This is a genomic window from Pseudarthrobacter lactosi, assembly GCF_055412785.1.
Genome location: NZ_JBVAYS010000003.1, coordinates 613,365 through 669,508, shown reverse-complemented (window position 1 = coordinate 669,508; position 56,144 = coordinate 613,365). Strand labels below are relative to the sequence as shown.

Annotated in this window: 55 protein-coding genes (1 of these 55 only partly in view); 27 read left to right on the top strand and 28 right to left on the bottom strand. The window is 65.0% G+C overall.

Going from position 1 to position 56,144, the window contains the following annotated elements:
* The first annotated feature begins 57 nt into the window (after positions 1-57).
* On the top strand, positions 58-1,347 hold the full coding sequence (locus ACZY0Q_RS16690; protein ID WP_463918537.1) for a hypothetical protein: 1,290 nt from the start codon (positions 58-60) through the stop codon (positions 1,345-1,347).
* Between the two features lie 267 nt (positions 1,348-1,614).
* On the opposite strand, the gene ACZY0Q_RS16685 is transcribed toward ACZY0Q_RS16690, so the two are convergent.
* Entirely contained in the window at positions 1,615-3,939 is a 2,325-nt protein-coding gene (locus ACZY0Q_RS16685; protein ID WP_463918535.1) for a putative bifunctional diguanylate cyclase/phosphodiesterase, read from the bottom strand.
* A 661-nt stretch (positions 3,940-4,600) separates the two neighbouring features.
* Between ACZY0Q_RS16685 and ACZY0Q_RS16680 the strand changes: the two genes are divergently transcribed.
* Both ACZY0Q_RS16680 and ACZY0Q_RS16675 read left to right on the top strand, forming a co-directional pair.
* Positions 4,601-4,876 (top strand): type II toxin-antitoxin system Phd/YefM family antitoxin, encoded by a 276-nt coding sequence (locus tag ACZY0Q_RS16680; RefSeq protein WP_160675034.1) that lies wholly within the window; start codon positions 4,601-4,603, stop codon positions 4,874-4,876.
* Positions 4,873-5,166, top strand: coding sequence for a type II toxin-antitoxin system RelE family toxin (locus ACZY0Q_RS16675; protein ID WP_463918532.1), 294 nt, complete (start codon positions 4,873-4,875; stop codon positions 5,164-5,166). Before ACZY0Q_RS16680 ends, ACZY0Q_RS16675 begins: the two co-directional genes overlap by 4 nt.
* Positions 5,167-5,275: 109 nt before the next feature.
* Here ACZY0Q_RS16675 and ACZY0Q_RS16670 read toward each other — a convergent pair whose 3' ends face one another.
* From ACZY0Q_RS16670 to ACZY0Q_RS16635, 8 genes are all read right to left on the bottom strand, one after another.
* Complete coding sequence (locus ACZY0Q_RS16670; protein ID WP_463918530.1) at positions 5,276-5,680, bottom strand: DUF3040 domain-containing protein; 405 nt, start codon at positions 5,678-5,680, stop codon at positions 5,276-5,278.
* 268 nt (positions 5,681-5,948) lie between these two features.
* Entirely contained in the window at positions 5,949-7,394 is a 1,446-nt protein-coding gene (locus tag ACZY0Q_RS16665) for a dihydrolipoyl dehydrogenase family protein (RefSeq protein ID WP_463918529.1), read from the bottom strand.
* Positions 7,391-8,068, bottom strand: coding sequence for a VOC family protein (locus ACZY0Q_RS16660; protein WP_463918528.1), 678 nt, complete (start codon positions 8,066-8,068; stop codon positions 7,391-7,393). Before ACZY0Q_RS16660 ends, ACZY0Q_RS16665 begins: the two co-directional genes overlap by 4 nt.
* 47 nt (positions 8,069-8,115) lie before the next feature.
* The gene (locus tag ACZY0Q_RS16655) at positions 8,116-8,844 is read right to left on the bottom strand and encodes a hypothetical protein (RefSeq protein ID WP_463918527.1); all 729 of its coding nucleotides are present in this window, start codon (positions 8,842-8,844) and stop codon (positions 8,116-8,118) included.
* A gap of 83 nt (positions 8,845-8,927) precedes the next feature.
* The gene (locus tag ACZY0Q_RS16650) at positions 8,928-9,233 is read right to left on the bottom strand and encodes an EthD family reductase (RefSeq protein WP_463918526.1); all 306 of its coding nucleotides are present in this window, start codon (positions 9,231-9,233) and stop codon (positions 8,928-8,930) included.
* A gap of 46 nt (positions 9,234-9,279) precedes the next feature.
* Positions 9,280-10,122, bottom strand: coding sequence for an alpha/beta fold hydrolase (locus ACZY0Q_RS16645; protein WP_463918525.1), 843 nt, complete (start codon positions 10,120-10,122; stop codon positions 9,280-9,282).
* 83 nt (positions 10,123-10,205) lie between these two features.
* A complete protein-coding gene (locus ACZY0Q_RS16640) occupies positions 10,206-10,775 on the bottom strand; it encodes a TetR/AcrR family transcriptional regulator (protein ID WP_463918524.1) in 570 nt (189 codons plus the stop codon).
* Positions 10,776-11,391: 616 nt separating this feature from the next.
* A complete protein-coding gene (locus ACZY0Q_RS16635; RefSeq protein ID WP_463918523.1) occupies positions 11,392-11,892 on the bottom strand; it encodes a winged helix-turn-helix transcriptional regulator in 501 nt (166 codons plus the stop codon).
* 141 nt (positions 11,893-12,033) lie between these two features.
* Here ACZY0Q_RS16635 and ACZY0Q_RS16630 point away from each other — a divergent pair, with 141 nt between their 5' ends.
* On the top strand, positions 12,034-13,140 hold the full coding sequence (locus tag ACZY0Q_RS16630) for an SLAC1 family transporter (RefSeq protein WP_463918522.1): 1,107 nt from the start codon (positions 12,034-12,036) through the stop codon (positions 13,138-13,140).
* A 27-nt stretch (positions 13,141-13,167) separates the two neighbouring features.
* Positions 13,168-13,470, top strand: coding sequence for a DUF4193 domain-containing protein (locus tag ACZY0Q_RS16625; RefSeq protein WP_463918520.1), 303 nt, complete (start codon positions 13,168-13,170; stop codon positions 13,468-13,470).
* A gap of 224 nt (positions 13,471-13,694) precedes the next feature.
* On the opposite strand, the gene ACZY0Q_RS16620 is transcribed toward ACZY0Q_RS16625, so the two are convergent.
* On the bottom strand, positions 13,695-14,030 hold the full coding sequence (locus ACZY0Q_RS16620) for a hypothetical protein (protein ID WP_463918518.1): 336 nt from the start codon (positions 14,028-14,030) through the stop codon (positions 13,695-13,697).
* A gap of 17 nt (positions 14,031-14,047) precedes the next feature.
* The gene (locus ACZY0Q_RS16615) at positions 14,048-14,776 is read right to left on the bottom strand and encodes a GntR family transcriptional regulator (RefSeq protein WP_463918517.1); all 729 of its coding nucleotides are present in this window, start codon (positions 14,774-14,776) and stop codon (positions 14,048-14,050) included.
* Positions 14,777-14,882: 106 nt separating this feature from the next.
* On the opposite strand from ACZY0Q_RS16615, the gene ACZY0Q_RS16610 reads away from it, so the two are divergent.
* The 14 genes from ACZY0Q_RS16610 to ACZY0Q_RS16545 all read left to right on the top strand — a co-directional run bounded on the left by ACZY0Q_RS16610 (position 14,883) and on the right by ACZY0Q_RS16545 (position 28,673).
* Entirely contained in the window at positions 14,883-15,641 is a 759-nt protein-coding gene (locus tag ACZY0Q_RS16610) for a LamB/YcsF family protein (RefSeq protein ID WP_463918515.1), read from the top strand.
* A 61-nt stretch (positions 15,642-15,702) separates the two neighbouring features.
* Positions 15,703-17,055 carry an MFS transporter gene (locus ACZY0Q_RS16605; protein ID WP_463918514.1) on the top strand — a complete coding sequence of 451 codons (1,353 nt, stop codon included), beginning with the start codon at positions 15,703-15,705 and terminating at the stop codon, positions 17,053-17,055.
* An 18-nt stretch (positions 17,056-17,073) separates the two neighbouring features.
* Positions 17,074-18,804, top strand: a complete 1,731-nt coding sequence (locus ACZY0Q_RS16600) for a 5-oxoprolinase subunit B/C family protein (RefSeq protein ID WP_463918512.1) — start codon at positions 17,074-17,076, stop codon at positions 18,802-18,804.
* Positions 18,805-18,811: 7 nt separating this feature from the next.
* Positions 18,812-20,578 (top strand): acetyl/propionyl/methylcrotonyl-CoA carboxylase subunit alpha, encoded by a 1,767-nt coding sequence (locus tag ACZY0Q_RS16595; RefSeq protein WP_463918510.1) that lies wholly within the window; start codon positions 18,812-18,814, stop codon positions 20,576-20,578.
* Between the two features lie 63 nt (positions 20,579-20,641).
* Positions 20,642-21,844: an L-2-hydroxyglutarate oxidase gene (lhgO, locus tag ACZY0Q_RS16590; protein WP_463918508.1), complete on the top strand. Its 1,203-nt coding sequence runs from the start codon at positions 20,642-20,644 to the stop codon at positions 21,842-21,844.
* Positions 21,845-21,908: 64 nt separating this feature from the next.
* On the top strand, positions 21,909-22,295 hold the full coding sequence (locus tag ACZY0Q_RS16585; RefSeq protein ID WP_463918506.1) for a DUF1801 domain-containing protein: 387 nt from the start codon (positions 21,909-21,911) through the stop codon (positions 22,293-22,295).
* Positions 22,296-22,500: 205 nt separating this feature from the next.
* On the top strand, positions 22,501-22,803 hold the full coding sequence (locus ACZY0Q_RS16580) for an urease subunit gamma (RefSeq protein ID WP_463918505.1): 303 nt from the start codon (positions 22,501-22,503) through the stop codon (positions 22,801-22,803).
* Between the two features lie 15 nt (positions 22,804-22,818).
* The gene (locus ACZY0Q_RS16575; RefSeq protein ID WP_463918503.1) at positions 22,819-23,166 is read left to right on the top strand and encodes an urease subunit beta; all 348 of its coding nucleotides are present in this window, start codon (positions 22,819-22,821) and stop codon (positions 23,164-23,166) included.
* Positions 23,163-24,875, top strand: coding sequence for an urease subunit alpha (gene ureC / locus ACZY0Q_RS16570; protein ID WP_463918501.1), 1,713 nt, complete (start codon positions 23,163-23,165; stop codon positions 24,873-24,875). The genes ACZY0Q_RS16575 and ureC overlap by 4 nt, the downstream gene beginning before the upstream one ends.
* Before the next feature lie 24 nt (positions 24,876-24,899).
* Positions 24,900-25,385: an urease accessory protein UreE gene (gene ureE, locus ACZY0Q_RS16565; protein WP_463918500.1), complete on the top strand. Its 486-nt coding sequence runs from the start codon at positions 24,900-24,902 to the stop codon at positions 25,383-25,385.
* Positions 25,366-26,076, top strand: a complete 711-nt coding sequence (locus ACZY0Q_RS16560) for an urease accessory protein UreF (protein WP_463918498.1) — start codon at positions 25,366-25,368, stop codon at positions 26,074-26,076. The genes ureE and ACZY0Q_RS16560 overlap by 20 nt, the downstream gene beginning before the upstream one ends.
* Positions 26,077-26,130: 54 nt before the next feature.
* A complete protein-coding gene (gene ureG, locus ACZY0Q_RS16555) occupies positions 26,131-26,745 on the top strand; it encodes an urease accessory protein UreG (protein ID WP_463918496.1) in 615 nt (204 codons plus the stop codon).
* Entirely contained in the window at positions 26,742-27,611 is an 870-nt protein-coding gene (locus ACZY0Q_RS16550) for an urease accessory protein UreD (RefSeq protein ID WP_463918494.1), read from the top strand. The genes ureG and ACZY0Q_RS16550 overlap by 4 nt, the downstream gene beginning before the upstream one ends.
* Positions 27,612-28,673, top strand: a complete 1,062-nt coding sequence (locus tag ACZY0Q_RS16545) for a HoxN/HupN/NixA family nickel/cobalt transporter (protein WP_463918492.1) — start codon at positions 27,612-27,614, stop codon at positions 28,671-28,673.
* Positions 28,674-28,738: 65 nt separating this feature from the next.
* Here ACZY0Q_RS16545 and arfB read toward each other — a convergent pair whose 3' ends face one another.
* Complete coding sequence (gene arfB / locus ACZY0Q_RS16540; protein WP_463918490.1) at positions 28,739-29,161, bottom strand: alternative ribosome rescue aminoacyl-tRNA hydrolase ArfB; 423 nt, start codon at positions 29,159-29,161, stop codon at positions 28,739-28,741.
* 166 nt (positions 29,162-29,327) lie between these two features.
* Between arfB and ACZY0Q_RS16535 the strand changes: the two genes are divergently transcribed.
* Positions 29,328-30,563 carry a multidrug effflux MFS transporter gene (locus ACZY0Q_RS16535; protein WP_463918488.1) on the top strand — a complete coding sequence of 412 codons (1,236 nt, stop codon included), beginning with the start codon at positions 29,328-29,330 and terminating at the stop codon, positions 30,561-30,563.
* On the opposite strand, the gene ACZY0Q_RS16530 is transcribed toward ACZY0Q_RS16535, so the two are convergent.
* The 4 genes from ACZY0Q_RS16530 to ACZY0Q_RS16515 are packed head-to-tail and all read right to left on the bottom strand — an operon-like array spanning position 30,520 to position 33,855.
* A complete protein-coding gene (locus ACZY0Q_RS16530; protein ID WP_463918487.1) occupies positions 30,520-31,131 on the bottom strand; it encodes a hypothetical protein in 612 nt (203 codons plus the stop codon). The two genes, ACZY0Q_RS16535 and ACZY0Q_RS16530, sit on opposite strands and share 44 nt — an antisense overlap.
* Positions 31,131-31,835: an alpha/beta fold hydrolase gene (locus ACZY0Q_RS16525; protein ID WP_463918485.1), complete on the bottom strand. Its 705-nt coding sequence runs from the start codon at positions 31,833-31,835 to the stop codon at positions 31,131-31,133. The genes ACZY0Q_RS16530 and ACZY0Q_RS16525 overlap by 1 nt, the downstream gene beginning before the upstream one ends.
* Positions 31,836-31,844: 9 nt before the next feature.
* Positions 31,845-32,609, bottom strand: coding sequence for an ABC transporter ATP-binding protein (locus ACZY0Q_RS16520; RefSeq protein WP_463918483.1), 765 nt, complete (start codon positions 32,607-32,609; stop codon positions 31,845-31,847).
* A 31-nt stretch (positions 32,610-32,640) separates the two neighbouring features.
* On the bottom strand, positions 32,641-33,855 hold the full coding sequence (locus ACZY0Q_RS16515) for an ABC transporter permease (RefSeq protein WP_463918482.1): 1,215 nt from the start codon (positions 33,853-33,855) through the stop codon (positions 32,641-32,643).
* Positions 33,856-34,020: 165 nt separating this feature from the next.
* On the opposite strand from ACZY0Q_RS16515, the gene ACZY0Q_RS16510 reads away from it, so the two are divergent.
* From ACZY0Q_RS16510 to ACZY0Q_RS16500, 3 genes are all read left to right on the top strand, one after another.
* Positions 34,021-35,337: a sensor histidine kinase gene (locus tag ACZY0Q_RS16510; RefSeq protein WP_463918481.1), complete on the top strand. Its 1,317-nt coding sequence runs from the start codon at positions 34,021-34,023 to the stop codon at positions 35,335-35,337.
* Entirely contained in the window at positions 35,337-35,990 is a 654-nt protein-coding gene (locus ACZY0Q_RS16505) for a response regulator (protein ID WP_463918479.1), read from the top strand. Before ACZY0Q_RS16510 ends, ACZY0Q_RS16505 begins: the two co-directional genes overlap by 1 nt.
* Positions 35,991-36,206: 216 nt before the next feature.
* A complete protein-coding gene (locus ACZY0Q_RS16500; protein WP_463918477.1) occupies positions 36,207-38,165 on the top strand; it encodes a glycoside hydrolase family 32 protein in 1,959 nt (652 codons plus the stop codon).
* Between the two features lie 19 nt (positions 38,166-38,184).
* Here the strand turns inward: ACZY0Q_RS16500 and ACZY0Q_RS16495 are convergent, their stop codons facing one another.
* Entirely contained in the window at positions 38,185-39,711 is a 1,527-nt protein-coding gene (locus ACZY0Q_RS16495) for a SulP family inorganic anion transporter (protein ID WP_463918475.1), read from the bottom strand.
* A 210-nt stretch (positions 39,712-39,921) separates the two neighbouring features.
* Here ACZY0Q_RS16495 and mptB point away from each other — a divergent pair, with 210 nt between their 5' ends.
* The gene (mptB, locus tag ACZY0Q_RS16490; RefSeq protein ID WP_463918473.1) at positions 39,922-41,535 is read left to right on the top strand and encodes a polyprenol phosphomannose-dependent alpha 1,6 mannosyltransferase MptB; all 1,614 of its coding nucleotides are present in this window, start codon (positions 39,922-39,924) and stop codon (positions 41,533-41,535) included.
* A 37-nt stretch (positions 41,536-41,572) separates the two neighbouring features.
* On the opposite strand, the gene ACZY0Q_RS16485 is transcribed toward mptB, so the two are convergent.
* From ACZY0Q_RS16485 to ACZY0Q_RS16435, 11 genes are all read right to left on the bottom strand, one after another.
* The gene (locus ACZY0Q_RS16485) at positions 41,573-41,869 is read right to left on the bottom strand and encodes a hypothetical protein (protein ID WP_463918472.1); all 297 of its coding nucleotides are present in this window, start codon (positions 41,867-41,869) and stop codon (positions 41,573-41,575) included.
* A gap of 52 nt (positions 41,870-41,921) precedes the next feature.
* On the bottom strand, positions 41,922-43,142 hold the full coding sequence (locus ACZY0Q_RS16480) for a glycosyltransferase 87 family protein (RefSeq protein WP_463918470.1): 1,221 nt from the start codon (positions 43,140-43,142) through the stop codon (positions 41,922-41,924).
* Positions 43,143-43,203: 61 nt separating this feature from the next.
* The gene (locus ACZY0Q_RS16475; protein ID WP_463918682.1) at positions 43,204-44,526 is read right to left on the bottom strand and encodes a glycosyltransferase family 87 protein; all 1,323 of its coding nucleotides are present in this window, start codon (positions 44,524-44,526) and stop codon (positions 43,204-43,206) included.
* A gap of 177 nt (positions 44,527-44,703) precedes the next feature.
* A complete protein-coding gene (locus ACZY0Q_RS16470) occupies positions 44,704-45,813 on the bottom strand; it encodes a GTP pyrophosphokinase (protein WP_463918468.1) in 1,110 nt (369 codons plus the stop codon).
* A gap of 143 nt (positions 45,814-45,956) precedes the next feature.
* Complete coding sequence (locus ACZY0Q_RS16465; protein WP_463918466.1) at positions 45,957-47,003, bottom strand: LacI family DNA-binding transcriptional regulator; 1,047 nt, start codon at positions 47,001-47,003, stop codon at positions 45,957-45,959.
* A gap of 58 nt (positions 47,004-47,061) precedes the next feature.
* A complete protein-coding gene (locus ACZY0Q_RS16460; protein WP_463918464.1) occupies positions 47,062-48,180 on the bottom strand; it encodes a Gfo/Idh/MocA family protein in 1,119 nt (372 codons plus the stop codon).
* Complete coding sequence (locus ACZY0Q_RS16455) at positions 48,165-48,863, bottom strand: ThuA domain-containing protein (protein WP_463918462.1); 699 nt, start codon at positions 48,861-48,863, stop codon at positions 48,165-48,167. Before ACZY0Q_RS16455 ends, ACZY0Q_RS16460 begins: the two co-directional genes overlap by 16 nt.
* Positions 48,864-48,906: 43 nt before the next feature.
* Positions 48,907-50,085, bottom strand: coding sequence for a Gfo/Idh/MocA family protein (locus tag ACZY0Q_RS16450; RefSeq protein ID WP_463918461.1), 1,179 nt, complete (start codon positions 50,083-50,085; stop codon positions 48,907-48,909).
* A 26-nt stretch (positions 50,086-50,111) separates the two neighbouring features.
* Positions 50,112-51,026 (bottom strand): carbohydrate ABC transporter permease, encoded by a 915-nt coding sequence (locus ACZY0Q_RS16445; RefSeq protein ID WP_463918460.1) that lies wholly within the window; start codon positions 51,024-51,026, stop codon positions 50,112-50,114.
* Positions 51,026-51,928: a carbohydrate ABC transporter permease gene (locus ACZY0Q_RS16440; protein ID WP_463918459.1), complete on the bottom strand. Its 903-nt coding sequence runs from the start codon at positions 51,926-51,928 to the stop codon at positions 51,026-51,028. The genes ACZY0Q_RS16445 and ACZY0Q_RS16440 overlap by 1 nt, the downstream gene beginning before the upstream one ends.
* Positions 51,929-51,930: 2 nt before the next feature.
* Entirely contained in the window at positions 51,931-53,235 is a 1,305-nt protein-coding gene (locus tag ACZY0Q_RS16435; RefSeq protein ID WP_463918457.1) for an extracellular solute-binding protein, read from the bottom strand.
* A gap of 279 nt (positions 53,236-53,514) precedes the next feature.
* Between ACZY0Q_RS16435 and ACZY0Q_RS16430 the strand changes: the two genes are divergently transcribed.
* The 3 genes from ACZY0Q_RS16430 to uriT all read left to right on the top strand — a co-directional run.
* The gene (locus ACZY0Q_RS16430) at positions 53,515-54,567 is read left to right on the top strand and encodes a LacI family DNA-binding transcriptional regulator (protein ID WP_463918455.1); all 1,053 of its coding nucleotides are present in this window, start codon (positions 53,515-53,517) and stop codon (positions 54,565-54,567) included.
* 188 nt (positions 54,568-54,755) lie between these two features.
* On the top strand, positions 54,756-55,814 hold the full coding sequence (gene uriH, locus ACZY0Q_RS16425) for a uridine-preferring nucleoside hydrolase UriH (protein ID WP_463918453.1): 1,059 nt from the start codon (positions 54,756-54,758) through the stop codon (positions 55,812-55,814).
* Positions 55,815-56,144, top strand: partial view of a uridine transporter UriT gene (gene uriT, locus ACZY0Q_RS16420; RefSeq protein WP_463918452.1) — the 5' end (the start) only. 1,098 nt of this gene lie beyond the right edge of the window; 330 of the gene's 1,428 nt are visible here — the first part of the coding sequence; it begins with the start codon at positions 55,815-55,817; its stop codon lies beyond the right edge, outside the window. It abuts the gene before it with no gap.

Below are 56,144 nucleotides of genomic sequence, written 5' to 3'. Positions count from 1 at the left end.
CTTGAGCAACTCGTTGAGCAGGGATTCGCGTTTACGAGTACGAACAATCGCTCGTCCGTGACGACAATTCGCGTTCCCACCAACGGTCTCGTCTATGCCGCGATCCTCGGCCGCATGACTCAAGACTTCGGTCAGTGGGTGATCCCTCGGGCGGCCAGCGTGATGTTTGAACGACATGTTCGCCCAAACTTGGGCTCCTTTCTCGTCGCCTCGTACGGCATAGGCCCTGCCTCGGTAACGACCATTGCGGAAAAGACCGCAAACGTTCTCTACTCAACGGGTTCCGGGTTTATAGGTCGAAAGCCGTCTCTTTTGGCGATAAAGGGCATCCTCGGTGACCGATCGTTTCATGCTGGGGTCGGCTTCTATGACAGTGAGCAGAGGGATGCCGCGCACCAGCATCTCAGTCGAGCAGAAACAGAAATAGGCGGTGAGCAGCTCCATCTCTCATCCCTGCACATCCTCCCATCACGGCCTGTCCGATCTAACCGATTCAGGTCATCTCTCGAAGTCTTGGACCTTGATAGCTACAACTGGTCGTCCGACTTCCGGACGAGAGAGATGCAAATCGCTGAGGCAAGAGTCCAGTTCGTCCACGTCCTGCGGGGCCGCATGGACGAGGCCGAACGCGTGGCGAGCGGGCTTGAGACGCCATACTCCATTCTTCTAGATCTCAATGGGCCACCATCCGTTCTTGAGATCCGGCTGTCGGGCGGCGAGGAGCCCCGAGCTGACGTGGCGAATCTCATCAGCGATGGCTCCCATCCGGTAAGCGATCCACTCTTTATGTTCAAATTGCAGCGGGACGGAATAATTTTCCCGAATGAACGTGTGCAAAAGCGCATACTACGTTCGTCTCGAGTACCTATTCGCGATCAAAAGACGCCCATGCCATTTCGGGAAGTTTGGGAGGATATTTCAAAGGACATGGCTGAATTTAATAGATTTCAAAACCACGAGGTGATCGACCTGGATGCAGGGGAGTTGGAACGGCGCATAGGCGAATTTCGAGCTGTTTGCCGCGATGACACATATGCCCTCGAGTCCGCGGGGTTTCCTTTGAAGACTGATGCAAGGGACGACCTGGCGCTCAGCATTTGGATTAGCCCTTCTGACTCGCCGTGGGGTGGCTTTGGAGCGTCCAGCATCGTTAGGAAAAGCGATAAGCCTTCGGTTGAAGTTCACATATCAGGCCCAGGCGACGCCCCGGAAGAGTTTGCAAGAATCAGGGAAGTTCAGTTCGATCAATGGGACCCCTCCATCCTCTACTGGTCGGACGATGTATCGGCCGAGAATATGATCGGAGGCTTGCTTGGATACGGCGACCGCGAACTTCGGTTTGCGTGAATCCGGCTGTACCGGTCCCGCATCGTAATCGCAACGTCGAAGCCACGAGACATAGCAGTATGAGCCCTGAGGGGTGCCTCCGCCGCCGCAGCTTTACGTAACGTCCGGTATCGGCGTTAAAAGCACGGGAGTGGAAGTAGCTGCGTGAACTCCCGTTTCTTAGGAACTGGACGTTCGTCGCGACGAGATGGCGACCGGCTGGGCGCCGCCCACATTTCTAATGACTGGTTTTTCGGCCAATGCTTGCTAGGAAGAATTCTGCCGGGGTCAAGGGCGTGCGCCTTCGGGTGTCGGGCCGGGATGGAGCATGGACAGGGGGTCCGTCTGTGGTTGTTGGCGGCGGTTCAAGAGCCAGGCGTCCAGTACGGTCGCGGGGACGGCCTTTGACATGTAAAAGCCCTGGGCCAGATCGCAGCCGTAGTCGCTGAGGGCGCGGTAGGCCTCTGCGTCTTCCACGCCTTCGGCGGTCATGTCCAGTCCCAGGCTGTGGGCCAGGTCAATGGTCGAAACCACCAGGGCCGTGGCGCGGGAGTCGCCGGTCATGGACAGGATGAAGGATTTGTCGAGTTTGAGTTCGTCGATGGGGAGTTCCCGCAGGTAGGACAATGAGCTGTATCCCTTGCCGAAATCGTCGACGGCGATCCGGACGCCCATTTTCCGCAGGGAGGCCAGCACCCCGCGGGCCCGGTCACGGTCACCCACCAAGACGTCCTCCGTGATCTCCAGGACGAGGACGGAGGGTGACAATCCACGCTCTGCGGCCATGGCGCCGATTTGGGCCGGCAGACCGGAATCAATGATGGAGGGCGCGGAGAGGTTGACTGCCACCGTCAGCGGCCGGCCCATTTCGGCCCAGACGGCCGCCTGGTCCAGGGCCTTGCCCAGAACGATGTCCGTCAAACCTGGCATCATACCGGCTTCCTCGAACCGTTTCAGGAAGTCGTTGGGCTGCAGTAACCCCAGGTCCGGATGTTGCCAGCGGACAAGGGCCTCCACTCCCCGGACCTCCCCCGTGCCGAGATCGATCTTTGGCTGGAAATGCAGGAGTAACTGGTCCCCGGACAGGGCCTCGTTCAGCGCCTGCGCGGTGTGGGACTGGTTTGTACCGGAGGTGATGTCCCCGCCGTCGTAAACGAAGTGGCCACTGTGCGTCGCTTTGGCCGTGTACATCGCCATGTCGGCCTTGCGCAGCAACTCCGTCAGATCCTTCCCCTGTTCTGGGTAGCACGAAATTCCAATGCTGGCGTTGACGTGCACTGTGACGCTGCACAGATCGTAGGGTTTGGCCAGCGCAGTCCTCAGCTTCAGCGCCACGGCCGGAGCTTCCTCGACTCCGCAGTTATCGACGTGCATGACGAACTCGTCGCCCCCCATTCGCGCCAGCAGGTCGGCGGCCCGAAGCTCTCCGGACAGCCGCCCGGCAACCTGGGCGAGGAGGGCGTCGCCCGACTCGTGGCCGAGGCTGTCGTTAATCTCCTTGAACTTGTCCAGATCCAGCAGCAGCACAGCACTGCGCCGTCGGCCGCGTGCGGCGAGTCGATTCGGCACGTCTGCGTACAGGGCTCGCCGGTTAGGGAGCCCGGTCAGCTCATCGGTGCGCGCCTGACGCTGCACGTCGGCCAGCCGGATCCGCTGCCGGAAAACCAGCGGCAGGGCCGCCAACGCCAGGGTCAGGCTGGCCAGGACGACGGCGAGGACGGCCACGCGCACCTGCGTACCCAAAATCAGGACCAACAAACTGGCGGCAGTTGCCAGCGCAGGAACCGCTTGCGACGGAACGGGCGCTTCGATGGCGGCGTCGTCATTCCTGCCCTGTATGACAACCCAGATGCCGATCAGGGCAATCCCCAGTGCCCAAGAGGCGTCCAAAGGGGTTCCGACGACGTAGACGCTGTTCAGTTCCAGCAGGGCGTAGCCGATGTCGGCGCCGGTAAACGTGAGCAGACCCAGGACTAGCAAGCCCCATCCCCGTCCGATGCTGCGCCCCGTGGTCGCCGCAATTCCAATAACCGCCGCCACCAGAAGGAGGTCCATAAGAGGGTAGGCGGCGCCGAGCGCCATGGCCAGGGAACGCGGGCCGTCGAGGACTGTATTCAGGATGGGGTCCAGAATGACCGCGAGGACGGCCGAGGCTCCAAGGGCTCCGACCACGCTGTCGAGGACCACCGCCCAGGTCATGTCGGGCAGCCGGCGCCGGATGACCACGGCCAGGGTGGCCAGCATCAACACGTAGAAGCCCAGATAGCCCACGTCGGCAGCCGAGGGCAAGGGAACGTCCTCGCCAGCGGCAGACATCAGGACGTAATAGGTGTCCCCGGCAGCGTTGCAGGTCAAGGCGGCCGCGGCAAGGATGATCTCCGGTCGCCTGCGCTTCCCACGGTGCACGATCAGCCACCCGGCCGCGGCGGGAAGCCAAACCGTGAGCAGGGCAAGGAATCCGTCCACCAGCGGGCTGAAGTCCTCACCCGGGCGGAAGGCAAGCCCGGCGGAATAGACCGCGGTCACAGCCAACAGCCCCAGGCTCCACAACCGGGAACGACGACGGTCAATCCCAGGGAATCCCGGCATGCCAGCGGGATCTTCGGTTACCATCGATCTCCATCTTGCTTGTCGCGTGTCGTCGCTCTTCGAAGACAGGAATCGATTTTCCTGAACGCTAGGGTCAATCGAGTGCTTGCACCCACTATGCAGTAACGAAGATGCAGGTCAACGCCATGACACAACGACGCGCGGAATCATTCAGAACAAGTCCAACCCCGAGCCACTGGCGGGTGACAGGCTCGGAGATCCAAGGACGCCCGAACAAGAGCTTTGTCTTATATGGCTTGACCGAGGGAGTAGAAGGTCCCTCATCCGTGCAGCCAGCAAGACGGGGACCCTGTTGTCCGGTCTCAATAAAGTTGGCAACGCCGACGTGGGGTTTTGCCAAGTTAACTGAAACAGATCATGCCGACTGCGTCTCATTTTAGTTGGCAATTCCGTATGCACCTCGGCGGCCGCAGGGTGCGTATCGCAGGGCGCGTATGGTCAGGTAGCGCGTGGCGGGTCCGCCAGTCGCATTGCCAAGTGCGGTGAGACAGAGCCCGCCGATCCGTAGATTGCCATGTCTATTGAGACTCTTGCCAACAAGACTGAGGCCGGACACCTGTCAATCGATAACGATATATCGCCGATATATCTGTACTTTACATATCTTCATTATCGGTTAAAAGTCAGGCTAGTGATTAGCCGGACTTCAGGCTATATTTGAACCATGAGAACGGTACCGCTCAGCGAAGCCAAGGACAAGCTTTCCGCTCTTGTAGAGGAAGCAGACAAGACCCATGAGATCATCCAAATCACCCGCCACGGGCACCCGTCAGCCGTGCTGATGTCTGCCGACGACCTGGAATCCCTGCAGGAAACAATCCACTGGCTCTCGCAGCCGGGCATCCGCGAAGACCTGGACCAGGCGAGGCGCGACATCGCCGAAGGCAACACGGTCAGCGGCGATGATCTGCGCCATGAGTTTGGATTGCCGCCCAAGTGACCGAGGAGCCATCCAATGGGCAAGGGCCATGGAAAGTCGAAGTCACCAGCCCTGCGCTGAAGGGATTTCGGCGGCTGCCGGAGAAGGCTGCCGCCGCAATTGTCGAATTCGTCACCGGCGCGCTGGCCGATAATCCTCGCCGGCTCAGCAAGCCCCTCACCAACGAACTTCTTGGCCTGCGCACCGCACGCCGAGGTGACTACCGCGTGTTGTTCACCCTCGCTATCGAAGAGCACACCCTGTACGTCCACCGCATCGAACACCGTGCGGACGTCTACAAGCCGCGTTAGCCGAATTCTTCGAAGTTGTGCCAATTGGACGCCTCTCCCCCAGCTCAGGCTGACGAACGTCGCTTATCAGCGATTCCCGGTTTGCCCATGGTTCATGCCGTGAACTCGGTTAGACCCACCAAAACATTAGCGACCACCACGCGACATTACTGATAGTGTCCTTTGATTCTTCCTTCGGCGAGGGCGCTGAGCTGCCGTCTGTGGCTTGTACCTTCTTCAACCGGGGGGCCTGTTTTCCGAAGATCTTTTGGGTCGCCAGGTAGAGTCCGGTGACCATGGCTGCAAAGCCGGTCAGGCCGATGATGAGGTTGGCAACGGGGTTCGGGAGTGCGAGGCCGAAGAGTAGGAGCCCGAAGCCGGCAATCGTCATAAGTACGCCGCCGACGACGCGGCGAAGGGATGAGGTGGGGCGGCCGGGGTCGGTTTCCATTGTGTGGGCAAACTGGGGATCGTCCTCTTTGAATTGTTTCTCCAGTTGCTCCAGCATTTGCTGTTCGCGTTCGGTGAGTGCCATCAGGCGGTCCTGCCCTGGTTTTGTGTCGGGACTGTGGATGGCTTTCCAAGGGCGGGGAAGTGTGGGTTGAGTAGCCGGCGCTTAGTGGTTCGGGTCGAGTGGCGGTTGGCCATGGGGTCTTCTTTCGTGTTCTTGGTGGAGTGTGTAGCCAGGTCGGGCTGTCCGATGCAGCAGGGGGCTGGCGGGGTTCCGGGCAGGTCGAGGCCGGATCGTCTTCGCGGATGCACCGTGAACGTCCTGGCCTCGACCGGCCGCGGGTGCTAAGGGTTTACAGCGATGGCTGTTGAGGTGGCCGGCCGTAGGTTTCCAGGAGGCGGAGCCATATTTCGCTTACGGTTGGATAGGCGGGGACAGCGTGCCAGAGCCGGTCTAGAGGGACTTCGGAAACGACGGCGATGGTTGCTGCCTGGAGCAGATCGCTGACGTCGGGGCCCGCGAAGGTCATGCCCAGGATCACCTTTCGTGCCTCGTCGACGACCATTCGTGCGGTGCCCTTGTAGCCGTCGGCGTTTATGCCGGCACCGGCTACGTGGCCGATTTCGTAGTCGACAACACGGATGTCGTAACCGGCTCGGGCCGCGGCCTGGGCGGTTAGACCGACGGAGGCGATCTCGGGGTCGGTGAATGTGACCTGTGGTACCGCTGCATGGTCCGCTGTTGCCACATGGCGTCCCCACGGGGCGTCCATTACTTCCGCGCCTGTTGCCCGTGCGGCGATGACGTCTCCCGCCGCCCGTGCCTGGTACTTGCCTTGGTGGGTGAGCAGCGCGCGGTTTGTCACATCTCCGGCGGCGTACAGCCAGTCGAAGCCGGGGACCCGCATTGTGTCATCGGTTTCTATCCAGTCGCCTGGGTTGAGACCAACGGTGTCGAGGCCGACGTCCCGGGTGTTTGGTGTGCGGCCGGTTGCGATGAGTACTTCCTGGGCTGTGATGGTGTGCCCGGCACTGGTTTCGATGGTGACGTCGGTGCCGTTGCGGTGGACGCTGGTGGTTTTGGTATCCAAGAGCAGGGTCACGCCTTGTTCACGGAGGGCTGTGGCGACCATTTCTCCGGCAAAGGGTTCCATGCTGGAAAGGAGGCCGCCGCGGGCGATCAGGGTCACGGTGGTCCCGAAGCCGGCGAACGCTGTGGCGATTTCCGTCGCGACGACGCCGCCGCCGATGATGGCGAGGCTCTTCGGAACCGTCTTGATGCTGGTGGCTTCCCGGCTGGTCCAGGGCCGGGCATCTGCCAGTCCTTCGATGTCCGGCAGGAACGAGCCTGAGCCTGTTGTCACCGCGACGGCGTGCCGGGCCGTGAGTTCAATCGTTGAACCGTCTGCCGCGGTGACTGTTACTCTCTTGGAGCCGGTTATCCGGCCGTGCCCCCGGATCAGCCCGATCCCGGCACTGTTGAGCCAGTCGACCTGTCCGGCGTCGGACCAGTTGCTGGTGTAGTAGTCCCGGCGCGCCAGTACAGCGTCGACGTTGAGTTGCCCTGTGACTGCCTCGGCTGCGCCTGGAAGCTGCCGGGCTGCGCGTAGTGCCTGGGCGGAGCGCAGCAGGACTTTGGAGGGCATGCATGCCCAGTATGAGCACTCGCCGCCGACGAGTTCGCTCTCCACGATGACGGCGGTGAGGCCGCCCTGGACAGCACGGTCGGCGATGTTCTCACCGACTGCACCGCCGCCAAGGATGATCAGGTCGTACTCTGCGGAACGTTCGCCGCTCATCGTCCGGGCGCCCGGGTGAGGACTTCCTGAAGGAACCAGCCGTTGCCGTCCGGATCGCTGAAGGACGCGAAGGAGCCGTAGTCAGCCCTGTCGGGGGAGGGGCCGGACACCCGGTTTCGTCCGCCCGGCCTGTGGAAGAGCCCGTCGGCGTCGTGCCAGACGTCGCTGATCTCGATTCCTCGGCTGTGCAGGTCTGCCTGCGCGGCGATGATGTCCTTCACGATCAGGTGAAGATTCTGGACGGACCCCGGCGTTGATTCGGTGACTCCCGTGCCGAAGATGATCGACATTTCCGAGCCGGGAGGGGTGAGCTGGATGATTCGAAGCTCCTCGCTGATGTTGAAGTCGGCGTCGAGGCGGAAACCGGCCTTCTCATAGAAATCCTTGGCCCGGTCAACGTCCGTGACGGGGAGGACGAGGACTTCGAGCTTCAGCTCCACTGCGTTGGTTGCCTGAGTTTTTTCTGGTGCAGCCGCAGGTTGCCTGCGGTCGGTTCCGTCGGGCGCGTTGAGGCTGTATCCGGCGTCGGCAAGGGTTCGGCTCATGTGGTCCGCGTACCAGGTGGGCCATTCGGCGTCGTGGACGCCGCCGAGGGTTTCGGCTTCGTAGACTCCGTGGTCGGTTGCGGCCTGGTCCAGGGCGTTTTTCAGGATTTCAGGGGCTGGGATAGACATTTTCGTGCTCCTTGTTAGGTGGTTGTTGCAGTACCGGTACGTGGTGGTCAGTTGTTCGGGCGGAGGTTGTGGAGGTCCAGGAGAATGGCGGCGAAGTTGTGGATGGCGTTGTTGTCCTTGTCGCGGAGCAGTACCCGGCGGCGGGTGGGAGCGCTCAGGCCCTGGAAGTCCCTGTGCTCGGAGGTGTAATGGGCGACTTCGGCCCAGCCGTTGACTTCGACGTCATAGTCCATCCGTCGCTGCAGCCCTGTCTCGGAGTCGAAGTAGTAGGTCTGGACTTTGCTGTGGCTGTGGATGGAGTCCGGGAAGGTGACCTCGAGCCGGCGCCACGTCTCGCCGTCTTCGTCCCAGGGATCGAGTTCCCGGGTGTGGACTCCGGGGAGGGTGAAGAGCAGCGGTTCGGCGAGATAGGTCCAGGTGGCGTAGGAAATGAAGTAGCCCATCTGCGTCGGAGACCATGGGGTGTCTCCCTGGAAGCCGGCCATGCTTTGGCGGGGAGCGGAAAGGCTGTCCACGACCGTGCCCGCGCCATCGGTGATGGTGACCAGATCCTCGGCGGCGTCAAAGTGCAGGGTTCGTCCTGGCCCGAAGGGCGTGATGGTGATCCGCTGTTCGGTGAGGTCCGCTGTCACGGTTACTTCGCCGAGGAGGTCCGGCTGGCCTTTGAAGGGCCAGAAGACGCCGTGGACGTGGAGTTTGGCCGTCACGCTGCGGGCTCCTTCCCAGATCGGGGCGGTGCCATGCTTGGCCAGGGCAAATTCAACGAGGTCGTTCATGATTTTCTTCTTTCGGTGATTTCTGCGTGAGGTGGTGCTGGGGGCGCCCGGACGGGGCAGCCGGGTGTGAGGTCGACGTGCTCTTACTGGGTGTCGAGTTTGGAGAACAATCCGGTGAAGGTTCCGCCGGCGGCCGAGAGTTTTGCGAAGAATGCTCCGGCTTGGGGTGTGGCGACGGCCCGGGAGGCTGATTCGTAGTCGTGGAAGTAGAGGTCCAGAGTCCGGTGTGCGGGTGTTGGCGTGCCGTCCTCCTTGGGCCAGACTGTGGCCGATTCGATCCGGAGCAGTTCCGGCAGGTCCTCCGCCAGGTCCAGGAGTGTGGGGACGTGTTGCTCGAAGGCTTCAGGGGTCTTCGGGTTGTCGATGATGAGGGTGATTTTTGTCGGCATTGTTATGTCCTTGGTGGTTGGGGGGCTGGGTTGGAAAGGGTACGTCTTAGTTTTTTGCGAGGAATGCCAGGACCTCGGCGGCGAATTCGTGCGGGTACTGGAAGAGGAATCCGTGGTTGGCATTCGGGTAGATGATGAGTTCGGCGTTGGGGATGGTGCCGGCCAAGAGGTAGGAGTTGGGCGTGGGGACCATGATGTCGTTGTCGCCGTTGGCCACCAGGGTTGGCGCCTTGATGGCTGCCAGCCGGACCAGTTTGGACGGGTCGGGGATGCCCCATTCGATGCTGGCGGCGGCCTGGGCGTCCCGGACGGCCAGGGAAACGTCTGCGTCGCGGCCCTCTGTGCGGGTGAAGATGCGGCTGATGAATTCGTCTCCCTTGGTTCTGCTCTCGGCCGAGGAGTTGATGAAGAGGAAGTGGATGTCGCCGGCGTCCTGCACATCCTTCATGGCGTGCGCCCGCGGCTCATCGGCCCAGCCATGCATGTCCCGGCCGCCCTCAGGGCCGGTGCCGGCGAGGATGATGCGGCGGACAAGGTGCGGGCGCTGCAGGGCGACCTCCTGTGCGACGAAGCCGCCGATGGAGAAACCAAAGAGGTCGACTTCCTCCAGGCCGAGAGCGTCGATGAAAGTCAGCGCATCACGGCCGAAATCCTTGAACGTGGCAGGCACTTTCCCGGTGGAGAGTGCCACTCCGCTGGCATCGAACAGAATGACTTCCCGTTCGGCGGCGATGCTGTCAACCAGCGCAGGATCCCAGCTGTCGAGGTTTCCCCGGAAATGCTGGAAAAAGACGATGGGCGTGGTTCCGGCTTTGCCGAACCGGCGGTAAGCGTACGTCGTAGCGTTGCTTCCCTTGATGGTGAGGTTGGGGGCTGTGTACTGGGACATGGATGAGCCTTTCAATAATTAGAAGTAGACCGGTCGTCTAGTCATGATGAAGGAAAAAGCCTGACGTCTGGTGGGGCCGGCGCTTAGGCCAGGACGTCGGAGTAGACGGTTTCCAGGAAGCCGTCGAGCGGCGCCCGTGAACGTGTCAGCTTGGAGCGGGCGACGGCGCCTTCGAAGCTGGCGATGACGAAGCCCGCGAGCCGCCGCGGATCGCTGTGGTTGGCGATCTCCCCCTCACTTTGCGCCGCCGCAATGGCCGCCGCAAGCTTCCCTGTCCACAGGTCCAGGGACTGTTCGACGACGGCCGTCACGGCCGCGCTCTGGGACGGCATTTCGTTGGAAAAGTTACCCAACAGGCAGCCGCGCTGGAAATTCTCGGCCTCAGCCATCTTGGTGACGTAGGACAGATGGGCCCGGATCCTTCCCAGGGGGGACGCCTCCGCCGTGTCGAGCAGGTCATACTTGACAGTTGCTTCGTAGAGCTTCACCGCTTCAACGGCGAGGGCTTCCTTGCTTTCGAAAAAGTGATAGAAGGAACCTTTGGGAACTCCGGCCGCCCTGGTGATGTCCAGTACGCCGGTTGCCGAATAGCCGTTCGCGTGGAAGAGATCCAGTGCGGTGCTGGCAATTCGTTCCTTGGTGTCCGTGCTCATCTCTGGTCCTTCGGTCGGGGTGATAACTAAAGAATAGACCGGTCGTCTAGTAAAAGCAATACCCCTCCTGAACATTTGCAAACGGCAACGGCGGCACCCCTGTGGCGTGAATCGTCCGCGGACTCCCGAGTTCACCTGGGCGGCATGCGGTTGAACCTTGCGGCCGCCGCGTGGTGAGGAAGACGAGCCACACCCTACGCCTTATGGTTCCAGCGTCATTCCCCGCTGGGCTTAGTCAAACGCGCATTGGATGTTGCAGCGCCCTCGGCCAGGCTGGGGCCGGCCCCGTAGAGACGCATGGTGAAGGCCTCTGAGACGTCGTTGCCCAGGGTTTCTCTTCGTGATCCATCTTTCACGGCGGCTGCGGCCCGGCCGGGAGCATTGCTGCCTAAAGCGCAACCGCTGGTTAGTACAAGGCTGGCAAAACCGACCGCAAACATACGTCTTCTCATGTGAACTTCTTTTCCATGTTTGTGGCGGAATGATTCACGTTGCAGGTGCACCGTCAGCGGGTCAAGCTGACCGCTCGCTCCCTAAGCCAGTAATGGTTGCCCGGACCGTCGGCGCCTGCGGGCCAGGCCGGCTTTGGTATCGGAGCCCGGTTCTATTCCTGGAATTATCCGGTAACCGCGCTGGCTGCTTGCCCAAGTTCAATCGGGGCTCCGGGCGACCTTGGATGGTCCCAAGCTGTGGTTGCGGCGGTAAGTTCCCGGCCGCATACCTGGCACCACGCGCCTGAGCGCGATTCCGTTCCGCATCCAGTGCAAATGATGCGCAGCGTCTCTTGAATGGGAGAGCGGGTGTGGTTCTTCGCCCAGGCGGCAAGTGCATGCAGCACGGGCATCGCGTCGACGCCCGCGGACGTGAGGACGTACTCCTTGCGGGGCCGCGTTCCGGCACCGTACGGCTCTGCCGTGACCACGCCGGCCGCAAGGAGACGCCGCATGCGTTCGCTGAGCACGTTATCCGCGATACCCAACTGTTTCTTCAGGCCATCAAAGCGGTTGTTGCCCATGAATATCTCCCGCAGGACCAGGACCGACCAGGGGTCCCCCAGGACGTCCGCGGCCCGGGCAATAGGACAGGCATCTTCGGACCAGCTTGTGCGAAGCGGCATCGCAGCCTCCTTGGTTTGACTTGCTTAAAGAAAGCCATTGACTTTCTTTAAGAAAGCTTCTTTACTTGCTTAAAGAAAGCTTAGGCGTTCCCTTGGTGGAACGCAATGACCGTCCGGGCTGCCGGTTTGAAGGAGAACGCAATGGGCACAACACGCATGGAACAGACCGGTGCTGGACCGCGTCCGTCCTCCGGCAAGTCAGCGCCGGGCATGGTGCCGTTGGGCTTGTTTGGGATTCCCCTCGGCCTGGCCGGACTCGGCGGAGTCTGGTCCGCAGGCAGGGCAGGGCTGGGGGTGCCTGTCTGGCCGGAAGAGCTTCTCTTCGGTGCGAGCAGTGCCATCTGGCTGGCTCTGACCGCCGCTTATCTCATGCGTGGGTGGCGTCGGAAAGGCGCCTTCCAGTCGGACCTCAAGCACCCCGGAAGCGGTCCGTTCGCGTCGTTGATTCCCCTGGTAGGTATTGTCCTTGCAGCCCACTACAACGAGCATCTGCCGGCTCTGGGCGTATGGGCCCTCTTCGCTTTTGTTGCCGCGCTGGCCGTGGTCGCCACTCAGTTGCTCGCCCATTGGGTCACAGGTGGAGTGAGCATGCAGTCCATCCATCCCGGGTACTTTCTCCCGGTCGTCGCCGGGCCGTTCGTCGCAAGCATTGGATTTACAACGGTTGGCGCTCCCGAAGCAGCCCTCGCCGCCTTCGGCGCCGGCGCGTTCTTCTGGTTGGTCGTAGGAACGGTCGTGACCGTCAGGCTGATGACCGGCGGTCCGCTGCCGGTATCCGCGGTTCCCGCACTGTCCGCCTACCTGGCGGCCCCCGCCACGGCAAGTGTTGCCTGGCACGTGTCACACCCTGGTGGCGCCGGAAGCCTCCAGTTGGGCCTCGCCGGAGTGCTGGTCATGATGCTGCTGATGCAGGTGCTCCTGATCGGTGTTTACCGCGAGCTGCCCTTTTCGATTCTATTCTGGGTGTTCACCTTTCCCGTGGCCACGACCAGCAACTACGCCGTCCGATGGTTCAGCTCTTCCGCTGTTCCGGGATGGGAAATTTATGCATGGGCGATTCTCGCCCTGTCCAGCATCTTTGTCCTGGTGATCGCCGCCCGTACTGTTGCCGGCCTGATCCGCAGATCTACTCCTTCCGTTCCGGTCGAGAGTCATAGGCCGGCTCCGGTTCCATCCATCACAGGCTCCGGAAGTGGGAACAACGGCGCGGTGGTGTACGTTGCAGTCTCGTCAGAAGGAACATCGTAGAAGCGTCAGAAATGAGAAACACCTAAAGTGGCAACCGATTACGACGAAGTCCGTTCCGACGTCAAAGAAACCCAGGACCGTTCCCTGGAGGCATTGCAGTCCGCGAATGCCCCGGATGCCCGCAGCGTCGTAAACGAACTGGACCAGGCCGACGCGCTCGATGAGGGCCTGACCCCTGGGGGAGAGATCATCGCCGAGGAACTCATCGTTCAGGTCATTCCCCAGGCCGCGGACGAGTTCACGTGTTATTCCTGTTTCCTCGTCCGGCACCGGTCCCAACTCGCGCGCGAAAGCAACGGCCACTCATACTGCCTCGAGTGTGAGGGCTGAGGCATCCCTTCGCCAGGACGCAGTATCCGACAGCAGGTCAGCCCCCAGTGGTGTTTCGGGGAGTCCGCGGAAAGCGCGGGGGACAGCCCCCGCAGGGCCCTTCGGCGCCTCGCCAAGCCATTCATCGTCGGTGGTTTTTCTGCCCGGGTGTGGGGGTTGCAGTTGCGGGTCAGGCTGCCTGGGTTGCCCGACCGGGGGACCCTCGCTCTGGGTTCCCGGCGGAATTAAGCCGAGCAGGCTTCCGTCAGTGCTGCGACTGACTCAGCCGGCACCTGGTCTCCGGCATCGGCGATCTGGCCCAGCGGCGTCGTAATTTCCGAGGGTACCCCTGCACCGTCCGCGGCGGACACCAGTCCGCCCAGCAAGGCCTTGTCCTGAACGCTGACCAGCCCGTCCTCCACCACGGCGCAGACCTGCTTCTTGACCTCGTCAGCGGCTGCGGTGGCCACCTTGGAGGCGGCATCGTTCGCGGTGGTTTCGGCGACTTCCTGGACTGAGCCACAGCCGGCAATAAAGAGAAGAAGGGGGACGGCGGTCAGAGCTGCAAGGCGGCGTTTCATTAGTTCAGCCTAACGGTTCAGTCTGTTTCGCCTTCCCCGTGCACCTCGCTTAGGTTGTCTTCGGAGCGGTCCAGATACGCCAGGAGAAGGTCGGCCGCGCGGTCCAGTTCCCCGGATTCGAGGGCCAGGCAGATCGTTTCGTTGTCCTTCAGGTAGTGCTGGTAGAACTGCGCGTCCACGGTGGCTTTGTGGAAGAACAGGCGCATCTCGGCCAGGACATGGCCCATGATGCTGTCCAGCCGCGGGCTTCCGGCCATGGCCACAATGGCGCCGTGGAAATGCTGGTTGGCGGTCCCCAAAGCTTCGTCGTCACCGGCTGCCGCCGCGCGTTTGCCTTCCTCGACGGCGGCCCGGACGGCGGCCACATCCTCGGGGCTGCCCCCGGCGCGCAGGGCGCTGACCTCGATGGCGCGGCGGACCGTATATACGTCGTGGATATCGCCTGCCTCCAGGCTTGCCACAAAGACGCCCCGGTTGGGATGCCGGACCACCAGCCGTTCGCTGGCCAGTTCAACGAAAGCCTCACGCACCGTGTTGCGGGAGACGCCCAGGTCCTCCGCGATGGTGGATTCGGTGAGCCGCGTTCCCGGGAGCAGCGCTCCTTCCGCCAACTGCAGGCGCAGTTCATCCGCCACCCGCTCCGCCACGGACGGAACGGCCACCCGAAGGCGGCCCGCAGCGGTCCGCGCCGGGCTGCTGTTCAAAGAAAGTCGGGAAGAGGGGACGAGCGGGTCTGAAGAGGCCATACACGAGAATTTACACGATCGTCACATTGTGGAATCGAAGGATCGTTGAACAATTTGTAAATTTAGGGCATCCTAGTAGGACCACCCAATGAGACGGGAATCACAAATGGCAACGATTGACCTGAACAGCGACGTCGGCGAGTCCTTCGGACGCTGGAGCCTCGGCGATGACCTGGCAATGTTCGGCTCGGTTTCGAGCGCGAACGTGGCCTGCGGATTCCACGCCGGCGATCCCAGCGTCATCCGCGACACCTGCAAAAAAGCAGCTGCTGCCGGCGTGGTCATCGGCGCCCACGTCGGATACCGGGACCTCGCCGGTTTCGGACGCCGTTTTATGGACATCAGCCCCACAGAACTGGCCGACGACGTCGTGTACCAGATCGGCGCCCTGCAGGCTTTGGCCGCAGTTGAGGGAGCCCGGGTCCAGTACGTGAAGCCGCACGGCGGACTGTACAACGCCATCGTGACGCACACTGCGCAGGCCCAGGCCGTCGTCGACGCCGTGAAATCGGTTGACCCCAACCTGCCGATCCTCGGCCTCCCGGGCTCGGAAGTCCTGCGGCTTGCCGAAGCAGCCGGCCTGCGCGCCGTGACCGAAGCGTTCGCGGACCGGGCCTACAACCCGGACGGCACCCTCGTCTCGCGCTCCCTGCCGGGAGCAGTCCTTGAGGATCCGGAACAAGTGGCGGAACATGTCCTACGGATGGCCACTGAATCAGCGGTCCGCGCAATCGACGGTTCCATCCTTAGAATCCGCGCAGAAAGCATCTGCGTGCATGGTGACTCACCGGGGGCCGTAGCGATGGCCACAGCAGTGAAGTCCGCTCTCGGCGACGCCGGCGTCAGCATCGGCTCGTTCCTCTAACCCCCATCCCATGGCCGCAAAGCAGGCCCCCTGCACCACCCCGCATCCCCCGGAGGAAACCATGACCAGCACGAACAAGGCAGCAAAGGCCGCCGCGCGGAAGCCGCCGCCCGGTGCGCTCAAGGCATACGTCGCCAGCCTCACCGGCACCTCGCTTGAGTACTACGACTTCGCGATCTACTCGGTGGCGTCTGCCCTCGTCTTCCCCAAGATCTTCTTCCCCTCGGACGACGAATTCGTGGGTCTCCTCCTCTCCTTCTCGGCCTTCGCGGTGGGCTACCTCGCCCGTCCGATCGGCGGCATTGTGTTCGGCCGGCTCGGCGACAAGGTGGGCCGCAAGTACGTCCTGGTCTTCACCCTGGTGCTGATCGGCGTCGCCACCGTCCTCATCGGTGCGCTGCCTGACTACTCAGCGATCGGCATCTGGGCCCCCATCCTCCTGGTGCTCCTGCGCCTGGCCCAGGGCATCGGCGTCGGCGGTGAATGGGGTGGCGCTGTGCTGCTGTCCAGCGAATTCGGCGACCCCAACAAGCGTGGTTTCTGGTCCTCCGCAGCCCAGATCGGCCCGCCCGCTGGCAACCTTATGGCCAACGGCGTACTTGCCATCCTGGCAGCCTCGCTGAGCACCGAAGCGTTCCTCTCCTGGGGCTGGCGGGTAGCCTTCCTGGCCTCCGCCCTGTTGGTGGTCTTCGGCCTGATCATCCGCCTCAAGCTCGAGGAAACCCCGGTCTTCAAGGCCATCGCAGCCCACGGCGACCAGCCGAAGGCACCCATCAAGGAAGTCTTCACCACCCAGCCGCGTGCGCTGATCGCCGCTGCCCTGTCCCGTGTCTGCCCGGACGTGCTCTACGCGCTGTTCACCGTTTTTGTGGCTGTTTACGCCACTAAGGAACTGGGCATGACCACGGGCAACGTGCTGGCCGCCATCCTGATCGGCTCCGCGTTCCAGCTCTTCCTCATCCCGTTCGCCGGCGCACTCACTGACCGTTTCAACCGCCGCTGGGTTTACGGCATTGCCGCCGCCGCCACCGCTGTCTACATCCCCCTGTTCTTCCTGATGATCGCGGGCAAGTCCGTGGTGATGCTGATCATCGGCGTGGTGATCGGACTGGCCCTGCACGCGTTTATGTACGGCCCGCAGGCGGCCTTCATCACCGAGCAGTTCCCGGCCCGCCTCCGCTACGCCGGCAGCTCCCTGGCCTACACGCTTGCCGGCGTCATCGGCGGCGCCGTGGCGCCGTTGATCTTCACCGCCCTTTACGGCGCAGCGTCCGGCGGCTGGTACCTGATCGCCGCGTACATCCTCCTGGCGGCCATTATCACCATCGTGGGCATGCGCCTGGGCCGCGACCCGCAGCCGGAAGAGGACCTCCACCTGCTGCACAACGACGGCGCGAAGGAGAGCCACGCCTGAGGGGCGCGGCCTGATCCCATGGAAACAGTCAGTAACGCCACCACGGCGGCCCGGGTGCTCGCCGTCAGGCCGGTAGGTACGACGGCGGTACTCGCCGAACTCTCCGGGCTCCACGATGTCCTGGCCCTGCAGGCCCTCCTGCTGGAGGAGCCGCTGCCCGGCCAGGTGGACGTCCTGGCCGCCGCCGAAACCGTGATGGTCAAGGCGGATTCACCTGCGGCGGCGCGCAGGATGGCGGCCCGGCTGCTGGAGATGGACCTGACGGTCCAGTCCCACGCCGAAGGCAAACTGGTGCAGATTGAGACCGTGTACGACGGCGACGACCTCGCCGAAGTGGGCCGGCTCACCGGGCTGGGCGCCGACGGTGTCATCGCGGCGCACACCGGGCAGGTCTGGACGGTTGCGTTCGGTGGCTTCGCGCCGGGCTTCAGCTACATGGTGGGGGAGAACCAGGTACTTGAAGTCCCGCGCCGGAGTTCGCCCCGGACCGCCGTCCCCGCAGGTTCCGTGGCACTGGCCGGCAACTATTCGGCCGTCTACCCGCGGAAATCGCCGGGCGGTTGGCAGCTGATCGGCCGCACCGCGGCGCACATGTGGGACCTCAGCCGGGAGCAGCCGGCCCTGGCCGCGCCCGGTGACCGCGTGCAGTTCAGTGCGGTGCGCGAGCTGATTGAAGTTACGGCCACCCCGGCCGGGGCGGCGGATTCCGAAACCCCGGCCACCCAGGAACCGGGCGTTCAGTCCGGTCTGCTGATCCTCTCGCCCGGACTCCAGAGCCTGATCCAGGACCTCGGCCGCCCCGGACACGCCGGGCTCGGAGTGTCCTCAGCCGGGGCACTGGACCGGTCCTCCCTGCGCCGTGCCAACCGGATCGTGGGCAACGACCCGTCCGCCGCCGTCGTCGAATCCGTTGCCGGCGGGCTGCGTGTGCAGGCCGTGGGGGACCAGGTGCTGGCTGTGGCCGGCGGGCCGTCGGCACTGACTGTAGTGACGCCGTCGGACGTTCCCGATTCAGACGTTCCCGAATCAGTCGATCCGGACGACGACGGTGACGAGTCAGGGCTTGACCGGCCTGACCAGGTCCGCGAAGTGCCCATGGCCACGGCGTTCGCCCTGCTCGACGGCGAGATCCTGACCATCGGAGCGCCCGAACTCGGCTTCCGCAGCTACCTGGCCATCCGCGGCGGGGCGGCAGCCGATGCTGTGCTCGGAAGTCGGTCCACGGACACCATGTCCGGGATCGGGCCGGCACCGCTGGCTGCCGGGCAGCTGCTGGGTGCCGCCGCCGCCACGTCCTCGAATGTGGTGGGAAACCCCGAACTTCAGCCCGACTTCCCGGACACCGGCGTCACGGTCCTGGACATCGTTCCCGGACCCCGCGATGACTGGTTTGACGCCGCCGCGCTGGAATCGCTGTGCGCCCAGGAGTGGGCGGTGACGCCCCGCTCGAACCGCGTGGGCATGCGCCTGGACGGTGAGGCGCTCAGCCGCAGCCGCGACGGGGAGCTGCCCAGCGAGGGAACCATGGCCGGCGCGCTGCAGATCCCGCCGGAAGGACAGCCGGTTCTCTTCCTGGCCGACCACCCCATCACCGGCGGCTACCCCGTGATCGCCGTGGTGGTGGACCACCAGCTGGACCTGGCCGCCCAGGTTCCCATCGGCGGGTCCATCCGGTTCCGCTGGGCTCCCGGCTACGGGCTGCCCACCAGCTTTTCCGAATCATCCCCCAACATTTCCCAGACAAAGTGAGCAACTGATGCGCAAGGTCCTGATCGCCAACCGCGGAGAAATCGCCGTCCGCATCGCCCGTGCCTGCGAAGACGCCGGACTGGAGTCCGTGGCTGTCTACGCCGACGTCGATGCCGACGCCATGCACGTGGGAGCGGCCACCGAGGCGTACAGCCTGGGCGGCAACGCGCCGTCGGAAACGTACCTCAATATCCCCAACCTCCTGCGCGTGGCCGCGGAGTCCGGGGCGGACGCAGTGCACCCGGGCTACGGCTTCCTGTCCGAGAACGCCGGCTTTGCCCAGGCGGTCCTGGACGCCGGCCTGACCTGGATCGGCCCCACCCCGGACGCCATCCTCCAGCTGGGCAACAAGATCACGGCGCGCGAGATCGCCGTCCGCGCCGGTGCCCCGCTGGTGGCCGGCAGCGACGGTCCGGTGGATTCGGCCGCCGAGGTCCGCAAGTTCGCCGAGCAGCACGGCCTGCCGATCGCCATCAAGGCGGCCTTCGGCGGCGGCGGACGCGGGCTGAAAGTGGTCCGCGAGATGGACCAGATTGAGGAGTCCTTCGATTCCGCGGTCCGTGAAGCGGTGGTGGCCTTCGGCCGCGGCGAGTGCTTTGTGGAGCGGTACCTGGACCGGCCCCGGCACGTGGAGGCGCAGGTCCTGGCGGACCAGCACGGCAACGTGGTGGTGGTGGGCACCCGCGACTGCTCGCTGCAGCGCCGGCACCAGAAACTCGTGGAAGAGGCACCCGCACCCTTCCTGACCGAAGACCAGACCCAGCAGATTTACGACGCCGCCAAGGCAGTGTGCCGTGAAGCCTCCTATTCGGGGGCCGGGACGGTGGAGTTCCTCGTGGCCGCCGACGGCACCGTCGCGTTCCTCGAGGTGAACACGCGCCTGCAGGTGGAGCACCCCATCACCGAGGAGACCACCGGCGTGGACCTGGTCCAGGAGCAGTTCCGGATCGCCGCCGGCGAACCGCTGCGCTTCACCGCTGATCCCACGCCGCGCGGCCACTCGTTCGAATTCCGGCTCAACGCCGAGGATGTAGGCCGGGGCTTTCTGCCGTCACCCGGCACCGTCGCCACCTTCAGCGGGCCGACCGGACCCGGCGTCCGGCTGGACTCCGGGGTGCGTTCCGGCTCTGTGGTGGCGCCGCAGTTCGATTCCCTGCTGGCCAAGCTGATCGTCACCGGCGCCGACCGCCAGCAGGCGCTCCGCCGGGCCCGCCGCGCCCTCGCCGAAATGGAAATCACCGGCGTGGCCACCGTCCTGCCGTTCCACCGGGCCGTTGTTCAGGCGCCGGACTTCACCTCCGAAACCGCGCTCGGTATCCACACACGCTGGATCGAGACCGACTTCGCGGATTCCATCGCGGCGGATCCGGAATACGGCACGTCCGTTCCGGACGGTGAGCGGCGCACCATCACCGTTGAGGTCGACGGCCGGCGCCTCGCCGTCGGCCTTCCCGCTGACCTGCTGGATGGCTGGGCGCGCTCCGGTGCAGGCGTTCCGGCGGGGGTTTCCCTGGACGGGACGGCTTTGGATGGTGCTGCCGACGGCGGTGCTGCCGCCGATCCCGGCGAGCTGCGCGCGGACATGGCCGGGACGGTGGTGAAGTGGCTCGTGGAGCCGGGTGCCGAGGTGGCGGCGGGGGACGCCGTCGTCGTGCTTGAGGCGATGAAGATGGAGACCCAAGTGACCGCCCACCGCGCCGGTACGGTAACCGATCTCAGGGCCCAGCCCGGCGGCGTTGTGAACGCCGGGGGCGTGCTGGCGCTGATCGGCTGACTCTTCCCGTCCGGATGCCCGTTCTATACGCTGGTCAAACCCCGGCGATAAGGACGGCCTGACGTGAGTGAACGCATTGGAATCATCGGCGGCGGGATCGTGGGCATCGCCGTCGCACGGGCCTTTATGCAGCGGGGGATCGGGGACGTCACCGTCTTCGAGAAGGAAGACCGGCTGGCTGCACACCAGACCGGCCACAACTCGGGCGTGGTGCATGCCGGCCTCTACTACGCCGGCGGGTCCCTGAAAGCGCAGCTGTGCGTGGCCGGCCGCTCAGCACTCGAAGAGTACTGCCGGGAGAAGAACCTTCCCTACCGTGAGGTTGGCAAGCTGGTGGTCGCCGTCGACGAAACGGAGCTGCCGGCCCTGGCCGAAATCGAAAAGCGCTCCAAGGCCAACGGCGTGCCTGACTTGGCCCGCATCGATGACGTGGTGCGGCTGCACGACATCGAGCCGCACGTGGCAGGTGTGGCGGCGGTCCACTCACCCCACACCGCCGTCGTCGACTATGCGGCCATCACCGAAGCGATGGCACAGGACGTCCGCACGGCGGGCGGCACCATCATCCTCGGGCAGGAGGTGGTGTCGATGGCCATCGAACCGGCCGGAGTGCGCGTGGTAACGCCCGTGTCAGAGCACGTCTTCGACCGGGTGGTGGCCTGCGCCGGACTGCAGTCCGACGCCGTGGCCCGCCTGGTGGGCGCTGACCCTTCGCCGAAAATCCTGCCCTTCCGCGGCGAATACTGGGCGCTGAAGCCCGAACGCAACAATCTGGTCAGGGGCATGATTTACCCGGTGCCCGACCCGCGCTTCCCGTTTCTCGGCGTGCACTTCACCCGTGGCGTTTACGACGACGTCCACGTCGGCCCGAACGCCGTCCCGGCGCTGGCCAGGGAGGGCTACGGCTGGCGCACGGTCTCACTCAAGGACACCTGGGACTCCCTGACCTGGCCCGGGGCGCTTCCGCTGGCCAGGAAGCATTGGCGGATGGGCATCGACGAGATCAGCGCATCGCTGGTGAAGTCCATGTACTACCGCAAGGCCAAGCGCTTCATACCCGAGCTCACCATGGCGGACCTGACGGCGAAAACGGCCGCCGGCGTCCGGGCGCAGGCGTGGGGCCGCGACGGTTCGCTGCTCGACGACTTTGCCGTCGATCAGGTGGGGCCGGTGACCCTGCTGCGGAATGCGCCGTCGCCGGCCGCCACCTCGTGCCTGGCCATCGCGGACCACGTGATCGATCGCTACGTGCTGGTGCGGGACTAGGTAGAAGCTTCTAGCCGACATTTCCTTGGTGGGGACGGAAGACGAAGGTGCTTGACTATGCGGCATGACACTAAATCGAAACCCGGTGGTTGAATCGTTCCTTGAGTCGCTGGACCACCCACTGGGTCCCGTGATTGAGAGCCTTCGGATGGCTATCCTGGACGCGGATGACGCCATCACGGAGCGTGTTAAGTGGAGGGCGCCGAGCTTCTGCTTCAACTCTGTTGACCGGGTCACCTTTAACTTGCGACCGCTTCATCACGTGCAGCTGATTTTTCACCGCGGTGCAAAGACCATCGAGGATGACTTTGATTTTGATCCCTCTAAATGGAGCGGGCTGTTGGAAATGATCGGGCAAGACCGCGGCCAGGTGATTTTTCCAAGCGCGGAGGCCGCGGCAGCCCGGCAGGACGAATTCGTGGCGCTGGTGCGCGCGTGGGTTCGAGCCTGACCTGCGGGTTGACCGGCGCAAATACCTTCCCGCAGAGAATCCTGGTCACAATGGGTGACCTCGATTCGACGGCGGTCGCACGGGGCGTTTCCCGGCGGGACTCTGATAGTCTTCAGTCATCCACGGGCCTCCCGGTCGCCTCTTTGGCCGGTTGTAGATAACGAGTGGGAGCTCGCGATTCATCGCGAATGATTGGGAGGCTTTAATGCATCTGACGCCACGCGAAACCGAAAAACTGATGATTGTGGTTGCTGCCGACCTCGCACGACGGCGGCAGAAGCGCGGACTCAAGCTCAACCATCCGGAATCCATCGCGATTCTCACCTATGAGCTGGTGGAGGGCGCCCGCGACGGACGCCGCGTGGCGGACCTCATGAGCTACGGCACCACCATCCTGACCAGGGAAGATGTCATGGAGGGTGTCGCAGATATGATCCACGACGTCCAGGTCGAGGCGACGTTCCCGGACGGCACCAAGCTCGTCACCGTGCACAACCCCATTCGCTAGGCGAAGGAGAACCCCATGAAACCCGGCGAATACATCCTCCGCCCGGAGCCCATCACGTGCAACGCGGGCCTCATTCCCCGTACCCTCGCCGTGATCAACCGTGGTGACCGCCCCATCCAGGTGGGGTCCCATTATCATTTCTTCGAGGTGAACGATGCCCTCGAGTTCGACCGGGAGGCGGCCCACGGCTTCCGGCTGGACATCCCGGCGGGTACGGCGGTGCGGTTCGAGCCCGGGGATGAAAAGACGGTCAACCTGCTCGCGTACTCGGGCGACCGTGCGGTCTACGGGTTCCGGGACCGCATCAACGGCCCGCTCGAGCCGAGCCGCGGCCTGATCGACCTCCAGGACGACACCAAATGAGCTTCGAGCTGAGCCGCAAGCAATACTCGGACCTCTACGGCCCCACCACGGGCGACGCCGTTCGCCTGGCCGACACGGATCTGTTCCTCGAGATTGAGCACGACCACACCAACTACGGTGAAGAAGTCGTGTTTGGCGGCGGCAAGGTCATCCGTGACGGCATGGGCCAGAACGGGCAGCTGATCCGCGATGACGACATCCCCGACACCGTGATCACCAACGTGATCGTGCTTGACTACACCGGCATCTACAAAGCCGATGTTGCACTGCGCGACGGGCACATCTTCAAAATTGGCAAGGCCGGCAACCCCCAGATTTCCCGGGGCGTGAACATCACCATCGGCGTCGCCACGGACATCATCGCGGGCGAAGGCAAGATCCTTACCGCCGGCGGCATCGATACCCACGTGCACTTCGTGAGTCCCGACCAGGTGCCGGTGGCGCTGGCCTCGGGGATCACCACCCTGATCGGTGGCGGTACCGGACCAAGCGACGCGAGCAAGGCCACCACCGTTACACCCGGCGCCTGGCACATTTCCCGCATGCTTCAGGCCGTGGAAAACCTGCCGATCAACATCGGCCTCCTCGGCAAAGGCCACGCCAGTGCCATCGAGCCCCTTGCCGAGCAGATCCGGGCCGGCGCGATCGGGCTGAAGGTGCACGAAGACTGGGGCTCCACCACGTCCTCGATCGACATGTCCCTGCGTGTGGCTGACGAGTACGACGTGCAGGTGGCCATCCACTCCGACACCCTCAACGAGTGCGGCTTCGTCGAAGACACCATCCGTGCCATCGGCGGCCGGGTCATCCACACCTTCCACACCGAGGGCGCCGGCGGCGGGCATGCCCCGGACATCATCAAGATCGCGGCGCTGCCCAACGTCCTGCCGGCGTCGACCAATCCCACCCTGCCGTACACGGTCAACACCATCGACGAACACCTCGACATGCTGATGGTCTGCCACCACCTGAGCCCGGACATCCCCGAGGATGTGGCCTTCGCCGATTCGCGGATCCGCAAGGAGACCATCGCCGCGGAGGACGTGCTGCACGACATGGGCATCTTCTCCATCACCAGCTCCGATTCCCAGGCCATGGGCCGGGTGGGCGAGGTGGTCCTGCGGACGTGGCAGGTAGCGGACGCCATGAAGCGCCAACGCGGAAAGCTCGACGGCGATCCCGAGGTGGGGGACAACTTCCGGATCAAGCGCTACGTGGCCAAATACACGATCAACCCGGCGATCGCCCACGGCATCGCGGACTCGGTGGGAAGCATCGAAGAGGGCAAATTCGCTGACCTCGTGCTCTGGGACCCGGTGTTCTTCGGCGTCAAGCCTGAGCTCGTGCTCAAAGGCGGGCAGGCCGTCATGAGCGTTATGGGGGATCCCAACGCCTCGATCCCCACCCCGCAGCCGCGCACCCTGCGCGGCAACTTCGGGGCACTCGGCACCGCGGTACATGCCGCATCGATCACGTTTCTTTCCCAGGCCGCCATCGCAGCCGGAGTCCCCGAACAGCTGGGCCTACGCCGCGTGATCCGGCCGGTGAGCGGGATCCGCACCCTCACCAAAGCGGACATGAAACACAACGGCGCGACACCGGATATCGGGGTCGACCCGGAAACCTACTCGGTGACTGTCGACGGCGAGCCGATCACGGCGGAGCCCTCCACGGTGCTGCCCATGGCGCAGCGCTACTTCCTCTTTTAGACACATATTCCCAAGGGGGCATATATGATTATCGACCACGTCATCGCCAACCGGCACGATCTCCCCGACGGCGAGCTGGCCGGCCTCCACGAGGAGCAGGTTCTCCTGCCGAGTGCGGAACTCGTCAAGAAAATCCAGCGAGTGACCACCGACCATGGCCGCGAGCTGGGCATCAGGCTCAGCGATGCCTCGGGCCCGGTGCGGGACCTCCGCGACGGCGACATCCTGTTCCGCGACGACAAAACAGTCGTCGTGGTGACGGCACTGGCAACGGACGTCCTGGTTATTGCCGCGCGCAGCATCCGTGAGATGGGGGTCGTGGCGCACAACCTCGGCAACCGGCACATGCAGGCGCAGTTTTTCGACGCCGACAGTGAATATGCCGCAGAAGTGATGGTGGTGCAGTACGACCACACGATCGAGGACTACCTGATCCACGTGGGCGTGCCGTACTCGCGCCAGGAACGTGTGGTGCCCGTGCCGTTCCGCCATGCCGAACACACCCACTGAGCGCGTGAACGAGCCGCCGTCGTACCTGCTGCCGCTGTTGCAGCTCTCTGACTCCGCGCTCCCCACGGGCGGGTTCAGCCATTCCTTCGGGATGGAGACGTTCCTGGAACGTGGACTCATCGACGGCGAAGCGGGCTTCGCCAGCTGGCTGAGCCAGTTTGTGGGCATCCAACTGACCTACAGTGACGGGTTCGCCCTGCGCCTAGCGTTCGAGGCGACCTCCGTGGATGACATTGCCAGGATCGACCGGATGATAGCCGCGGCGGCGCTGCCCCGGGAGGTCCGCGAAGCGGGGACCAAGATGGGCGCACGGATGCTGGCCATCGCCGGAACCGTGGCGCCAGGTGCCCGGCTCGCGGACTACGCGGCCGCCGTCGGAAATGGGCGTTGCGCCGGGCATCCGGCGGTCGCGTTCGGCGTTGCCGGCCGCCAGCTGGGCGTCCCGCTGGAGGAACTGCTCGCGAGCTACCTCTTCACGGCAGTCACGTCGCTGACCCAAAATGCCATCCGGGCCATCCCCATCGGGCAGGACGCCGGGCAGCGTGTGCTGCTGGGAGCCCACCCCAGGATCATGGACGCCGTCCGCCGGATCCAGGCACTCGAGGCCGACGACTTCGGCATCACGGCCCCAGGCCTCGAAATCGCCCAGATGCGCCACGAACGCCAGCGCGTCCGCATGTTTATGTCTTAAGCAGTCCGCGGTCCGCCGCACCCAATACGCAGGCAATACGCAGCAAGGAGCACCATGAAACTCATCAAAATCGGCGTCGGCGGTCCTGTCGGCGCAGGCAAGACCCAGCTCGTCGAACGCCTGACCCGCCACCTCAGCGCCGAGATTTCGATGGCCGCAATCACCAACGACATCTACACCATCGAGGACGCCAAGATCCTCGCGGCCAACGGGATCCTGCCGCTGGACCGCATCATCGGAATCGAAACCGGCGGCTGCCCGCACACGGCGATCCGGGAGGACACGTCGATGAACTCGGCGGCCGTGGAGGAGCTGCGGCTGCGCCACCCCGGCCTTGAAGTCGTCTTCATTGAAAGCGGGGGAGACAACCTTTCGGCCACGTTCAGCCCGGAGCTGGTGGACTTCTCGATCTACATCATCGACGTGGCGCAGGGCGAGAAGATTCCGCGCAAGGCCGGCCAGGGGATGATCAAGTCCGACTTCTTCATCATCAACAAAAAGGACCTGGCCCCGTATGTGGGTGCCGACCTCTCCGTGATGGAGGCGGACACGCTCGAGTTCCGCGGCAACAAGCCCTACTGCTTCACGAACCTCAAAACCGACGAAGGCCTGGAGCACGTCATCGACTGGATCAGGCGCGACGTGCTCATGCTTGACCTACGCCAGTGACCGGGGCGCCTGCGCCCGCACTCCCGGTGACCGGCGCCGCCGTCGAACTCGCCGGTACCCTCGCGCTCACCGTGGGGGTGCGGAGCGACCGCTGCATCGCCACGAGCCAGTACCACCAGGGGGCGCTGCGCATCCTCCGGCCGCACTACCTCGATGACACCAGCCAGGTCTGCTACGTGGTGGTCAATCCCGGGGGCGGGTACGTCGGTGGCGACGAGTATGAAATCGACATCACCGTCGAATCAGGGGCCCGGCTCCTGCTGACCACCCAGTCAGCAACGAAGGTCTACCGCACGCCCGGGACCCGCGCCGAACAGCGGACGCACATCCGGCTCGGCCCCAACGCGAGCCTGGAATCTGTGCCGGACCCGCTGATCGCCTACCGCGGGGCGACCTACCGGCAGGCCACGGTGGTTGAGATGCACGGCAGCGCCTCGCTGGTGATGGCCGAGATCGTCACGCCGGGCTGGTCGCCGGACGGCGCCCTGTTCGGCTACGACGAGATCCGCCTGCGGAACGAGATCTCGGTCGACGGGCGCCTGGCGGTGCTCGACAACCTGCTGATCCGCCCGCTGACCGGTGCCGCCCCGATAGACGGCATGGCCTTCCTTGAGGACTACACCCACGTCGGTTCCCTGCTGGTCATGGATGCCCGTGTGGACGCGGCACTGCTGAACGAGCTGCATGAGGAGCTGCTGCCGCTTGCCGGCGGGTGCAACCTGGGCATGTCACTGCTCGACGGCGGCCTGGCCATCCGGGCCCTGTCCCATGCCACCGAGCCGCTGGACGCCGTCATCCGCGCCGGCATCGACTTCCTGCGGTTCCGCTGGCACGGCCAGGCCGGCCTCAACCTTCGAAAGTACTAAATGAAAGCCCTTTTGAACCACCACGAGCGGGAAGCCCTCCCCACCGGCCGCCGTCTGGCGGTGACGTTCGCCGCCGTCGCCGTCCTCCACATGGTGATGCTGGCGCTGCTGGCCGATTCGCTGCGCACCAACCACAACCCTCTGGTGCTCGGCCTGCTCATCACCGCGTACCTGGCCGGTGTGAAGCACAGCTACGACTGGGACCACATTGCGGCGATCGACAACTCCACCCGCCGCTTCGCAGCCCAGGGCCGCAGCCCCGTCAGCGTAGGTTTCGCCTTCAGCATGGGCCACAGCATGGTGGTTGTGCTTGCCGGGGTACTGGTGGTCAGCGGTGCCGGCATCATTCAGGACGCACTCAGCGATGGCTCGTCCGCGAACATGGTTTTGAGCATTACCGGGGCGTCCGTCTCGGGCCTGTTCCTGCTGACCATCGGTGTTTACAACGCCGCCGCGTTCCGACGTACTGCCTCGTTGTACCGCCGGGTCAAGGACGGTGCATCCGTCACCCGCGAGGAACTGGCGCCCACCGGTCTGGTGGCCCGCCTGCTCGACAAGCCGCTCTCCCGCGTTAACCGTCCCCGCGACATCTTTGTCCTGGGGTTCCTCTTTGGCCTCGGCTTCGACACGGCCTCCACCATCGCGTTCCTGCTCCTCACGGCGACCGCCTCCCTCGCCGGCATCTCGCCGCTCGCGCTGATGGCCCTGCCCTTCGGCTTCATGGCGGCGATGTCCCTGTGCGACACGGTGAACGGCGTCGCGATGATGAAGATGTACCGAAGCGCGGTTGTTGACCCCCGGCGGCGTATCGGCTTCAACATGGTCATCACCGGTGTGTCCGCAGCCTCTGCCCTGTTCATCTCGGTCATCACCATCGCCGGCGTACTGCACGCGATGCTCGGACTCACTGACCCGGTGACCACCTTCCTGGCCGAACTCGACCTCGGCCATGCCGGGCTGGTCCTCGTGGCGCTGCTGCTGTTCATCTGGGCCGCGCACACCTGGGTTCGCCGCGCCGGCGAGGCCGCCTCAGCTACAACGCGCGGAAACCCGCAGGGATAGGGCCCGACGGCGGGATCGCCTCAGGCCCGCCGGTTCCAGTCCCGCCGGTGCCGGGCCGGGCGGCGCTACTCGGCGGACGGCCGCCGTCGTTGCTGTTTCGTCGCTGACCGCTGTACCTTCGTGGCGAGGCGACGGCGGTTCGAACCCCGGGTGGGTTTGGTCGCCCGGCGGAGGGGGCCTTCGGGCGCCAGGCCTTCTCTTAGGAGGTCGGCGAGTTTGGCAAGGGCAGTCTCGCGGTTGCGGAGCTGGGAGCGTTGCTCGGAGGAGGCTACGGTGATCGCCCCGGTGACGAGGCGTGGTCCGAGACGTCTCAGCAGCATCTGCCGCTGGTCATCCGAAAGGGCGGCGGAGCCAGCGATGTTCCATGAGAGCTCGGCGCGGCTGTCCGTTGTGTTGACGTGCTGGCCGCCTGGCCCGGACGAACGTGAGAACCGCCAGCGGAGTTCCGACGCCGGAATTGTGAGCGCGGGTGACACCTCCAGATCCATGCAACCAGCGTTGCATACTATGGGCGGGATCCAAGCCCGCAGCCGCGCGCAGCAAAGGAGGTACTGCCAGACCCCTGATAAGCAGAGCCCTCGCTAGGTCCGGTATGAACGGGTTGTATTGAAGGTGAACCCCAGTAGTAGCCCCTACCCTTAGACCGGAGCCAGCGTGACCGCCGCCGTAATCCCGATTCCCGCACGCGAGCAGGCGGTGGGCCGCCCCCTGGCGATCGTGCTTGGCCTGCTGACCATTTTCGGGCCCATCTCCATGGACCTCTATCTGCCGGTCCTCCCAGCTCTTACTGCAGAGCTTCAAAGCACGACGTCGGTGGCCCAGTTGACCATCACCGCCTGTCTGCTGGGGCTCGCCATCGGCCAAGTAGTGGCCGGGCCGCTTTCGGACCGCCTGGGGCGGCGGATGCCGCTGCTGATCGGCGTCGTCGCCTACACACTTACCTCTGCGCTCTGTGCGCTGAGCCCAACCGTCGAGACCCTCATCATCGCAAGGTTCGTCCAGGGCCTGGCCGGAGCCGTGGGCATCGTCATTGCGCAGGCCGCCGGGCGGGACGTCTACTCAGGCGCCAAGCTGATCCGCTACTACGGCCGCCTCACGGTTCTCGGGGGACTGGCTGCCATCATTGGCCCGGTCATCGGCGGGCAACTGGCAACCGTCACCGACTGGCGCGGAGTCTTCCTGTTCCTCGCAGCCGTCGGCGTCGCCGTCCTGGTGGCATCATTGATGACCTTCCGGGAGACCTTGCCGGCGAACCGTCGGGTGACCGGAGGCCTCTCCCACACCGTCCAGGACTTCCGCCGGCTCCTCGCTGACCCGGTGTTCGTCGGAGCCGTGCTGATCACGGGCTTCACGTACTCGGCGGTCTTCGCCTATTTGAGCGGGGCAACGTACATACTCCAAGGCGTATATGGGCTCTCCCCGGTGGGGTACTCCCTGGCCTTCGGCCTGATTTCATTCGGCTTTATGGTCTTCGGATTCATCGCCGGCCGGCTTTCTGAACGGTGGTCCGAACGTGGAACGCTCACACTGGGTCTGATCATGACTGCGGCCGGTGCCTTGGGGCTGCTGGCGACGGCGCTCCTGCACCTGCCGCTGGTCGCGATCATCCTGTCCCTGTTCACCATGGTCAGCGGGGTGGCCGTCACCAGCCCGCCGGCCACCTCACTGGCACTCAAGGATTATCCCGATATCGCCGGGACGGCCTCCTCACTGCTGGGGCTGGCACGGTACGCGTTCGGCGGCATCGCCGCACCCTTGGTGGGCATCGGCGGAGCCCACGACGCTGTACCGTTCGGGATAGTCGCGGCCGTTTCCGCTGCGGCGGCCGTCCTGTGCCTGGGACTGGTCAGCGATAACCGGAAACAACACGCCGTGCCGCGAATCCCGTGAGGACTGCTACGGTGCCCGCCATAAGGACCCCTGCCAGCACGTAGACGCCGAACAGCACCGGCGCAGGTGTCTTTTCGTCAATGAACGGCGACGGTGCCAGAGTCCACAGAATGGCAACAGCCCAGGCGCCGGCGTTGACGGGAATCCAAAACGCGCTGCGCCGGGGCGGAACCATATGGCGCAGGACCAGCCACTGGAAAGTCGGGATGGACAGCAGAAGCACGGAGCCGAGCACGGCAACAAGGATGATCACCCAGGGCGAGCCGAAGTCGATGCCGCCGAGGCTGCTGGGGAGCATCCCGATCGACCACGCGGTGGCCGCCCCAGCCGCCGTCACGAGGATCCATCGCGATCTGGGTATCGTCGGTCCGAAACCTCGGGACTGGCCAAACCCCAGTAGACAGCCTTCACACGCGCCGGCCAGAACCATTGCGGGATAGACGATACCGGCCGGTGCGGCGAGGATACTCAGGATGCCGCCGACGATAGCCGGGATGGCAAACCCCGCGGCTTCGGCCAGCGTTACGGAGACGAACCAGCGTTGGAGGAAATGGTCCCGGAGCACCATCACCCCGTCTGCTCCACTGCCGCCAGGATCGCTTTGCCCAACTCCGCAGGTTTGGTGAACTGCGGCCAGTGGCCGGTGGGGAGGTCCACGTAGTCGACGTCGCGGATGCGCGCCAGCTCGGCGGTGAAGGGGTGGCCGGCGTCGATCCATTCGGTGAGGAGCGATGACGGGAATTCGCACGCAATCACCGTGGCGGGGACCTCGTAGCGGTGGACGTCGTGCAGATGCTGCCTGCCGTACGCCACGCCCTTGGGCTCCGGAATGGCGCGCGCCCGGAACGACGCGCGCAGTTCGTCAGTGAGGTCCACCAGGTCGGCGTCTTCGAACCCGTCCCACGGTGGCAGCGGCACGTCGTCGCCCTCGGTGGGCAGCTCATCGTTGATGACGCCGCCCTCGCCCAGCGGTCCGCTGTCCACGTAGATGTTCCGCGCCACCCGGTCGGGCCTCGCATCCGCCACGCCGTGGATGATCGCGCCCCCGCCGGAGTGCCCCACGAGAACCACATTCCCATCGAGGCCGTCCACAAGATTTACGACGGCGGCAATATGGTCCTGCAGGCTGATGCCCGCCCGGGGCGCATCGACGGATTCAAGGCCGGGCAGTGTCAGGGGATGGGTCCTGTGCCCCGCCGCTTCCAGGGCAGGCGTCACCTCCTCCCACGAGGACGCGTCCAACCAGAAACCGGGTACCAGGATGATGTCCATGACGGAACCCTACTCCGCGACCCCGGCGCTCGGTAAGGCGCCGGGTGAGACCGGGGCGGTCAGGCCGCCGTCGCGCATTACAGCGACGGCGTCGGTGAGCGGGACGAATTCGGTGTCGTGCGTGACCATCACCGTGGCCACCTGGAACTCGTCCGTCACCTGGCGCAGCAGCCCGACGATCGACGCGCTGCGCGCGTGGTCCAGCGCCGCCGTCGGCTCGTCCACCAGCAGCACCTTCGGGCTGCCCATCAGGGCCCGGGCGATGTTCGCTCGCTGCCTCTGCCCGCCTGACAGCTGGTGCGGCCGCTTGTCCGCGGACTCCGCCAGGCCCACAAGGTCCAGCAGCTCAAGAGCGCGCGAACGCGCGGCCTTCAGGGACTTGCCGCGCAGGTGGTGGCCAATCATCAACTGCTCGACGGCGGTCAGGGACGCCAGGAGGTTGGGCTGCTGGAAGATGATGCCCACCGTCTCCCGGCGCAGCGCGGTCAGTTCCTTGTCCTTGAGCCCCGCGGTGTTGGTTCCAGCAATGACCACGTCCCCACTGGTGGGGCGGACCAGGGTTGCGGCCACGGCCAGGAGGCTGGATTTTCCCGAGCCGGACGGGCCTACCAGCGAGACCATCCGGCCCTCCGGTACCTGGAGGCTGACGCTGTCCAGGGCCTTGACGGTTCCCCCGCCGTCCGGGTATTCGAGGGTGACGTTGGTGAGGGTCAGCGGGTGGGTGAGGACGGAGCCGGCAGTTGGGGTGGCGAGGAGTGCAGGTGTCGCAGACATGGGAGTACCTTTCGGGAGGGTGAAGAAGGAGCTAGTTGCCGCCGAGGGCAATCAGCGGATCGACGGTGGTCACCCGGCGGACTGCCAGCGCGGCGCCCGCCATGCCCAAGGCCACAATTCCGAGCACTGGGAGCAGCGTGGTGGCCGGCGTGACCAGGAACGGTGCGGCCTGGGCTGCGGCAAATCCGCCCAGAATTCCGACCGCCCCGCCCAGGCCCGCGCCGGCCAGCAGCACGATGGCGGCCTGGGTCATGGCATCGCGCAGCACGTAGCCGCCGGACGCACCCATGGCCTTGAGGACGGCGATATCGCGGGTGCGCTGCACCGTCCACACCGTCAGGAACGCCACAATGACCAGTGCCGAAATCCCGTAAAGGAACGCCTGCATCAGCAGCAGCGACCCGTTTTCACTCTTGAAGGACCCCAGCGCCTGGAACGAACCTGTGCGGGTGGTGCTGACCGTCCGAGCCATCGCATTGGCCGCCGCCTCGTCCACCACGGCCCCGTCCTGGTACGTGACTGCGACGACGGTAGCCACCGGCCCGCTCCCTGGAGTGCTGCCCGGCCCGCTGCCCGGCCCGCTGCCCGGCCCGCCCCCCGGCGCGCTGCCGGCAGCCGGAGCTAGATGCGCCACCTCGGCCCAGGTGGGGAGCGCCGTCCACACCACGCCGGTGTGGGAATACCACTGGTCATCCACGACGGCGGTGACGGTCAATTCAGTGCCACCCACCGTGGCCGTGTCGCCGACGTCGAGCGACAGGTCTGCGGCGACGGTCGCGCCGATCACCACCGCCCCGGCCCGGACAGGCGAAGGCGCCAGCATCCCGTCCTCGGCAACGCCGAACACCGCCACATTGGTGGTGCCGCCGTCGCCGCCCTGGAGTCGGGACTGGCTGATGCCCAGGGCCTCGGCCCGGGCCACCCCGGGGGTGCGCTTCCAGCTGTCCACCTGCGCTGCCGTCACTTCACTTTCGGTGAAGGATGCCGTGGGCTGGTTGGTTCCCGGGGCGCCAAAAACGATGCTGTCCACCGGCTTGGACCCGGCGCTGGCCGCAGCGCCGGAGTCTGAACCGGAGCCAGCGCCAGACCCGGCACCCAGCTTCCCGATGGCGGACGTGGACTGGTCGCCCAGCCCGGCGGTAAGCCCGGACAGCAGCACCAGCAGCAGCGTCACCAGGGCCACCACGCCGCCCATCAGGGCAAACCTGCCCTTGGCGAACCGGATATCGCGAATAGCGAGAAACACGTTGTACTTCCTTCAGTGGAGGTGGAATTCCTTCTGCATCCACTCTCCGGCGCATCTGCCCAACCCACATCGGGGACTTGGTTGAGCCGGGCGGGATAAAGGTCTGACGGTGCGGTCAACCTTTTGGTTGATCCGGACACCCACGCCGGCGCATAAGCTGATGAAATGCCTGCCGCGGAACCACAGACCACCCCGTCGGGGGCTGCCATCCTGCGGTTCCTGCGGGTCACACTTCACGTCAGTTTTGCCGTGCTGCTGCTGGTCGCCATCCTGCGGCTCCACTTCGCGGAAGGCCAGGACGACGCCGGCGGCCCTTCCGTGGCCGCGCGACGCTACATTTGGTCCGCCCTCGCCCTCGCATTGGCAGCCGCGTATCTCGCCGGCACCATCCTGGAAAAGCGCTTCGCCGCCGGCCGCTCCAGCTTCAACCCGCACCCCTACGCCGCCCCGTGGCTGGGCCTTGTCACCGTGCTGTGGGGCGTCCTCCTCGCAGGCAGCGCCGAGTTCTCCTGGGTGGCCTTTCCGCTCTTCTTCCTCCACCTGCACGTCCTCCCACGAAGGATTGCGCTGTTCACCATCGCCGCGATGACGGCCGCCGTCGTTGCCTCGCAGTGGGTGGCCAGCGGCCTGCCGTCGCCCTCCCTCCCCATGGTCCTGGGGCCGGCGCTGGGCGCCGGGTTCGCGGTTGTCACCGGGCTGGCTTACCGGGCGCTCTACCAGGAGAGCGAGGCGCAGCGTCTGGCCGCGGACGAACTCCGGCGCACCCGGGCCGAGTTGGCCAAAACCCAGCACGACGCCGGAGTCGCAGCTGAGCGTGAACGCCTGGCCCGCGAAATCCACGACACCCTCGCGCAGGGCCTGTCCAGCATCGTCCTGGTGGCGCGGGCGGCTGAGAAGTCCCTGGCCAGCGGCGATCTTGCCACCGCCGCCGAGCGCTTCGCGCTGGTGCAGCAGACGGCGTCCGAAAACCTCGCGGAGGCGCGCAGCTTTGTCCGCGGTCTCTCCTCACCCCAGCTCCAGGAATCGTCCCTCCCGGAAAGCCTGCAGCGGCTCTGCGGCGAAACCGAAACCCTGGCCGCCGCCCGCGGAGACGGCCTCCGCTGCCGCTTCGAGCTGGTGGGCGACCCCGCGGAGCTGCCGCCGCAGTACAGCGTCACCCTGCTCCGGGCTGCTCAAGCCAGCCTCGCCAACGTGAGGCTCCACGCCAAGGCAAGCACCGCCGTCGTCACCCTCGCGTTCCTCGGGGACGAGGTCACCCTGGACGTGTACGACGACGGCACGGGCTTTGTGCCGGAAGCGCCGGGTTCCGGCGTGGCCGGCCGCGCGGACGGCAGCGGGTTTGGGCTGCGCTCGCTGGCTGCGCGGGTGGGTGAACTGGGCGGATCCGTGGACGTGGAGACGGCACCCGGCGAGGGGACCGTCGTCGCCCTCCGGCTGCCGCTCATCGCCGGCGAAGCAGCGCCGAAGGGGGAGCGGGACTGATGGGCGAGCTCCGTATTCTGCTGGTGGATGACCACCCCGTGGTCCGCGCGGGCCTGCGCGCCATGCTCACCGAATTTGAGGACTTCAGCGTGGCTGCCGAGGCCGCCGACGGGGATGCGGCGCTGCGCGAACTCGCACGGCTGCGGGCCCTGGGGGAGCGCGTGGATGTGGTGCTGATGGATATTCAGATGGGCGCCGGAATGGATGGCGTCACCGCCACCGCCGCGATCCGGCGGCTGGACTCCCCGCCGCCGGTCCTGATCCTGACCACCTACGACACCGAGGCGGACATCCTGGCCGCGGTGGAGGCAGGCGCCAGCGGCTACATGCTCAAGGACGCGCCGCCGGAACAGATCCGTCAGGCGGTACTGTCGGCAGCGGCCGGCCAGACGGCGTTGGCGCCGAAAGTTGCGGCACTGCTGATGTCGCGGATCAGCAGCCCCGAAACAGCCCTCACCACCCGCGAGGTCCAGCTGCTTGAACTGCTGGCCACCGGCCTGACCAACCGCGCCATCGCCAAGCGGCTCTTCATTTCGGAGGCCACCGTCAAAACCCACCTGGTGCACATCTACGGCAAGCTCGGCGTGGACAACCGGACCTCCGCCATCGCCCTGGCCACGCAACGACGGATCATCCGCCCGCCGGGCCAATGACCTCATCGCTGCTGCTGACCGGGCCCTCTACGCGGCCAAGTCCCTGGGACGGAACCGTACCGTCCACAGCGACCGCACCAGCTAGTTCCCTTCGCCCGACGCGGGAGCCCCGAGGTGCGAGGCCTGTAAAATTGAGTCAAATCAGGCCAACATGATGAATGCCGGCGCCGGTTTGAACCCGGCGCCGGCATCTGTGCATCACGATGATCGGCAAACATGTCATTCAGGTTTCTTCCCAACAAACTCACGCCACGGGCCCTGTGGGCCGCCGTGGCCGCTGCCGGTGTATTGGTCCTGGTGGCCGTGGGACTAGTGGTGGGTTTGGGGTCTCGGCCGGACCCGGACACCCCGGCCGGGCAAGCTTTGGCTGACGTTGCCAAAGCGCAGTCCGAAGCCAAGGCGGCGAAGGGCCGTTACGGTTCGTTCTGGCTGACCGGGGGAGACCGCAGCCTGGAAGGCCTGGCGTATCCGCTTCGGACCGAGGGTCTCTCGGATCTTCGCGCCATCGAATGCGCTGACGGTTGGGTGGCCGCCGCCCGCGTAGGTGGGGACGTCTATGTGCGGTCCAGCGTGCGGGACCAGGTGGTGCGGGCAGGCTCCGCGGAGATTCCGAGGCCCGGCTGCATCACGCCCGAAGCGGTGGAGGCCATGCTGGCCGACCTCGGCGCCGGACCTGAAGTGCCCGCGCCCGCGGCTTCGGCGTTTGAACGCCCGGACGGAGCCTCCGGATACCGGCCCAGTTACCACATCACGCCGCGGGAAAACTGGATGAACGATCCCCAGCGGCCCTTCTGGCTGGACGGTCAGTGGCACTACTACTACCTCTACAACTCCGGCTACCCCGGGGAGAACGGCACCGAGTGGTACCACGTCACCAGCACCGACCTGGTGCACTGGAAGGACGAGGGGGTGGCAATCGAAAAGTACAAAAACGGGCTCGGCGACATCGAGACGGGCAGCGCCGTGGTGGATCACGGGAACTCCGCAGGGTTCGGCGAGGACGCCGTCATCGCCGTCATGACCCAACAGGACAAGGGAGTGCAGCGGCAGTCGCTGTTCTATTCCACCGACAAGGGGTATTCGTTCAAGGCCTATGACGGCAACCCGGTGATGGACAACCCCGGGGAGCAGCACTGGCGCGACCCCAAAATCATCCGCGATGAAGCCAACAACCAGTGGGTCATGGCCCTGGCGGAGGGCGAGAAGATCGGACTGTACGCCTCCTCCAACCTCAAGGAATGGCGCTACCTGTCCGGTTTTGACCGCGAAGGCCTGGGCGTCCTTGAATGCCCCGAGCTCTTCCAGCTCGACGTCGACGGCGATCCGGCCAAACGGACCTGGGTGCTCGCCGCCAGCGCCAATGGGGCCGAGGAGGGGAAGTCCACCGGCGTGGCCTACTGGACCGGAACCTGGGACGGCACGCGGTTCACGCCGTCAGACGAGAAACACCAGTGGCTCGACGACGGCTCCGATTTCTACGCCGCCGTGACCTGGGAGGACCCTCGGCTCACGGAAAGCCAACGCATGGGTTCCCGCCACGCCATCGCCTGGCTGAACAACTGGGCCTACGCGCGAAAACTGCCCACGGAAGACTGGCACGGCGGCACCGACACTGTAGTCAGGGACATCCGGCTCAAAACGGTCTCCGGAAGACCCACGCTCGTCTCCACGCCCACGGATGCGTTGAAGTCACTCGAAGGCGAGCCGGTCACTGTGGCGGACCGGAAACTGACTCCGGACGGTGCTCCAGGTCTGCCCGAGCCCCACGGCGGTGCGTACCGGCTTGACCTCACGCTCGAACGCGCGGCCGGGGACGACGGCTCCGAGGCCAAAGTGGAGCTGCTCGCCGAGAACGGGGTCTTCGCCACCGTGGGCTACGACTTCGACTCGGAAACCGCGTTCGTCTCCCGTGACGGCGCAGCCAAGGAAACCGCCGGACTCGGACCCGATTACGGCGTGGTCCGCCGGGCGGAATCTGCTCCCCACGAGGGCAAGGTGCAGCTGACAATTTATGTGGACTACAGCTCCGTTGAAGTCTTCGTCAACGGCGGGGAGAGGACCCTGACGTCGCTGGCGTTTCCCGCTGGCGCTCCCAAGGGCCTGAAAGCATCGACCAAGGACGGGACGCTGACGCTGAATTCCTTCAGTTACACGCCGATGGCCGCCGCGTCCTGAGCCGTTCAAGCGCAGGGCGCTAGTTGAGCTTCCCCGCCAGCCGTTCCCGCATAACGACGCTGGCGGCATTCAGCCCGATCAGCTCCACGGCCCGACCGTGCCGGCGGTACTTCTCGGTCACGGCGTCCAGCACCGCGATGGTTGAGGCATCCCAGAGGTGCGAAGCGTGCAGGTCCACAATGACCCGGCTGATGCCCGGCTCGGCGTCCAGGGCGTACTCGAACTGCGTGTACAAATCGTTGGACGAGGCAAAAAACAGCTCGCCGTCCACGGTGTAGGTGGCCACGTTTTCGCCGTTAAGTTCGACGACGGTCCGCTCCACTGTGACGAAGTGCGCCACCCGCCGGGCGAACAGGGCCGTGGCCGCCAGCACGCCGGCCCCGACGCCGATGGCCAGGTTGTGGGTGGCCGATACGACTGCCACCGTGATCACCATAACGGCGGTCTCGGACCTGGGCATGCGGCGCAGGGTCCGCGGGGCGATGGAGTGCCAGTCGAAGGTGATGGCTGAAACAAAGATCATCACGGCCACCAGCGCGGCCATCGGGATCAGGCCCACCACGTCGCCAAGCACCACCACAAGGACCAGCAGGAAGACGCCGGCCAGGAACGTGGACACGCGGCTCCGTGCCCCGGACCCCTTGACGTTGATCATGGTCTGGCCGATCACGGCGCAGCCGCCCATGCCGCCGAAGAAGCCGGTGACGATGTTCGCGACTCCCTGGCCCCAGGACTCCCGGGTCTTGTTGGAGCGGGTGTCCGTGATGTCGTCCACCAGCTTGGCGGTCATCAGCGATTCGAGCAGCCCCACCAGGGCCATGGACAGCGAGAACGGTGCCACGACCTGGAATGTCTCCCACGTCAGCGGGACGTTCGGAAAGAACAGGGACGGCAGGCTCTCGGGCAGCTGGCCCTTGTCTTGGACGGTAGGGACGTCCACGCCCGCCAGCACGGCAAACAGGGTGAGCACCACGATGGCCACCAAAGGTGAGGGTACCGCCGTCGTAATTCTTGGCAGTCCCACCACGATCACCAAGCCGATCGCCACCAGCGGATAAACCATCCACGGCACGCCGATCAGTTCGGGAATCTGGGCCATAAACACCAGGAGGGCCAGCGCGTTCACAAAGCCCACCATCACCGAACGCGGGATGAACCGCATCAGCCGTGTGACGCCGAGGACCGCCAACAGGATCTGGAAAACGCCGGCCAGGATCACCGCTGCGATCAGGTGGTCCAGGCCGTGGCTGCGCATCAGCGGGGCGATAACCAGGGCTACGGCGCCGGTGGCGGCGGAAACCATGGCGGGCCGGCCGCCTACAAAGGAGATGGTGACAGCCATGGTGAACGAGGCGAACAGGCCGATCCGCGGATCCACGCCAGCGATCACCGAGAAGGCAATCGCCTCCGGGATCAGCGCCAGCGCCACCACAAGGCCTGCCAGCGCCTCGGTCTTCAGCCGCCGCGGCGAGCGAAGGGTGGCGCGGACTGATTGGAGCTGCTGAGGCGTGCCGGGCCGGGCATCGGGGGCGCTTCGTGCGGCCATGGCTGGGTCCAATCGTGCTCGTGAAGCGGCAGTGGTGGCTTCATTCTTAGGCAGGGGAGGGGTGGCGGGACGCCTCATTGCGAAATAGGGGGCGCGTCCGCCCCTACCAGTCTGGGGCACACGCTAAGCCAACTGCTAAAATGACTGGGTTGTAGACCGGCCTATAGCTAGTCCAGCCAGCGCCGTAACGTAAGTAGGGGACCAAAAGACATGACGGCAGGCGGTTCACACATCAGCACTTCGGAGAGCGTCCCCGGTCCGCCGAAAAAGACAGCGGCCGAGCTCCCGACTCCTGCCGCGCCCGCCGTAGCTCCGCCCACCAAACGCCGGGTGTTCATCGCCACCTGGCAGGGGTTCCTCGGCGCCCTCATGATGTTTGTGGGTTCGATCGGAACGGGCTGGATCGCCAACGGCTCGCCCATGATCCGGCAGCCGGTGGTCATCGCGCTGCGGACCGAGGGCTGGGGCGTGACGCTGTCCACCGTGCTCCTGACGCTGGGGGCCATGCTCCTGATGCGGTCCTGGCTCCGGCTGGGCCAGCGGCTGGACGAGTGGGGCGAACACTCGCTGCGGTCGGTGGTCATAGCCATCTCCGCCTGGTCCCTGCCGCTCCTGCTGGCTGTCCCCATTTTCTCCCGCGATGTCTACGCCTACACCGGCCAGGGCCGGCTGGTCATGGAAGGCCAGAACCCGTACGCCGTGGGCATCTCCACCCTCAACAACTGGTTCGCCCTCGGCGCGGACCCGGCCTGGGCGGAGAACCGTACCCCCTACGGGCCCTACTTCCTGTGGCTCGCCCGCGGCGTGGTGGAGCTGACAGGGGCGCAGCCCGACGTATCCGTCCTGCTGTTCCGCCTGATCGCCGGCGTCGGGGTCCTGCTCTGCGTCATTTACGTGCCCAAACTGGCTGAACTGCACGGCATCAACGGCGCCCGGGCACTCTGGATTGCGGTGGCCAACCCGCTGTTCCTCATCAGCTTCGTGGCCAGCGCCCACAACGACGCGCTGATGGTGGGCCTCGCCGTCGCCGGTGTCTACTTCGCCGCGACGAAGCGTTACCTGGCCGGAATCCTGCTGGTCACGGCCTCCATCGGGATCAAACCGATCACCGTGCTGCTCCTGCCGTTCATCGGGGTGATGTGGGCAGGCCCGGCCGCGTCGTGGACGCGGAAGTTCCTCATTTGGGGTGCGACGGCGGGAATCAGTTTCGCGGCGCTGGCCGTCAGCGGGATCCCGTTCAACCTCGGGTTGGGCTGGGTCTGGGCCATCATGGACCCGACGCCGGGGTACACCGGCTATTCGCCGTCAGGCTTCCTGGGGCAGCAGGTGGAGTTCCTCGGCAACGTGCTGGGACTGTCGGGCGGCACCATCGCGGACCTCCTGCGAACAGGCATGAAGTGGGCGGCTATCGGGCTCGTGCTGCTGCTGATGTTCCGTGGCGATTACTCGCGGGCAGTGCGCCGGTTGGCGCTGGCGTTCACCGCCGTCGTAATGCTCTCGCCCATCATCCAGCCCTGGTACATCCTCTGGTTCCTGCCGTTCCTGGCGGTGACAGGTATCCGGAACGACTGGCAGATCCGGAGCCTCTACGTCGCCGTGACGTTCTTTGTGGTGTTCGGCGCGCAGGACCAGCTCTCGGTCTGGTCGTTTGTGGAGCTTCCCATCGACGCGTCCTCTTTGGCGTTCGTGACGGCCCTGCTGTTCACGTTCTACCTGCTGGTCCTGGACATCCACACGCGGAAGCTGCTGATCGAAGGCAAACCCTCGGACTGGGCCCGGCGTGGCTGGCGATGGGTCCTGGACCAGCGCCGCAGCGCCCGCTGAGGCGCCTAGCTCCGCCAAAATGCTCTAACGAGCGGATTTAATACGCGGCCTTGCGCCGGAGGCCCAAGCGGTAGCCCAACCAGAACGCGAATGTCAGCAGTCCAACTGCGATCAGCACGTACCCGGTCCGGGCCTCGCTGTCCATCAGGACCAGCGTGTCCGATGTGAAGGTCTGGTTGGACAGGGGCGCGTAGGCGAACCACCCGATCTCCTGCCGGGGTGACAGGACTGCAGCAAGTCCTGTAGCAACGGCGGCTGCCGCGAGGAGCGGTGCCAGCAGCGGCCGCCAACGGCGGAGCCCTGACCTGTTTTTGTTGTCTTCCCCCATAGTCATGGCACTACCCTAATGCGGTCCGGACCAGCCGGTCCGCGTCAGACGGTCCGCGTCAGACGGCCTGCGGGACCGCCGTCGACTTCCGCCCGAGCTCAGCGGTGCGCTTCACCGACCACCACAGGAGCACTACCAGCAGCACATTGCGCGTGGTGAGGATGGCGGCCATGACCGGGTGGGCGTGGATGAGCGGGGTGTAGAACAGCGGATAGATCACAAACGTGGTCACGGCGATCCCCATCAGCAGCGCGGCAGGAACCTTCCAGCGGTTCCAATCGTGCGTGAGGCCCGCGATGATTACCGGCGCCAGCCAGATGATGAACTGCGGGGAACCCACCTTGTTGAACACGATGAACGCCGTGGTCATCATCAGCGCGCCCTCGAGGAAGAGCTCCTCCCGTTCGGCGCCGCGGTTCAGTGCCCGGACCAGCAGCACAGCGGCCACCGCGGCGGCGAGGATCAGCAGCGGTTGCATCAGGAAGGCGGCCACGTCGGCGCCGGGGCCGTAGACCTCGGTGGAGTTGATGGCCGTGTTGTCCGCCATCTTGGACCCGGCGATGTTGAAGACGCTGAGCCACACCCACGGCGTGGAGAACGTGGCTTCAAGCTGCATGCCACGCTCGCCCTGGTTGGTCAGGAAGTCCATGATGTGCGGCAGCCCGCCGGACAGGTACGTGCCCAGGCCCACGACGGCGGTGACCGCCACGCCGGAGGCCAGCACCTGGATCCGCTTGCGGCTGGCAATAACGATCGGCACCAGAACGGCCGCCGGCCACACCTTGAGCCAGGTGGCCACGCTCAGCAGGATCCCCGCCACCACGGGGCGTTCGGCCGCGTACAGCAGCGCAATCAGCACGATGGGGGCGGTGATTCCTTCCACCCGGGCGAAGCTGAGGTAGCCCATAAAGACGGTGAAAAACAGCCACCACCAGGCGGGGGCGATGCCCTTCACCTTCCGCGGTCCGCGCGTCAGGAAAGCAAGCCCGACGGCGTTGAGCGCTGTGATGATCAGGAACCAGCACAGGAGGTACAGGCTGGGTCCGGCAATGTTCGCGAGGAAGATCGGGATCTGCGCCAGTACCGGGTATACCCAGGGGCTGATCTTGCCGTCCAGGCTGTCCGGGTTGTAGCCGTCCATGGCCCACTGGCGGTACTGCTCAGTGTCGCTGAACGTATCGCCGTTGAGGAAGAACGACGCCATCCAGCCCAGGAAATACAGGTGGATGACGGCGAAGCCCCACCAGACGCTGGACGGACGGGCAAACCAGTCCACCACGCGCGCGGGCAGGACGGTGCTGCGGACGCTGACCAGCCGGTCGAAGAACTTCGTGGAAATCTCAGGACTCCTTGAGCGCGGGGACGGACGCGGACGTCTTTTTGCCCAGCGAGTACAGGCGCCGGACCGACCACAGGAACAGGACCACCAGGAGGACGTTGCGGATGGTCAGCACGCCGGCCATGAGGGGGTTGTTGTGGCTGAGGGCATCGTAGAACAGCGGGTAGATGAAGAACGTGGCGACCGCGATGGCGATGAGCATGGCCGCGGGAACCCGCCATTCACGCCAGCTGTGCGCCAGGCCCACTGCCACGGCGGGCGCCAGCCACACCATGAACTGGGGTGAGCCCACCTTGTTGAAGACCACAAAGGCGGTGGTGAGGGTGAGGGCTCCCGCGAGCAGCAGTTCGGTGCGGTCCACGCCACCGCCGTTTGCATCCTGGTTCAGCTTGCCGTTGTGCAGTGCCCAGAACGTTAGGCCGGCCACGAGCAGCGCGGCGAGGATCAGGAGCGGCTGCATCAGGACGGACATCACCGCGGTACCGGGGCCGTCCACCTGCATGGAGTTGATGTCGGTGTTCATGTACATCCGGGAGTCGCCGATGTTCAGCACGGACAGCCACAGCCACGGGGTGGTGAACGTTGCCTCCAGCTGCATGCCCCGGTCGCCCTGCTGGGTCAGGAAGTTCAGCAGCTTCGGCACGCTGCCAATCGTGGCGGCCAGTGCCACCACCACCGCTGTCGTGGCCACACCGGCCAGTACCACCAGCAGGCGGTTCTTGACGACGGCGAAGAGAGCCAGCATCACCGCGGCCGGCCAGACCTTTACCCAGGTGGCAGCGGCGAGGATTACAGAGGCGATGAACGGCCGGCCCACTCCGTAGGCCAAAGCAACCAGAACAATCGGAGCCGTGAGGCCGTCCACGCGTGCGAAGCCGAGCCAACCCATCAACAGCGTGAAGCTGAGCCACCACCAGCCCGCCGGGATCGCGTCCTGGTTGCGGCCACGGTCAGTCAGCTTGGCCAAGCCCCAGCCGTTAAGGAGAGTGGTCATCAGCACCCACAGGAAGAAGAACGGTCCGGGTCCCGCCAGCCCTGCCAGCGCCATCGGGATCAGGGCCAGGATCGGATAGACCCACGGGCTGGGACCACCGCTGAGGTTTGCCTCGTTGAACCCAGCCGCAGCCCAGTCACGGTAAATGAACGTGTCACTGAACGCTTCGCCGCGAAGGGAAAGCAGCGCGCCGAAAATCAGGAATCCTAGGTGCACCAGGATGAAGCCGGTGAGCAGCCCACGGGAAGTGTTCAGCCAGGACCGTACAGGCGTCGGCAGAATGACGTTGCGGATCCGGGTGAGCGAGGCGAAGAATGCGTCCGTGGAAATGGCGGAATCCTTGTCAGAGAGGGGCAAAACGGGTGCCGGATCGTGCCGCTGGGCGGGAACCGGAAGCATCGGGGGTCCATTTACAACAGCCGCCCCTACCAGTCAAGGGTAGTTGACTGTCCGTGGTGGCCAATAATCTGCGACCCCGCGACTGTCACTTTCCAGGGCTTGAAACGGTTAGGTCGCCTTGGCCTGGCGGTAGCGCTCGAGCTGTTTGAGCCGCCGCAGGAGGCTGTCGCGCCGCGGGTGCGGCACGGCGTCGGGCGCCTCTGCGGTGAGGTCAATGTGTTTGGTGCCGTACTGCCAGAGCAGGAGGTCATCCAGCAGGCGGTCCGGGCCGGGGGAGTACCGGTGGTCCAGCGCCTTGCGGACCTCGGTGATCCGCTGGGCGCTGAGCAGGCCGGCCAGCTGGACGGTCTGGTTGAGGCCGTGGGCGGCCATGAGCTCGGCAGCCCAGCCCCAGTCGTCATCGACTTTGCGGTCCACGTGCGGCAGCAGCGTGCGCCAGACGTCACGGATCCGGTTGGGTGTGAGCTGGGCGGCCCCCTCACCCTCGACATCCCAGTAGCTGCGGACTTCCTCGTAGCGTTCGTGGAGGTCCGCGAAGGCGCTTTCCACGGTTTCGAGCATGGCGGCGGTGGCGGTGAACTGCCGGTCGAAATGCGGTGTCCAGGCGCGGGGGTCCTCGGCCTTGAAGCGGATGTCGTGCTCGATCTCGCTCCAGGCGTGGGCAAAGACGGTGCGGATCTGGCATTCGAAGAAGTAGCTGCCGTTGGCCGGTGTGTCCGGGTTGAAGGCCTGCTGGTAATCCTTGACGGCCTCGTTCTGGATGGTGCGCAGGATGAGGTGGCGGCTGGAATAGCCGTACGTGCCGGACTCGATGGAACCGATGTCCTTCTCGCGGTCACCGCGGCAGTCGAACACCTGGCGCTGGCGCTTGATGATGTTGGCCACCAAGGCATTCTCGGCCGGCAGCTTGGTGATGACGCGCACGCCGACCATGTCGTTGAGGGTGCGGAACGGGTCCGGGAACTTCAGCGCCGGGGGTCCGCCGGGTTCCAGCGGGTCCTCGATCCGGGAAATCTTCTCCCGGAACGATTCCACCGACTTGGTGCGCCCGGTGACAAACAGCGGCGTGACCTCGGTGTCCTTCAACATGTCGCGGAGGATGTGGAGAACGTCCTTGGTGACCAGCTTCAGGGCAGGGCGGACGCGCTCGTAGATCTCCACGTTCTCCTGCACGGATTCACGCAGGCTGATGTCCAGGCTGTCCCAGTTACTCGGCATGCCCCCAGCTTACGGCGGGGGTGTGACAGCGGCCCGTCGGACGCTCTCTCACTTAATGCGGGAAAAACAGCAACCTTCTCTCACTTTCCTCAGGAAAGTGAGAGAGCGTCCGCCAAAAACCCGCATTAAGTGATAGAGCGTCGCTAGGGGGTGGGGGGCGAGGTGGAGTTGCGGATCACCAGGGAGCTCTCAAGAGTCAGCTGCGGCTGCTCCAGCCGGTTGCCTTCCATGAGCAGGCGCAGCTGCCCGCCTGCCTTCAGCCCCAGCGAGGTTGCCGGCAGGTGCACGCTGGTCAGGCTGGGATTGCTCGTGGCGGAGTACGGCAGATCATCGAAGCCGGCGATGGCCAGCTGGCCCGGGATCTGTACGCCTGCCACGCGTGCTTCCTGCAGCACCCCGTAGGCGTGGGTGTCCGTGCAGCAGGCCACGGCGGTGACCCCGGCCTCCTGCCACGCCGGCCAGGCGGCAGCGAACGCGGCAGCGGACGCACCGACGTCGATGGTGGTGCTGATGATGCCGTCGGCGGGCACCGACATTCCGTGTTCGCTGGCCGCGGCGAGGAAGGCGCGGCGTCTGAGCTCAAACGTGGCCGTGCCTGTCACGCTGTCCATGTAGGCCACCCGGCGGTGCCCAACATCCGCCAAATGCGCGGCCAGCTGGCGCGCGCCGTGCGCAACGTCCAGGTTGACGGACGGGGCGTAGGCCTCAAGCCCCGGCGCATCCAGCAGGACGACTGGGCCGGCGGCGGAAAGTTCTTCCAGGAATTCGGCGTTGGGAGCGTCAACCAGAAGCCCTGCCGGCCGGAGCGCCATCAGCTTCCGGACGTCGTCGGCCTGCGGAAACTCCCCGGCGTCGGTGACGGACAGCAGCAGCTGGTAATCAGCCCCGAGCGACTCCCGGACCCCGGCGATCACCTTGGCGAAAAAAGGGTTGGAGATGTCCGGGGCCACGAGTAAGACGATGGAGCTGACGCCTTTGGCCAGCGAACTGCCCACGCTGTCCACGACATAGCCGAGCTCGGATATGGCCTCCCGCACCCTGGTGATGTTGTCCTCAGAGACGCGGCCGGCAGTCTTGCCGTTGGCCACCAGGGAAACCGTGGCCGTCGAGACGCCGGCGCGGGCCGCAACCATAGCCGCCGTGATCCGCCGCGAGCGGACGGATTGGGCTACCTGCTCCGCGGATTCCATATCTCGATCGTAGTAGGCACGCAGGCATGCGGGCATTCCGCCCGCAGGCAGGTGCATCCTAGGCACCGACCCCCTGAACACGTGCGTCATCCGGAGACGCGGTGAGCGGCACAGGTTCCGGTCGCGACGCCGTGCTTTGGATCGGGACAGAGGATCCGGTGCGGGCCGATTCGAGCACAGACTCCATGACTTCGAGGACGTGATAGGCCAACTGGCCGCCGGCGCGCGGCTCTGCTCCCTCCGGCGTCGCCGCGAGATCGGCGATGCCGAACCCCCGGCCGGAGTCCCTGTACCCTGCCGAGGCCGGAAGGGTCTTCCAGGACCCGGCGCCGAGGGTGAACAGTTCCACGTCGCCGTCGAAGCGGTTCGGATCAGGCACCACCAGGGAGCCGCGCTCGCCGTGGATCTCAATGTTGGCGGACCTGGTCTTGACGGCGTCGAAGCTCATGACCAGGGTGGACAGCGCCCCGTCGGCGTGGACCAGGATACCGGTCACGTGCGAGTCGAAGTTGACCGGGATCACCTCGCCCTCCCGCGGGCCCGACCCGATGGTCCGCTGGGTCCGCGTACGGCTGGCCGCCCCGGTCACGGAGACCACCGGCCCCAGCAGGGAAACCAGAGCACTGACGTAGTACGGGCCCATGTCCAGCAGTGGGCCCCCGCCGGGTTGATAGTAAAAATCCGGGTTGGGGTGCCAGCGTTCATGGCCGGGAGTGACCATCGTGGCGGTGGCCGAGATGGGGGACCCGATCAGGCCGTCGTCGATCGCTTTGCGGGCGGTCTGGATGCCGGTTCCGAGAACGGTGTCCGGGGCGCAGCCGACGTGGACGCCGGCGGCGCGCGCCGCTTCCAGCACCTGGCGGGCCTCGCCCGTCGTGGCCGCCAACGGCTTTTCGCCGTAAACGCTTTTGCCCGCGGCGATTGCTTTGAGGGCCACTTCGGCGTGGGCGGCCGGGATGGTCAGGTTCAGGACCAGATCCACGTCATCGGCGGCGATCAGTTCGTCGACCGTGAGCGCCCGGACGCCGTCGTAGCCGTCGGCGACAGCCTGTGCGCGGGCCGGATCCAGATCCGCCACGGCCACCAGTTCGATGGCATCGAGCCGCCGGAAGTTGGCGAGGTACTGGGCAAGGATGGCCCCGCACCCAATAATTCCTACTTTCAACGGCTGGCCCACAGCAGGCCCCTTTCGATGATGGTGCGGACGTTACTGTCCTGGAGGATTTCCACCCGGTGTCCGGGGGTGGCGACGAAGATTCTGCCTTGGCCCCATTGCCGGGTCCAGATGGCCGGCGAGGTCACCTCGCGGTTCCAGGGATCCCAGGCGCGGACCTTCTGGGTGGTGGTGGCGAGGACGTCGACGTAGTCGTCGGCCAGCACCCAGTACTGTTCGGTGACCAGTTCGAAGTCGCTGATGCCGCGGGTAATGGGGTGGGTTTCCGCGGCGGGAAGCATGTTGATGGTGTACGGAACGTAGTTGTCGGACTGTTCGCCGGTGCGCTGGCCGGGGTGGTTGCCGGGATGGCAGGCAAACTGTCCGCCGATCAGGTGGAGGTAGTCCGAGGTGTTCCGGTACGAGTCGGCGATCCCGCCGTGCCAGCCGGCCAGGCCGGTTCCGTTCTCGACGGCGGTCCGCAGGCCCTCGAATTCGTCCTTTTCGATGGTGGACATCGTCATGCACTGCATGATGAGGTCAACGCCAGCCATGTAGCCGGCATCGGCGTAGATTTTGGCGGACTCTTCGACCCGGACGTCAAAGCCGTGGTCCTTCAGGTACGGAATGAAAAGCTCTGTGGCCTCGATGGGCTGGTGTCCATCCCAGCCTCCACGGACCACGAGTGCGGTCTTTTTGTCTGTCATGGGTTTTCCTTTGCTGGGGGATCCGTGTTCTGTGCTCAACGTCCTAGACCTTCTGCCATTGGCTGGAGTTCGCCGCGCTGTCCTCGACGGCGGCCAGCACCTGCTGGACCTGTAAGGCATCGGCGAAGGACGGTTCCGGCTGGCGGTTTTCCGCGATAGCGGTGACGAAGTCGACCACCTGGTGCGTGAAACCGTGTTCATAGCCCAAGCCGTGGCCGGTGGGCCACCAGTTGCCGACGTACGGATGCTCGGGCTCGGTGACGAAAATCCGCCGGAAGCCGGCGTCGGGGGATTCGGCCGCGTCGTAGAAGGACAACACGTTCATTTCCTCGAAATCGAAGGCCAGCGACCCCTTGGTTCCGTTCAGTTCCAGCCGCATCGCATTCTTGCGGCCCAACGCGTAACGGGTGGCCTCGAAGACACCGATGGGCCCGCCGTCGAACCGGGCACTGAAGATCGCGGCGTCATCGACCGTGACGGAACCGCGCGGCGCATCATTTCCCGCATCGCCGTGTCCGCCCAGGCCGACAAGAGCGCCGGCCAATGGACGCTCAGCAACGAACGTTTCCAACAGGGCCGAAACGCCGGTTATCTTCTGCCCGGTGATCCACTGCGCCGCGTCGATGCTGTGCGCACCGATATCACCGAGGGAACCGGAACCGGATTTGCTCTTGTCCAGGCGCCACGTCATGGGGGCGTTCTCGTCTGAGAGCCAGTCCTGCAGGTACTGAGCCCGCACGTGCCGGATGGTTCCGAGCCTGCCCTGCTCCACGAGCCGCTTGGCCAGCGCCAGTGCAGGCGTCCGCCGGTAGCTGAAGCCGCACAGCGAGAACACCCCGCGCTTGGCGGCCGCCTCCGCCGCAACGGTCATCCGCTCCGCTTCCTCCACGGAGTTGGCGAGGGGCTTTTCGCACAGCACGTGCTTGCCCGCTTCGAGGGCGGCGATCGCGATCTCGGCGTGCATGTCGCCAGGCGTACAGATGTCAATCACGTCAATGTCATCGCGCTCGATCAGCCGACGCCAGTCAGTCTCAGCGGAGTTCCACCCCAGTTTATTGGCCGCGGCACGGACGCTGTCCCCGTTTCGGCCGGCTACAGCCGTGAGCTGGGGTTCCAGCGGCAGGTCAAAGAACCGGGGGGCTGTCCGCCATGCGTGGGAGTGGGCGGCGCCCATAAAGGCGTAGCCCACCATGCCGACGCGCAATGGCTTTGCGGAAGTCATTGATTTCCTTTCGTAGGAATTTCGGGTTACTTGCTGAATCCGGCGGTCAGGCCGCTGAGCAGCTGGCGCCGTGCGATGACGTAGATGACCAGCAGCGGCAGCGTGGCGAGCACCACGGATGCCAGCACCGCGGGGATGTTGACGCTGAACTCGCCTTGGAACGTCCATAGCGACAAGGGGAGCACCCGGGTGGAAGGGCTCTGCGTCAGGATGAGCGGGAAGAGGAAGCCGTTCCACACGTGGAGGGCGTTGTAGATGCCCACGGTGATGACGGCGGGCTTGGTCATGGGCAGGGCGAGCCGCCACATCATCGCCCAGTCTGAGCAGCCGTCCAGGCGCATGGATTCGAACAGCTCATTGGGCACGTCCCGCATGAAGTTGGACAGGATGAGGACGGAGATGGGGATCGCGAACGCGATGGACGGGAGCACCAGTGCGAGCAGCGTGTCGTAGAGGTGGGCCCTGGTGATCATCCAGTAAATCGGGATGATCGTGGCATGCAGCGGAATGGCCAGGCCGAGCAGGAAGAGGTTGTTGGTCCAGTTCAGGAACCTCCCCTTGCCGCGGACAATCGCGTAGGCGGCCATAAACGCCACGAACAGTCCCGGCACCACACTGCCCACGGTCACAATGAGGCTGTTCATGAAGTACTTGGCGAAGTCGTTCTCTAGCACGAGCTTGTAGTTGTCCAGCGTCGGCTCGGTGGGAGGCATCATCGGGTTAGAGGAGAAGAATCCGGCCTGGTTCTTCAGGCTGGTCACCACCACGTAGTAGACGGGGATGATGATGAACGCCAGCCAGGCCCAGCCGCCCAGGCCGCCCAGAAAGTTGGGCCGCTGCCGGGCAGTGCGGGCGGTGCGCCGGTTGGGACGCCGCCCTGCGTTTCCCGGACGGCGTACGACGGCGGCAGGAGACGTGGGTAGCTGAATCTCGGTGGCCATCAGGCACCTTCCAATTGGCTGTCGTTGCGGTTTTTCCCGCCAAGGCGCTGCAGCAGCAGGGCCAGGGCCAGGCCGATGACCACCAGGATGACGCCGAGTGCGCTCGCGGCACCCATGTCATTGGCCTTGAATCCGGTCAGGTACATGTGAAGCGGAAGCAGGCGGGTGGCATAGCCGGGTCCGCCGGCGGTCAGGACGAAGATGAGGTCGAAGTATGCCAGTGAGCCCACCACCATCAGCGTGGAGGAGGTGACGATGGTGTACTTCAGCTGCGGCAAGGTGATGCTGAAGAACTGCTGGATGCGTCCCGCGCCGTCGATCTGCGCGGCTTCATACAACGATGTGGGGATCTGCCGGACACCGCCTTGGTAGATCAGGGTGTGGAACGGCACGAACTGCCACGCGATCACAAAAACGACGACGAACAGCACCAGGTCCGAATTGCCCAGCCAGTCCTGCGTGAGGAACGGCAGCCTCAGGCCGGGGCCCAGCCCGAAGTTGGGATCAAGGAGTGCCTTGAAGGCGATGGCCACGGCGGCGGAGGAGAGCAGGAGGGGCACGAAGTACAGGACGGCAAGCGCTGCCCGGTACTTATGGCCTGCTGCCGTGAAGACGCCCAACAGCAGGCTGATCGGTGCCTGGACGATGAAAGAGAAGAACATGATCTTCGCCGTCACCAGCAATGCGTTGCCCGTGATCGGATCAGTCAGGACCGTGGTCCAGCTGGAGAATCCAACAAGCCTGATTTCGCCCAACCCGTCCCACTTCGTGAAGCTGAGGAACAGCACGCCGAACAACGGGATGATCGCGAAGAGGAGGAAGAAGACGAGGGCTGGAGCGGCCAGCCACCCCGACGGACCCTTTTCCAGGGTCCGCCGGGAAGCTCCGGTGGTAACTGACACAGCTATTTTCCGATCGTTGCGTTCATCGTTGCGACAAACTGCTCCGGGGTGATCTTGTTCAGGAAGATCTGATCCAGGTTGGCGAGCATCGCGTCGCCCTGCGCGGGGCTCAGTGCCTGGTCCCAGGAGAGCTGGAAGTTGGGAGCGTCTTTGGCCAGGCCGTACGCGAAATTCAGGAATCCCTTGTCCGGTGAGGCTTCCAGCTTGCTTTCGATGCCGGTGACCACCGGCACTGCGCCGGAGTCGATCAGGGTCTGGGTGTCCGCATCGGTAAACATCCCGTTCTTGATGTACTCAAGGGCGGCTGCCTTCTGGCTGTCCGTGGCCTTGGAGGAGACGGACCAGAAGTTGGACGGGTTGCCCACGATGTTGGCGGGATCGCCCTTGCCGCCTTCAACGGTGGGGAATGTGGTGAAGCCCAACTTGCCACCCTTGGTGAAGTCCGGCGCGTCCTTCTTCATTCCCTGGTAGATCCAGCCGCCTTGGAGCACCATTGCAGCTTTGCCCGTGTAGAGCAGGGCCTGGTCCGCGTTGGAATCGGCCGCGATCGAGGAGAAGCCATTGATGAAGCCGCCCGCATTGACCAGGTCCTGGATCTTGGTGAGGGATTCAAGCACTGCAGGGTCTGACCAGGCATCAGGCTTGTTGGCCGCAATCTTGTTGAACACCTCGGGTCCGCCGACGCGGTCCACCAGGTATTCAAGCCACATCAGGTCCGGCCACTTGGACTGGCCGCCCAGCGAGAAGGGAGCCACCCCGGCCTCTTTGAACTTCGGCACGAGGGCCATCAGCTCGTCCCAGGTTTTGGGTGGCTGGGCGCCGATCTTGTCGAACAGATCCTTGTTGAAATAGAGCACAACCGGCTGGACGTTGTTGTTGGGCAGGGCGTAAATTTTGCCGTCCACCTGGCCGTTCTTGATGATGGATGGCAGGTAGCGGTCCTTGACCTGGGGGTTTTTCGCAATGAAGTCCGTGAGGTCCTCGACCTGCCCGGAGTCAACGTAGGACTTGAGGACGCCGCCGCCCCAGCCGTAAATGAAAGTAGGACCTTGACCGGCGCCGATGGCAGTACGCACCTTGGTCTTGTAGGCATCGTTTGCGAAGAAGTCGAGTTTGATGGACTGGTCGGGATGCGCAGTGTTCCACGCGTCGATGGATTTTTGGGTATTGGCCTGGTTCCCGCCGGTCAGCCCCCACATCGACGGCGAATCGGCGCTGACATTTGCGGGGCCGCTGGAACCGCAGGCGGCCAGGGAGAGCGTCAGTGCGGCAGCCAGGGCCGTGGAACGCAGCTTTCGATTGAACATATGGTTTCCGTCCATCCTTCGGGGGGTCGTCACTGAGCGCCCGGTGTGAGTTCAGAAGTCCAGCCGCAGGAAAGAGGCTGCACTGTGAGTGGAGTTGGTTTCAGCCAAAGTCTTCGAAATATTTCGATAATGCTTTCGGTTGAGTGAAATAAAGGTAACGGATATCACAAAGAAGCGTCAAGGTATTTTGGGCACCAAAATCCGGTAATGCATTGACGCAGGTTGCGGCTTGCTGCAAAACTGGCGAAGCGAAATATTTCGAAAGTCGAGGAGAATCAAATGACCGCCGTCGAGCAACGGGGAAAGCTCACCCTGGCAGCGATTGCCCAGGAGGCCGGCGTTTCCGCGCCCACAGTCTCGAAGGTCATCAACGGCCGGGATGACGTGGCGGCGGAGACCCGGTCCAAGGTGATGGCCGTGCTGGCGCGGACCGGCTACAAGTCCCCGGTCCAGCAGCGGCGGAACCTTGCGGGCCGGCAGGCGGTTGAGGTGGTCTTCGATTCCCTGGACTCGGCGTACTCCATCGAAGTCCTCAACGGGATCCTGGAGGCGGCCGGCGCCGCGGACATTGAAGTGCTGCTGAATGTCACCAGCAGGCAGGGGCCTTCGCGGTTGACCCCGGAGCAGCGCGCCCGCCGGATTGTGGACGAGGGGCGCTGCGGAATGATTGTGGTGACCTCCGCCTTCAGTGAGCCCCAGCTTGATGCCTTCAACCGCAGGGGAGTTCCCACTGTGGTCATTGATCCGCTCAACCCCCCGGCCGGAAACGTGGTCAGCATCGGCGCCACCAACTGGGCCGGCGGCAAGGACGCAACGTCCCACCTGCTGGATCTTGGCCACCGCAGGATCGCCTACCTGGGCGGTCCGGATGGCGCCGAATGCAACCAGGCCCGGCTCCACGGCTACCTGGCCGCCTTGCGGGCGAGGAACGTCCCGGTGGACGATCGCTACATCGTGCAGGGCAGCTTCAGGTCCGAGGCGGGGGTCCGGGGCATGAAGCAGCTGCTGCAGCTGGACGAGCGGCCCACCGCCGTATTTGCGGCAAATGACACCGTTGCCCTGGGTGCGCTTGCCGAGGCGCGGCGGCAGAACGTACGGGTGCCGGAGGACCTGAGCCTGGTGGGGTTCGACGGCACGTACCAGGCAGAGGAATCCGTGCCCGCGCTGACCTCCGTGGCCCAGCCGCTGCAGGAGATGGGCCGGGCCGCGCTTCGCTTCATCCTGCGCCAAATGCGCGGAGAGACCCTGGACTCCCGCAGGGTGGAGCTGGCCACGAACCTCGTCATCCGCGAATCCACGGCGCCGCCACAGACGCTCGGGCCCGTGGCCTGAGCGGCCTGGGCTGAACTGCGAGGCCTGAACTGACTAGTCTGAACGGCTTGGTCTGAACGGTCTGATCCAAATTGCTGGCGTCAAGCGTCAAGCGCTTGACGTGCAACAACGTTAAGCGCTTGACGCGCGGCCCGGGCGGGTGCCATGATCACTCTGAATCCTTTCGGCCACTGCCTCGGCAGGCCCCAATGACGTGGAGATTTAACGTGGAATCCAAACCGATCAAAACCGCCCCCAAGAAGATCATTCTTGACTGCGACCCCGGGCACGACGACGCCGTGGCCATCCTGCTCGCACACGGCAACCCGGACATTGAACTGCTGGCCGTCACCACAGTTGTGGGCAACCAGACGCTCGAAAAGGTCACCAGGAACGCGCTCGCCGTCGGGACCATCGCTGGCATCACGGGGGTGCCGTTTGCCGCCGGATGCGGCCGGCCCCTGGTCCGCACCATCGAAACCGCGCCGTCCATCCACGGCGAAACGGGCATGGACGGCCCCGCGCAGCCAGAGTCCACCATCGAGCTGGACCCGCGCCACGCCGTCGACCTCATCATTGACACCGTGATGGCCCACGAGCCGGGCACGGTCACCCTGGTCCCCACCGGCGGCCTCACCAACATCGCGCTGGCAGCCCGCAAGGAACCGCGCATCGTGGAGCGCGTCAAGGAAGTTGTCCTGATGGGCGGCGGCTACCACGTGGGCAACTGGAGCGCCGTGGCTGAATTCAACATCATCATCGACCCCGAGGCCGCCCATATCGTGTTCAACGAAAAGTGGCCCGTGGTGATGGTGGGCCTGGACCTCACCCACCAGGCCCTGGCCACACCGGGCGTGGTGGCGAAGATTGCGGCCGTGGGCACCAAGCCGGCCAAGTTCGTGATGGAACTGATGGAGTTCTTCACCCAGACCTACAAGGACGCCCAGGGCTTTGACTTCCCGCCCGTCCACGATCCGTGCGCCGTGGCCTACGTGATCGATCCCAGCATCGTCACTACCCGCAAGGTTCCGGTGGACGTCGAGCTCCAGGGCACGCTGACCCTTGGTATGACCGTGGCCGACTTCCGGGCCCCCGCGCCGGAGGACTGCACCACCTCCGTGGCCGTTGACCTGGACCACGCCCGTTTCTGGGACCTCGTTACGGATGCCCTGATGCGCATTGGCGAACCTGCCGTCCTTGAACCTGCCGGCCTTGCACCTGGCGCTCTTGAACCTGCGGGACTTGCAGCAGCCACGGGAGGCAAGTAAATGAGTGCCACCCTCACCGAGGCAAAGACCAGCCGGGGCAACGTCACCGCCCTGATGGTCGCGTTGCTGGCCGCGTGCGTCGCCTTCCAACTGAACGCCTCCATGCTCAGCCCCGCCCTGGTCACCATGGGCAAGGAACTGAACACCGATCAGGCCGTCATTGGCCTCTCGCAGACCTGGTTCTTCACCGCGGCCGCCCTGTTCTCCCTCTTCCTACCCCGCCTGAGCGACATCATCGGGCGTAAGAAGATCCTCATCGGCATGATGCTGCTGATGGCCGTCGGATCCGTCATCGCGGCCATGGCCCCCGACGTGACGTGGCTCTTTGTG

Coding starts and splice junctions, on each gene's coding strand:
- ACZY0Q_RS16685 (WP_463918535.1), bottom strand. CDS start 3,939: ATGGTAACCGAAGATCCCGCTGGCATGCCGGGATTCCCTGGGATTGAC.
- ACZY0Q_RS16680 (WP_160675034.1), top strand. CDS start 4,601: ATGAGAACGGTACCGCTCAGCGAAGCCAAGGACAAGCTTTCCGCTCTT.
- ACZY0Q_RS16670 (WP_463918530.1), bottom strand. CDS start 5,680: ATGGCACTCACCGAACGCGAACAGCAAATGCTGGAGCAACTGGAGAAA.
- ACZY0Q_RS16665 (WP_463918529.1), bottom strand. CDS start 7,394: ATGAGCGGCGAACGTTCCGCAGAGTACGACCTGATCATCCTTGGCGGC.
- ACZY0Q_RS16660 (WP_463918528.1), bottom strand. CDS start 8,068: ATGTCTATCCCAGCCCCTGAAATCCTGAAAAACGCCCTGGACCAGGCC.
- ACZY0Q_RS16655 (WP_463918527.1), bottom strand. CDS start 8,844: ATGAACGACCTCGTTGAATTTGCCCTGGCCAAGCATGGCACCGCCCCG.
- ACZY0Q_RS16650 (WP_463918526.1), bottom strand. CDS start 9,233: ATGCCGACAAAAATCACCCTCATCATCGACAACCCGAAGACCCCTGAA.
- ACZY0Q_RS16645 (WP_463918525.1), bottom strand. CDS start 10,122: ATGTCCCAGTACACAGCCCCCAACCTCACCATCAAGGGAAGCAACGCT.
- ACZY0Q_RS16640 (WP_463918524.1), bottom strand. CDS start 10,775: ATGAGCACGGACACCAAGGAACGAATTGCCAGCACCGCACTGGATCTC.
- ACZY0Q_RS16635 (WP_463918523.1), bottom strand. CDS start 11,892: ATGCCGCTTCGCACAAGCTGGTCCGAAGATGCCTGTCCTATTGCCCGG.
- ACZY0Q_RS16630 (WP_463918522.1), top strand. CDS start 12,034: ATGGGCACAACACGCATGGAACAGACCGGTGCTGGACCGCGTCCGTCC.
- ACZY0Q_RS16620 (WP_463918518.1), bottom strand. CDS start 14,030: ATGAAACGCCGCCTTGCAGCTCTGACCGCCGTCCCCCTTCTTCTCTTT.
- ACZY0Q_RS16615 (WP_463918517.1), bottom strand. CDS start 14,776: ATGGCCTCTTCAGACCCGCTCGTCCCCTCTTCCCGACTTTCTTTGAAC.
- ACZY0Q_RS16610 (WP_463918515.1), top strand. CDS start 14,883: ATGGCAACGATTGACCTGAACAGCGACGTCGGCGAGTCCTTCGGACGC.
- ACZY0Q_RS16605 (WP_463918514.1), top strand. CDS start 15,703: ATGACCAGCACGAACAAGGCAGCAAAGGCCGCCGCGCGGAAGCCGCCG.
- ACZY0Q_RS16600 (WP_463918512.1), top strand. CDS start 17,074: ATGGAAACAGTCAGTAACGCCACCACGGCGGCCCGGGTGCTCGCCGTC.
- ACZY0Q_RS16595 (WP_463918510.1), top strand. CDS start 18,812: ATGCGCAAGGTCCTGATCGCCAACCGCGGAGAAATCGCCGTCCGCATC.
- ACZY0Q_RS16585 (WP_463918506.1), top strand. CDS start 21,909: ATGACACTAAATCGAAACCCGGTGGTTGAATCGTTCCTTGAGTCGCTG.
- ACZY0Q_RS16580 (WP_463918505.1), top strand. CDS start 22,501: ATGCATCTGACGCCACGCGAAACCGAAAAACTGATGATTGTGGTTGCT.
- ACZY0Q_RS16575 (WP_463918503.1), top strand. CDS start 22,819: ATGAAACCCGGCGAATACATCCTCCGCCCGGAGCCCATCACGTGCAAC.
- ureC (WP_463918501.1), top strand. CDS start 23,163: ATGAGCTTCGAGCTGAGCCGCAAGCAATACTCGGACCTCTACGGCCCC.
- ureE (WP_463918500.1), top strand. CDS start 24,900: ATGATTATCGACCACGTCATCGCCAACCGGCACGATCTCCCCGACGGC.
- ACZY0Q_RS16560 (WP_463918498.1), top strand. CDS start 25,366: ATGCCGAACACACCCACTGAGCGCGTGAACGAGCCGCCGTCGTACCTG.
- ureG (WP_463918496.1), top strand. CDS start 26,131: ATGAAACTCATCAAAATCGGCGTCGGCGGTCCTGTCGGCGCAGGCAAG.
- ACZY0Q_RS16545 (WP_463918492.1), top strand. CDS start 27,612: ATGAAAGCCCTTTTGAACCACCACGAGCGGGAAGCCCTCCCCACCGGC.
- arfB (WP_463918490.1), bottom strand. CDS start 29,161: ATGGATCTGGAGGTGTCACCCGCGCTCACAATTCCGGCGTCGGAACTC.
- ACZY0Q_RS16530 (WP_463918487.1), bottom strand. CDS start 31,131: ATGGTGCTCCGGGACCATTTCCTCCAACGCTGGTTCGTCTCCGTAACG.
- ACZY0Q_RS16525 (WP_463918485.1), bottom strand. CDS start 31,835: ATGGACATCATCCTGGTACCCGGTTTCTGGTTGGACGCGTCCTCGTGG.
- ACZY0Q_RS16520 (WP_463918483.1), bottom strand. CDS start 32,609: ATGTCTGCGACACCTGCACTCCTCGCCACCCCAACTGCCGGCTCCGTC.
- ACZY0Q_RS16510 (WP_463918481.1), top strand. CDS start 34,021: ATGCCTGCCGCGGAACCACAGACCACCCCGTCGGGGGCTGCCATCCTG.
- ACZY0Q_RS16505 (WP_463918479.1), top strand. CDS start 35,337: ATGGGCGAGCTCCGTATTCTGCTGGTGGATGACCACCCCGTGGTCCGC.
- ACZY0Q_RS16500 (WP_463918477.1), top strand. CDS start 36,207: ATGTCATTCAGGTTTCTTCCCAACAAACTCACGCCACGGGCCCTGTGG.
- ACZY0Q_RS16495 (WP_463918475.1), bottom strand. CDS start 39,711: ATGGCCGCACGAAGCGCCCCCGATGCCCGGCCCGGCACGCCTCAGCAG.
- mptB (WP_463918473.1), top strand. CDS start 39,922: ATGACGGCAGGCGGTTCACACATCAGCACTTCGGAGAGCGTCCCCGGT.
- ACZY0Q_RS16485 (WP_463918472.1), bottom strand. CDS start 41,869: ATGACTATGGGGGAAGACAACAAAAACAGGTCAGGGCTCCGCCGTTGG.
- ACZY0Q_RS16470 (WP_463918468.1), bottom strand. CDS start 45,813: ATGCCGAGTAACTGGGACAGCCTGGACATCAGCCTGCGTGAATCCGTG.
- ACZY0Q_RS16465 (WP_463918466.1), bottom strand. CDS start 47,003: ATGGAATCCGCGGAGCAGGTAGCCCAATCCGTCCGCTCGCGGCGGATC.
- ACZY0Q_RS16455 (WP_463918462.1), bottom strand. CDS start 48,863: ATGACAGACAAAAAGACCGCACTCGTGGTCCGTGGAGGCTGGGATGGA.
- ACZY0Q_RS16450 (WP_463918461.1), bottom strand. CDS start 50,085: ATGACTTCCGCAAAGCCATTGCGCGTCGGCATGGTGGGCTACGCCTTT.
- ACZY0Q_RS16445 (WP_463918460.1), bottom strand. CDS start 51,026: ATGGCCACCGAGATTCAGCTACCCACGTCTCCTGCCGCCGTCGTACGC.
- ACZY0Q_RS16435 (WP_463918457.1), bottom strand. CDS start 53,235: ATGTTCAATCGAAAGCTGCGTTCCACGGCCCTGGCTGCCGCACTGACG.
- ACZY0Q_RS16430 (WP_463918455.1), top strand. CDS start 53,515: ATGACCGCCGTCGAGCAACGGGGAAAGCTCACCCTGGCAGCGATTGCC.
- uriH (WP_463918453.1), top strand. CDS start 54,756: ATGACGTGGAGATTTAACGTGGAATCCAAACCGATCAAAACCGCCCCC.